The organism is Simplicispira sp. GW247-4R2A (assembly GCF_059424465.1).
Genome location: NZ_JBWKZM010000030.1, coordinates 1 through 56,212, shown reverse-complemented (window position 1 = coordinate 56,212; position 56,212 = coordinate 1). Strand labels below are relative to the sequence as shown.

Below are 56,212 nucleotides of genomic sequence, written 5' to 3'. Positions count from 1 at the left end.
CGTGACGGGCCTGGGCGAGTACCTGGCCGAGAACGACGCCCACGCGATTGCGCTCACGCGCGACTTGCTGGACCACCTGCCCTGGGATCTGGCGAGCACGCCGGAGGCCACCGTGCGCGCGCCGTTGTTCCCCGCCGAGGAACTTCTGGGAATTGTCCCGGCGGACGAGCGCGAGCCCTACGACGCCCGCGAGATCGTGGCGCGCATTGTGGATGGCTCGCACTTTCTTGAATTCAAAGCCGCTTTCGACAGCGACACGGTCTGCGGCCACGCGCGCATTAACGGCCACCACGTCGGCATCATCGCCAACAACGGCCCCATCCAGCCCACGGGGTCGGTGAAGGCGGCGCAGTTCATCCAGTTGTGCGACCAGAGCGGCACGCCACTGGTGTTTTTGCAGAACACCACGGGCTACATGGTGGGCACTGCGGCCGAGCGCGCTGGCGCCATCAAGCACGGCAGCAAGATGATCCAGGCCGTGGCCAATGCCCGGGTGCCCAAGTTCACCATCGTGGTCGGCGGCTCGTTTGGCGCCGGCAACTACGGCATGTGCGGGCGCGGGTTCGACCCGGACTTCATTTTCAGTTGGCCCAGCGCACGCACCGCCGTGATGGGCGGCGCGCAGGCCGCCATGGTCATGGAGATGATCAGCCGCGGCAAGTTGGAGCGCGCCGGCGTGCCGCTGGGCGAGCAGGCCGAGGCCGGCATCAAGGCCATGAGCGATCAACTCAAGCGCCGCCTGGACGCCGAGTCCGACGTGCTGTTCGGCACCGCCCGGCTGTGGGACGACGGAATCATCGACCCGCGCGACACCCGCAGCGTGCTCGCCCAGTGCCTGGCCATGGCGCGCGAGTCGCGCCAGCGCGTGCTGCACCCCAACACCTTTGGCGTGGCGCGCTTGTAAGCCTCCTGCCGCAACACTACTTTTCCGGAGAGAACCCCATGCAATTCACCCCCGAGCACGCGCAAATTTCCGACACCGTGCGCAAATTTGTCGCCAACGAAATCAACCCGCACACGGCCGAATGGGAAAAGGCTGGCCAGTTCCCAGCCCATGAAATCTTCAAAAAACTTGGCGACCTGGGCCTGCTGGGCATCAAGTACCCCAGCGAATACGGCGGCATGGGGCTCGACTTCAGCTACTCCATGGCCATGGCCGAGGCGCTGGGCGACTGCAACGTGGGCGGCGTGCCCATGGCCATTGGCGTGCAGACGGATATGTGCACCCCGGCGCTGGCGCGCTTTGGCTCGGACGAACTGCGCAAGGAATTTCTCGCCCCCGCCATTGCTGGCGACATGGTGGGCTGCATTGGCGTGAGCGAGGTGACGGGCGGCTCCGACGTGGCAGCCGTCAAAACCACAGCGAAGAAGGATGGCGGCGACTACGTCATCAACGGCTCCAAGATGTGGATCACCAACGGCATGCAGGCCGACTGGTGCTGCCTGCTGGCCAACACCTCGGACGGCCCGGTGCACAAGAACAAGTCGCTCATCATGCTGCCACTGAGCAGCCCCGGCGTGACGCGCCAGAAGATCGAGAAGATCGGCATGCATTCGAGCGACACGGCGCAACTCTTCTTCGACAACGTGCGCGTGCCGCAGCGCAACCTCATCGGCCAGGAAGGCGCGGGCTTCATGTTCCAGATGCTGCAGTTCCAGGAAGAGCGTTTGTACGGCGCCGCCGGGTGCCTGCGCTCGCTCGACAACCTCATCGACAAGACCATCGACTACACCCGCCAGCGCAGCACCTTTGGCCAGCCCATCCTGGACAACCAGGTGGTGCACTTCCGCCTGGCCGAGCTGCGCACCGAAGTCGAAGCCCTGCGCGCGCTGACCTACCGCGCCGTGGAATCGTATGTATCGGGCAAGGATGTCACCAAACTCGCCTCCATGGCCAAGCTCAAGGCCGGGCGCCTCTCGCGCGAAGTGGCCGACAGTTGCCTGCAGTACTGGGGCGGCATGGGTTTCACCGCCGAGAACCCCATTTCGCAGGCCTACCGCGACAGCCGCCTGATCTCGATTGGCGGTGGCGCGGACGAGATCATGCTGGGCATCATCTGCAAGCTCGAGGGCACGCTGCCGGGCAAGCAGCGGTAGTGCCGCATGCACACCCCGCGCGTTCAAGCGTCCAGGGAGGGCGTGCCGGCGGCCGATTTGTCTATGAGGCCGCCGGAACGCCCTCCCTGGGCGCCACCCCCAAACACCTCTTCACCTTCGTAGCTTGCTATGCAATTTATAGCTATAAACGCCGTGAATAAAGCGCAAGCGCTTGAAATCACCTTGAATCGGCCCGAGGCCCGCAACGCCATGTCGCTCAGCATGGTGCGCGAACTGCGCCAGGCGCTGGCGCATGCGGAATCCACGGCCGGCAGCGCGCACGCCACGCGCGTGGTGGTGCTGCGCGGCGCCGGTGGGCATTTCTGCGCCGGCGGCGACTTGAAGGACATGGCGGCCGCGCACCAGCGCGCCGCCCAGGCCGAGGGCGGTGCCGACCCGCTCGCCGAAGTCAACGCCGAATTCGGCCACCTGTGCGCCGCCTTCGCCGCCACGCCGCTGGCCGTGGTGGCGGTGCTGGAGGGCACGGTGATGGGCGGCGGCTTGGGTCTGGCCTGCGTGGCCGACGTGGCCATCGCCACCGAGACGGCAAACTTCCGCCTGCCGGAAACCTCGCTGGGCGTGGTGCCGGCGCAGATCGCACCCTTCCTCGTCGAGCGCCTGGGCTACTCGCAGGCCAAGCGCCTGGCCGTCACCGGCGGGCGGCTCGATGCGACACAAGCCCTGGCCATCGGCCTGGTACACCAGCAGGTGCCAACCACTGACGTGGACCGTGCTGTCCAGGCTGTGCTCGCCGACATCCTGGCCTGCGCACCCGAGGCGCTTGCCGCCACCAAGACGCTGATGGCCAAGGCGCGCTGGAACACCCCCGCTGCGCTGATTGATGAGGCCGCCGCCGTCTTCTCACGCGCCGTGCAAGGCCCCGAAGGCCAGGAAGGCACCAGCGCTTTTCTGCAGAAACGCAAACCGAACTGGGTTCCGGCATGACTTTTTCGAAAATCCTGATTGCCAACCGGGGGGAGATCGCTTGCAGGGTTATCAGGACCGCTCGCGCACTCGGCTACCGTACCGTCGCCGTGTATTCCGACGCCGATGCCCAGGCGCCCCATGTGGCGCTGGCCGATGAATCCGTGCGCATCGGCCCGGCACCGGCGGCAGAGAGTTATCTGTCGATCGATGCCTTGTTGCAAGCCGCGCGCCTCACCGGCGCCGATGCGGTGCACCCGGGCTACGGCTTCCTGTCCGAACGCGCCGATTTTGCGCAGGCGTGCACGGGCGCCGGTCTCGTTTTCATCGGCCCGCCCGCAGCGGCCATTACCGCCATGGGCGACAAGGCCGTCGCCAAGCGGCGCATGGTCGACGCCGGCGTGCCCTGCGCGCCCGGCTACCTGGGCGAGGACCAGAGCGACGAATGCCTGCTGCGCGAGGCCACCCGCTTACAACCCCCCTTGTTGGTCAAGGCCGTGAACGGCGGCGGCGGGCGCGGCATGCGCCTGGTGCGCGACCTGGCCGAGGTGCCCGAAGCCCTGGCGAGCGCACGGCGCGAAGCCACCAGCGCCTTTGGCGACGGCACGCTGATGCTGGAGCGCCTGATCGAAGGCGGCCGCCACATTGAAATCCAGGTGTTCGCCGATGCCCACGGGAACGCCGTGCACCTGGGCGAACGCGACTGCACGGCGCAGCGCCGGCGCCAGAAAGTGATTGAAGAAGCGCCCTCCCCCATCGTCTCGCCGCAGATGCGCGCGCAGATGGGCGCAGACGCCGTGGCCGCCGCCCTGGCGGTGGGCTACCAGGGCGCGGGCACGGTGGAATTCATCGTGGACAGCGAGAACCGCCACTACTTCCTGGAAATGAACACCCGCCTGCAGGTGGAGCACCCGGTGACCGAATGCGTGACCGGCCTGGACCTGGTGGAGTGGCAACTGCGCGTGGCAGCGGGCGAACCCCTGCCGCTGCAGCAGCAGCAGCAGCAGCAGCAGGATATCCAACTGAACGGCCACGCAATTGAAGTGCGTCTCTACGCGGAGGACCCTTACAACGGCTTTGCCCCGCAGACCGGCCCGGTGGCGTTCTGGCGCCCGGAACTGGCGCTGGCAGGCCGCGCGCGGGGGCAATGCGCCTATGGTGAGATACGCATCGACGCCGGCATTCGGGAAGGTGGCGAGATCAGCCCCTGGTACGACCCCATGGTGGCCAAGCTGATCGCACACGGCCGCGACCGCAACGACGCCATCCGCCGCCTGAGGGCCGCGTTGGAAGACAGCCCGCTGCTCGGTGTGCGCAACAATGCGCGCTTTCTGCGCGACCTGCTGGACCACCCCGACTTTCGTGCGGCGCGCATGCACACCACCACCATCGACCAGTGGGTGCAAGACAGTGAGCCGCTGCTGCAAGCACCGCTGGACGATGCCCATACCTGGGCCTTGGCCGCCGCTGCGCTGGTCGCGCAAACTTCCGGTGCGTTCCGCCCGGACAGCGTGGCCGCCTGGAGCACCACGCTGAGCCTGCAGGGCACGACCGAGAGCCGGGCCGTGCGCATCCGCCCCCACGGCGCGCAGGTGGCGGTGGAGCTGGCCAGCGGCGAAGCCTTCGACTTTGAACACATCGCCTGGCAAGACCAGCGCCTGCACTACCGCCAGGGCGGTGTGCAGCGGCAGGCCCTGTGCCTGCTGCAGGGCGGCCAGGTGACGCTGGCTTTGGGGGCAGTGGTGTTTGTCTTTGAAGAAAAATCACCCTTCCCGCAGACCGATCAGACCCTCGACCCACGCCAACTGCGTTCCCCCGTGGCGGGCACCGTCTGCGCCATCTCCGTCGCCGTGGGCGACCCGGTCAAGGCCGGCCAGCCGCTCGTCTGCGTCGAAGCCATGAAGATGGAAATGTGGCTCAGCGCCCGCGCGGATGGCACCGTCACCGCTCTGCATACCGAGCTGCGAGGCAGCGTGGCTGCAGGCAGCGTGCTGGCAGAACTTGAACTCACCCACGACGAGACCACGCCATGAGCCACGACAAAGCCATCCTCACCTGCGCCCTCACCGGCGTACTGACCAACCCCAAACAGCACCCCGTGCCTGTCACGCCTGAGCAGATGGCCGCACAGGCCCGCCAGGCATTCGACGCGGGCGCTTCCATCATGCACGTGCACGTCCGCGCTCAGCAAGAGGGCATGGGCCACATGCCCAGTTGGGATCCAGATGTGGCGCAGGACGTGGTGGACGCGATCCGCCAGGCCTGCCCCGGCGTCGTCATCAACCTGACCACGGGCGTCATCGGCAAGGACATCAGCGGGCCGCTCGCCTGCATCCGCCGCGTGCGCCCCGAAATTGCCGCGTGCAACGCCGGCAGCCTGAACTACCTCAAGCTCAAGGAAGACGGCAGCTGGGCCTGGCCACCCATGGTGTTTGACAACCCGGTGGCCAAGGTGCAGCAGTTTCTCGACGTGATGCAGGAGACCGGCACGCACCCCGAGTTCGAGTGCTTTGACGTGGGCATCGTGCGCTCGGTCACCATGTACATCAAGAACGGCATGCTGAGGCCCGACATGGGGCGCCCCGAATACAACCTGGTGATGGGCGTGGCCTCGGGCATGCCCTGCGATGCGCGCCTGCTCGAACTGCTGCCCGAGTGGATGGCACCGGGCGCCGTGTGGCAAACCACACTGATCGGCCGCCAGGAGATCTGGCCCGTGCACCAGAAAACGGCCGACCTGGGCGGCATGCTGCGCACCGGGCTGGAAGACACCTTCTACCTGCCCGACGGCAGCCGTGCCAGCGGCAACGGCCCGCTCATCGAAGCCCTTGCGCGATGCGCGCAGAACGCCGGGCGCGGCATCGCATCGCCTGCCGAGGCGCGGCAGATGCTGGGGCTGAAAGCCTGACCCTGCAGACCCTGGCCAAGGCCCCACCAGAAGGACCTGGCCACGCGCAGCCCCGCTGTGCCGGATACCCACAAGAACGCGGAGACACACACATGCCCATCACCCACGCCCAAAGAACGCCCCGAGCCGTCAGCGACTACCAATTCGCCAGTGTCCCAGCGCGCCTTTTGCGCACCGCTGCGCGCCAGCCCACGCATCCCGCCTACTGCGTGCGCGACGCCGCAGGCTGGCAGGCCACGAATTGGGGCGACTATGCCGCCGAGGTGCGCCAGGCCGCGCGCGCCCTGGTGGCGCTGGGGGTACAGCCGGGCGATGCCGTATGCATCCTGGGCTTCAACCGGCCGGAATGGACCACCATGGATCTCGCCGCCATGATGGTGGGGGGCGTGGCCGCCGGCATCTACTGGAGCAGCGCAGCCAACGAAATCGCCTACATCGTCGAACACAGCGGCTGCACGGTGCTGCTGGTGGAAAACGTGCAGCAATGGCAGAAGGCATCGTGCGAGCCGCAGGCGCTGTCCCGCCTGCACGCTGCGGTGATGATGCGGTGCGCCAGCACCGAAGCCCCTGCGCAAACCCCTGGCGGCATGGCCCCTCCCATGACCTGGAAGGCCTTCATGGCGCTCGGCGCCGGCATGGAGCACGATGCCGAGGTGCAGCAGCGCCTGGATGCCATCCAGGAAGGCGGCATTGCCACGCTGATCTATACCTCCGGCACCACGGGACACCCCAAGGCCGTGGAACTGACCCATGCCAACCTGAGCTGGACCTCTTCCGCCCTCTGTGCCGCCTTCGCCGTTGCGCCGCAGGACCGCCTGATTTCCTACCTGCCGCTGGCCCACGTGGCCGAGCAGATGGGCGCCATCTGCAACCATGTGCTGGCAGGCTACCAGCTGTACTTCGCCAACTCGCTTGAAACCCTGGGCGAGCACCTGCAGGAAGTGCACCCCACTATCTTCTTTGGTGTGCCCCGTGTCTGGGAAAAGCTGCAGGCAGCCATTGCCACCAAGCTGAACGCCGCCACCGGCCCCAAGGCCGCGCTGGCGCGCTGGGCACTGCGGGCTGGGCGCGACTGGCATGCCAAGGCCCTGCAAGGCCAGGAGCCCGGCGCCTGGCTCGGTCTGAAAAAGCGCCTGGCCGGCAAGCTGGTGCTCCACAAGGTGCAAAAGGCGCTCGGTTTTGACCAGGCGCGCATCCTGCTCTCGGGCGCAGCACCCATCGCCGTGGAGAACCTGCAGTTCTTCACCAGCCTGGACCTGCTCATCGGCGAGGTCTACGGCCAGTCGGAAGACAGCGGCCCCACCGCCATCAGCCTGCCAGGCTTCATCCGCATCGGAGCAGCAGGCAAGCCTCTGCCCGGCGTGCAGGTGCGCATTGCCGAGGACGGCGAAATCCTGGTCAAAGGGCCCAATGTGTTTGTGGGCTACCGCAGCCGCCCCGAAGCCACGGCCGAGGCCCTGCAGGACGGCTGGCTGCACAGCGGCGATCTGGGCCGCATCGACGCGGACGGTTTCATCTACGTCACCGGCCGCAAGAAGGATCTCCTCATCACCTCGGGCGGCAAGAACATCTCGCCGGGCAATATCGAGGCCGACCTGATGAACCTGCCCCTGGTGGAGCATGCCATCGTGGTGGGCGATTCGCGCCACTACCTGGCCGCGCTGCTCACGCTCAAACCTGACGTGCTGCGCGATTTTGCCCAGCAGCGCGGCTTGGCTGGCACGATGGAAGCTTGGTGCCGCAGCGCTGAAGTGAGTGAGGAACTGCAGCGCGGCGTGGATGCCGTCAACAGCCGGCAATCGCGCGTCGCGCAGGTGCGCAAATTCAGCGTGCTTGCGGATGCGCTTTCCATCGACAACGGCTGCCTCACGCCGACACAGAAAATCCGCCGCAACGTCGTGCAGCGGCAGTACGCCGCGGAAATCGAGACGCTTTACCGGGACAAGGCGGTGGGCTGAGCCTTGGCCGCACCCTGCCGGCCGCTGTAGATCCACAATCCTATGCCAGCCAAGATCATGGGCACACAGAGCCACTGCCCCATGCTCATGCCCAGCGACAGCAAGCCAAGGTAGTCGTCGGGCTCACGGAAGTATTCGGCCGTGAAGCGCAGCACGCCATAGCCAATGAGGAACGCTGCCGAGACACGGCCGCGCGGCCGCTCGTGACGGGCAAACAGCCAGAGCAGCACGAACAGCAGCAGGCCTTCAAGCAGAAACTGGTAAATCTGCGAGGGGTGGCGTGGCAGCATCGAACCACTCTGCGGGAACACCATGCCCCAGGGCAAATCAGGACTGGAGAAGCGCCCCCAGAGTTCGCCGTTGATGAAGTTGCCAATCCGCCCTGCCGCCAAGCCAGTGGGCACACAGGGTGCGACAAAGTCGGCCACCTCCAGCCACGGGCGCTTGCGTGAGTGGGCGAACCAGATCATTGAGGCGACTACGCCCAGCAGCCCGCCATGAAAGCTCATGCCGCCCTTCCAGATGGCAAAAATTTCCAGCGGATGGCTGCCATAGAAACCAGGTTTGTAGAACAGGCAGTAGCCCAGACGCCCCCCCAGCACCACGCCGACGACGCCCAGAAACAAGATGTCTTCCACATCCTTGCGCGTCCAGGCGCGCGGGCCCGCCATGGAAACAAACGGCTCGTGGTTCAGGCGCAGCGTGCCCAACCACATGAAAAAGCCGAATGCGGCGAGATAGGTCAGGCCATACCAGTGGATGGCGAGCGGGCCAATTTGCAGGGCAATCGGATTGAAATGGGGATACATCAGCATGGTGGCCGGTATTGTGCCTGTGCCCACGCTTGTGCCTGCGCGATACTGGCGGCCGCACACGAAGGAAACACCATGCAGGGCCATCCAGACGTTATTGCCTATTTCAAGGAACTGCTGCGCGGCGAACTGGCCGCCCGCGACCAATATTTCATCCACTCGCGCATCTATGAAGACCAAGGCCTCACGCGCCTCTTCACCCGAATGGACCACGAGATGCAGGAAGAGACCCAGCACGCCGACGCCCTGCTGCGCCGCATCCTGTTCCTGGGCGGCACGCCCGACATGCGGCCCCGAGAATTTGCCTTTGGCAGCACCGTGCCCGAGATGCTGCAAAAAGACTTGGCACTGGAATACGAAGTGCGCGCGGCCCTGCAAAAAGGCATGGCACTGTGCGAGAGCGTGGCCGACTACGTGGGCCGCGACCTGCTGCTGACCCAATTGCACGACACCGAGGAAGACCACGCCTACTGGCTGGAAAAGCAACTGGCCCTGATCGAGAAGCTTGGCCTCCAAAACTACCTGCAAAGCCAGATCGAAGAGACAGCCTGAGTAGCCTGGCAGGACGAAGAAAGTAGTTAAATCAGCCTCTAGCGCTTATGCAGAAAGCGTCAATAGCTATCAACTAAATAGCAAAAGGTTCGCCAACCAAGGCTGGCGAACCTCCCAGGGATGACCAGTCTTGGCCGCTTCAATCGTCCAGCAGCGACACGTCGCGCACGGCGCCCTTGTCGGCCGACATCACCAGCTTGGCATAGGCCTTGAGCGCACTTGAGACCTTGCGCGGGCGTGGCTGTGCCGGCTTCCAGCCCTTGGCGTCTTGCTCGACTCGGCGCTTGGCCAGTTCCTCGTCAGACACCAGCACGTTGATGCTGCGGTTCGGGATGTCGATGCGGATACGGTCGCCCGTGCGCACCAGGCCAATCGCGCCACCGGCCGCCGCTTCGGGCGACGCATGGCCGATCGACAGGCCGGACGTACCGCCCGAAAACCGCCCATCGGTCAGCAGCGCACAGGCCTTGCCCAGGCCCTTGGACTTGATGTAGCTTGTGGGGTAGAGCATCTCCTGCATGCCAGGGCCGCCCTTGGGGCCTTCGTAGCGCACGATGACCACGTCGCCGGCCTTCACTTTGTCGTCCAGGATGTTGGCCACGGCCTCGTCCTGCGACTCGACCACGTGCGCCGGGCCTTCGAATACCAGCAGCGCATCGTCCACGCCGGCCGTCTTGACCACGCAGCCGTTCAGGGCGATGTTGCCGGTCAGCACGGCCAAGCCACCTTCTTGCGAGAAGGCATGGTCATAGGCACGGATGCAGCCGTCCTTGCGGTCCATGTCGAGGCTGGGCCAGCGGGCGTTCTGGCTGAAGGCCACCTGGGTGGGAATGCCACCGGGGCCGGCCAGGTAGAAAGTCTTGACAGCCTCCGACGGATGGCGGGCGATGTCCCATTCGTCCAGCGCATCCTTCATGGTTTTTGCGTGCACCGTGGGCGTGTCGGTATGCAGTTTGCCAGCTCGGTCGAGCTCACCGAGGATGGCCATGATGCCGCCTGCGCGGTGCACGTCTTCCACGTGGTACTTGTCGGTGTTGGGCGCCACCTTGCACAGCTGCGGCACCGTGCGCGAGAGGCGGTCGATGTCCGCCATGGTGAACTCGATTTCGGCCTCCTGCGCGATGGCCAGGATGTGCAGGATGGTGTTGGTCGAGCCGCCCATGGCGATATCCAGCGCCATGGCGTTCTCGAACGCCTTGAAGCCCATGGAACGCGGGAGCACGCTGGCGTCGTCCTGTTGGTAGTAGCGCTGGCACAGCTCGACTACCAGACGGCCAGCGCGCTTGAACAGCGCTTCGCGATCGGCGTGTGTGGCCACCAAGGTACCGTTACCAGGCAGCGAGAGGCCCAGCGCCTCGGTCAGGCAGTTCATCGAATTGGCCGTGAACATGCCCGAGCACGAGCCGCAGGTCGGGCAGGCAGAGCGCTCCACCTCGGCCACCTCGGCATCGGACACCTTGTCGTCCGCCGCCATCACCATGGCGTCGATCAGGTCGAGCTTTCTGACCGTGATCGAACGGGCCGCGGGCGTGGCCGACTGCACCTTGCCCGCTTCCATCGGGCCACCGGAGACAAACACCACGGGGATGTTCAGCCGCATGGCGGCCATCAGCATGCCGGGGGTGATCTTGTCGCAGTTGGAGATGCACACCATGGCGTCGGCGCAATGGGCGTTGACCATGTACTCGACCGAGTCGGCAATGATGTCGCGGCTGGGCAGCGAATACAGCATGCCGTCGTGGCCCATGGCGATGCCGTCGTCCACGGCAATGGTGTTGAATTCCTTCGCCACACCACCCGCCGCCTCGATTTCGCGCGCCACCAACTGGCCGAGGTCTTTCAGGTGCACGTGGCCGGGAACGAACTGGGTGAAGGAGTTGACCACGGCAACGATGGGTTTTTGAAAATCATCGTCTTTCATGCCAGTGGCACGCCACAGGGCGCGGGCGCCAGCCATGTTGCGGCCGGCGGTGGAAGTCTTGGAACGGTAAGCGGGCATCGTTGAGTTGGGCGAATGGTTACTGGGAGGTCGCGTTTAATTATCCTTTAGCCGTTGCGCTGCCACCGGACATATCAGGCCCGGTGCAAGAACAGCAGCAGACTGCAAACGCGTGGCACCCCACGCCATGGCTCTCCCCTCTCCAATGAAAAGGTACTCCATGAGCGACAACAAGGTCATCCCCATCCGGCCCGTGAACGAACGCAGCGCCCACATCACGCAAGGCAAATCGCGTGCGCCCAACCGCTCCATGTACTACGCCATGGGCTACCAGGAGTCCGATTTCTCCAAACCCATGGTCGGCGTGGCCAACGGCCACAGCACCATCACACCCTGCAATTCGGGCTTGCAGAAGCTGGCAGATGCCGCCATCGAAGGCATCGAGGAAGCGGGCGGCAATGCCCAGGTGTTTGGCACACCCACCATTTCGGACGGTATGGCGATGGGCACCGAGGGCATGAAGTACAGCTTGGTGAGCCGCGAAGTCATCAGTGACTGCATCGAGACCTGCGTGCAGGGCCAATGGATGGACGGCGTGGTGGTGATTGGCGGCTGCGACAAGAACATGCCCGGCGGACTGATGGGCATGCTGCGCGCCAATGTGCCCGCCATCTACGTCTACGGCGGCACCATTCTTCCGGGGCGCTACCAGGGCAAGGACCTGAACATCGTCAGCGTCTTCGAGGCCGTGGGCGAAAACGCTGCGGGGAAACTGAGTGACCACGATCTGCATGAGATCGAAAAGCGTGCCATCCCCGGCACCGGCTCCTGCGGCGGCATGTACACGGCCAATACCATGTCAAGTGCGTTTGAAGCCCTCGGCATCAGCCTGCCCTACTCGTCCACCATGGCCAACCCGCACGACGAAAAACGCAATTCGGCCAAGGAGTCGGCCCGCGTGCTGATCGAGGCCATCAAGAAGAACATCAAACCGCGCGATATCGTGACGCGCAAGAGCATCGAAAACGCCGTGGCCGTCATCATGGCGATTGGCGGTTCGACCAACGCCGTGCTGCACTTCCTGGCCATCGCGCATGCGGCCGAGGTGGAATGGACCATCGACGACTTCGAACGCGTGCGCCAGAAAACCCCGGTGCTGTGCGATCTCAAGCCCAGCGGCCAGTATCTGGCAGTGGATCTGCACCAGGCCGGCGGCATTCCGCAGGTCATGAAGATGCTGCTAAGCGCAGGGCTTCTGCATGGCGACTGCCTGACGATTACCGGCCAGACCATTGCCGAAGTGCTCAAGGACGTGCCCGACGCGCCGCGCGCCGACCAGAACGTGATTCGCCCCATCGACAAGCCCATGTACGCGCAAGGACACCTGGCGATCCTCAAGGGCAACCTGAGCCCCGAAGGCGCGGTGGCCAAGATCACCGGCTTGAAAAATCCGGTGATTACCGGCCCGGCGCGCGTGTTTGATGACGAGCAATCGGCCCTGCAGGCGATTCTCGACGGCAAGATCGTCGCGGGCGACGTGATGGTGCTGCGCTACCTCGGCCCCAAGGGCGGGCCTGGCATGCCGGAGATGCTGGCACCAACGGGCGCGCTGATCGGCGCAGGCCTGGGCGAGAGCGTCGGCTTGATTACCGACGGGCGTTTTTCCGGCGGCACCTGGGGCATGGTGGTGGGCCACGTTGCGCCAGAAGCGGCGGCCGGCGGCACGATTGCCTTCGTGTACGAGGGCGACTCGATCACCATCGACGCGCACCGGCTGATTCTGGAACTCAACGTCCCCGAGGCCGAAATCGCCCGGCGCCGCGCGCTCTGGCAAGCGCCTGCACCACGCTACCGGCGAGGCGTACAGGCCAAGTTCGCCTTCAATGCCGCAAGCGCCAGCAAGGGTGCGGTACTCGACAACTATTGAGGATCAAAAAACAAAAGCGTCCGGAGCACGCTCCAGACGCTTTTCGTGTGTGGCGAAGCAACAACCTCAACGCGGACGGCGTGGGCGAATACCCATGGCCTCCTTGTTCCGGTCAATGCGCTCCTGCTTGCGCTGGTCCATCTTTTCCATGGCTTTGCGTTTGGTATAGCCTGTGCTGTCAGCCCAAGCCCACCACAAAAGCGTTACAGCAAACGGGGACAGCACCCACCACCAGGACCATGTGGCGACGGGGTTGATCTCAAGATACTTGAGAAGCACAAGAAGAATGCCAAGACCAAGTGCGTACATGATGTTCCTCAATAATGAATGTGGGATTCCCCATTGCTCCACCTGGAGTCATTACAATCATCTTTGCAGCAATGTAACCCAACGAAGGAACCACCACCATGATGAAACGCACCCTGCTTGCTTTCGCGATCACCGTGTCTGTTGCCGCTCCGGCAATGGCCGACGACGGCCTCGCGCTCGCCCAATCGAAAAACTGCCTAGCCTGCCACGCCGTCGACAAGAAGGTGGTCGGCCCTGCTTACAAGGACGTGGCCAAGAAATTCGCAGGCCAAAAGGACGCCGTGGCCATGCTGACCGACAAGATCATGAAGGGCAGCCAAGGCGTGTGGGGTCCGGTGCCCATGCCCCCAAACACGCAGGTCAACGCAGCCGAGGCCAAGCAACTGGCAACCTGGGTGCTGTCGCTCAAGTAAGCCCGACAACGCCTTCGGGCGTTTGACGCCTCACGGCTGCCCTGTTGCACACAGGGCAGCCGTTATTTTTTGAGCCCCTGCTTATGCGTGCTCATTCGACGGCCCGCCCCGGCGCACGCAACTGGTGCTCCAGCTGCCCCACGCAAGCAGCCATGGTGTTGTCCGATTCATTGGCCCGCGCCAAGAGGCGTGACTCAAGCGTCTCGATGCGTGCCATCAGTGCCGAATGGGTTTCCTGGCTTTGCTTGTGCAGGAAGGTCTTCATTTCGGTGAAGCGCGAGGCCTCGGCCTTGTCGGCAAGCTCTCGCTGTGCCTGCATCTCCTTGCCGTGTCGGCGCGTCTCCAGCAGCACGGACCCTTGCAGCCACAGGACATAGGCGATAAACAAGGCGGTCAGCAGCGTGGTCAGGGCCAGCATCACCATGCCCAAGGGCGCCTCGACCGTGACAACACCCAGAGACATGGGCGCTGGCGCTGCAAGCGTCGCCCAGTTGAGGAATGCCAGCGCCGCCATGGCAGCCATGGTGAGCATGAGCAACAGAGATCGCAGGTTCATGGTGTCCTCGCAGTCTGCACAAATTTGCGCACAACACAGCGCACCCCGGACTTGTACCCGATTCTGTCCGCGTGCAACACCTCGCCAACGAAATTTGGCTTAGGGCAATGCTGAACAAGTCCCTCACGCGCCGCGCATCCGTCCCTCGGGCGGTCTGCGGCGTTGCAAATCCTCGCCATAGCTGCGGCTATGGCTGCGGTTCGCGCCTTGCATCCCATCCCGATGCACGGCGCGCGTCATCGCGGCGACTTATTCAGCATCGCCTCAGTTGGCCTGGGCCAACTGAGCTTTACAGAGGATTTTTCTGCTGCTTCGCATCGCTGCGCGGCAGGAGTGCGTCAAACTCCGCCAGCGCTGCACACTGGCGCCATTCGGCGCCTTCTGGATCAGTTGGACTGGGCCAACTGTTCCAGAATTGCGGGATTCTCCAGCGTGCTGGTGTCCTGGGTGATGGCTTCGCCCTTGGCGATGGAGCGCAGCAGGCGGCGCATGATCTTGCCGCTGCGCGTCTTGGGCAAGTTATCGCCAAAGCGGATGTCCTTGGGCTTGGCGATGGGACCAATTTCCTTGGCCACCCAGTCGCGCAGTTCCTTGGCGATCTGCTTGGCTTCCTCGCCCGTGGGACGGCTGCGCTTCAAGACGACAAAGGCGCAGATGGCCTCGCCCGTGAGATCGTCCGGGCGGCCCACCACGGCGGCTTCGGCAACCAAATCCGTCTTGGCCACCAGAGCAGATTCGATTTCCATCGTGCCCATGCGGTGTCCGGAGACGTTCAGCACGTCGTCGATACGGCCAGTGATGCGGAAGTAGCCGCGATCGGCCGAGCGCACGGCGCCATCCCCCGCGAGATAGGTTTTGCCGCCCATTTCATCGGGGAAATAGCTCTTCTTGAAACGCTCCGGGTCGCCCCAGATGGTGCGGATCATGCTCGGCCAAGGGCGCTTGATGACCAACATGCCGCCGGAGCCGTTGGGGATGTCGTTCCCCGTTTCGTCCACGATGGCGGCCATGATGCCGGGCAGCGGCAAGGTGCAGCTGCCGGGAACCAGCGGCGTGGCGCCAGGCAGCGGGGTAATGACGTGGCCGCCGTTTTCGGTCTGCCAGAACGTGTCCACCACCGGGCAGCGCTCCCCGCCGACATTTTTGTAGTACCACATCCAGGCTTCGGGGTTGATGGGCTCGCCCACGCTGCCCAGAATGCGCAGGCTCGACAAATCCGAACGGTCGGGGTGCACGACCGGATCGGCCTCGGCCGCCTTGATAAGCGAGCGGATGGCCGTGGGCGCCGTGTAGAACACGGTGCACTTGTGGCGCTCGATCATCTGCCAGAAGCGACCAGCGTTCGGGTAGGTGGGGATGCCTTCAAAAATAATCTGCGTGGCACCTGCCGCCAGAGGTCCATACGTGACGTAGGTATGGCCGGTGATCCAGCCGATGTCGGCCGTGCACCAGAACACGTCACTGGGCTGGAGGTCGAAGGTCCAATCCATTGTCACCTTGGCCCACATCAGGTAACCGGCGGTGCTGTGCTGCACGCCCTTGGGCTTGCCGGTGGAGCCGGAGGTATAGAGGATGAAGAGCGGATGCTCGGCGCCCACGGCAACCGGCTCGCAGTGGTCGGATTGGCCTTGCATCGCCTGACTGAACGTCAGGTCACGCCCGGCCACCATGTTGCACGCGGTCTTGGTGCGCTCGAACACCAGCACATTGCGCACCTTCTCGCAACCCCCCATGGAGAGGGCTTCGTCGATGATGGCTTTGAGCGGCAACTCCTTGCCGCCACGCAATTGGGCATTGGCAGTAATGACGACGCTGGCGCCCACGTCAATGACGCGTTCGTGCACGGCCTTGGCCGAAAAACCGCCAAACACCACGCTGTGGATGGCGCCCAGGCGCGCGCAGGCCTGCATGGCCACCACGCCCTCGATGGTCATGGGCATGTAGATCAAGACCCGATCGCCCTTGACCACGCCGAGCGCCTTGAGCGCATTGGCAAAGCGGCTGACGCGGCCCAGCAGCTCCTTGTAGCTGACACGGGTTATCGCGCCGTCATCGGCCTCGAAAATGATCGCCGTCTTGTTCTCGGCGGCCGTGCCCATGTGGCGATCCAGGCAGTTGGCCGAGGCATTGAGCTCGCCGTCTGCGTACCACTGGTAGAACGGCGCATTGGATTCGTCCAGCGTCTGTGTGAACGGCTTGGTCCACTGCAGGTGTTCGCGGCCGAGCCGCGCCCAGAAACCTTCGTAGTCCGCGGCTGCTTCGGCGCACAAGGCCTCATAGGCGGGCATGCCGGAGATGCGCGCGGCCTTTACCGTCGCTTCGCTGGGGGGAAAAACACGGTTCTCGACGAGGGTGGATTCAATGGCAGACGAAGGCGCGCTCATGGGGGGAAGTCTCCTGAAAGTCATGGGGATGGCTCCCGCCAATGTCGGCGCTGGCACTTACAACGCACTGACGGGCCCTGTTGGCCCGCGCGCTTGCCTCTACAGGGCGAGTCGTGCGCGAGCTGACCGGTATTGTGCCCGCAAGCGATCCACCAAAATAGCCGTGCTGGTGATCTCGGTCACTGCACCTATGCCTTGGCCACAGCCCCAGATGTCTTTCCAGGCCTTCTTGGCGTCACCGCCAAAATTCATCTTGCTCGGATCGGACTCGGGCAAGTGGTCCGGGTCCATGCCGGCAGCGCGGATGGAAGGCGCCAGGTAGTTGCCATGCACGCCGGTGAAGAGGTTGCTGTAGACGATATCGTCGGAGTTGCCGTCCACGATGGCTTGCTTGTAGGCGTCGCTGGCGCGCGCCTCCTCGGTGGCAATGAAGGCCGAGCCGATGTAGGCGAAATCGGCCCCCAGGGCCTGGGCGGCCAGTATGGCGTCGCCGGTGGCGATCGCGCCACTGAGGGCAATGGGGCCATCAAACCATTGGCGGATTTCCTGGATCAGCGCGAACGGGCTCTTGACGCCCGCATGGCCCCCCGCACCGGCAGCGACCGCAATCAGGCCATCGGCACCCTTCTCAATCGCCTTGTGCGCGAACTTGTTGTTGATGATGTCGTGCAGCACGATGCCGCCCCAGCTGTGCACGGCCTGGTTCACGTCCTCGCGCGCACCCAGGCTGGTGATGACGATGGGCACCTTGTATTTGGCGCACACCTGCATGTCGTGCTCCAGCCGGTCGTTGCTCTTGTGCACGATCTGGTTGATGGCGAACGGCGCCGCAGGCTGCTCCGGGTGCGCCTTGTCCCAGGCCGCCAGGGTTTCGGTGATTTCGGCCAGCCACTCGTCCAACTGCTCGGCGGGGCGGGCATTGAGCGCCGGCATGGAACCCACGATGCCAGCCTTGCACTGCGCGATGACCAGCTTGGGGTTGCTGATGATGAACAGCGGCGAGCCAATCACGGGAAGCGAGAGATGCTGCAAAACAGGGGGAAGCTTGGGCATGGCACTCAAAATTTAGGTAAAAATAGCTTCTAGCGCTTATGTGCAAAGCGCTAGAAGCTATCTATTTAATAGCAAATCTGGCTCAGAACGCGTCCAGTGCAAGCGCGTTCACGCTGTCCGCTCCGGTCACGGTGGCGTCGCGCATTCCAGGGATGGCGCTCAGCACATGGTCGGCATAGAACTGCGCGGTCACTATCTTGGCCTGCATGAAGGCGCTGTCCTGTCCCTTGTGCAACAGCGCATCGGCCACGAGCAGCGAGCGCGCCAGTTGCCAACCCGCCACCAACCGGCCCGCCAGCAGCAGATACGGCACGCTGCCAGCGAAGACCGCGTTGGGGGACGACTTGGTATTTTTGACGACGAAATCGACCACGTCGAGGTAGGCCAGGCGCGCGGCCTCAAGGCGCACCGCCACGGTTTGCGCGGCGGCACTGCTGCTGGCGTGCAGTTCCTGTTCGGTCTTGGCGATCTGCGCGGCGATGGCGTGGGCCACGGCCCCACCATCGCGCGCCGTCTTGCGGCCCACCAGGTCGTTGGCCTGGATGGCGGTCGTGCCTTCGTAGATGGTGAGAATGCGCGCATCGCGGTAGTACTGCGTCGCGCCGGTTTCCTCGATGAAACCCATGCCGCCATGCACCTGCACGCCCAGGCTGGCCACCTCGATACCCATCTCGGTGCTGTAGCCCTTGACCAGCGGCACCATGAATTCGTAGAAAGCAGCGTTGTCCTTGCGCACCTGCGCATCGGCATGGTGGTGCGCGGCGTCGTAGGCAGCCGCCGCCACGGTGGCCATGGCGCGGCAGCCCTCGGTGTGGGCGCGCATGGTCATCAGCATGCGGCGCACGTCTGGGTGGTGAATGATGGTGGCGCTCTCCTTCATGCTGCCATCCACCGGCCGGCTCTGCACGCGGTCGCGCGCATAAGCCACGGCCTTCTGGTAGGCGCGTTCGGCAATCGCAATGCCCTGCATGCCGACGGCGTAGCGCGCGGCGTTCATCATGATGAACATGTATTCCAGGCCACGGTTTTCCTCGCCCACCAGATACCCGATAGCGCCTCCATGGTCGCCAAACTGCAGCACGGCGGTGGGGCTGGCCTTGATGCCCAGCTTGTGCTCGATGCTGACGCAGTGCGCGTCGTTGCGCGCGCCCAGCGTGCCATCGGCGTTGACCAAAAACTTGGGCACCACGAACAGGCTGATGCCCTTGACGCCTTCGGGCGCGCCCTGCACGCGGGCCAACACCAGATGGACGATGTTCTCGGCCATATCGTGGTCACCATAGGTGATGAAAATCTTGGTGCCGAAAACCTTGTAGGTGCCGTCGCCCTGCGGCTCGGCACGCGTACGCACCAATGCCAGGTCAGACCCCGCCTGTGGCTCGGTGAGGTTCATGGTGCCGGTCCATTCGCCGGTCACCAGCTTTTCGAGGTAGGTCGTCTTGAGCGCGTCGCTGCCCGCAGTCAGCAAGGCCTCAATGGCACCATCAGTCAGCAGCGGGCACAGCGCAAAGCTCATGTTGGCGCTGTTGATCATTTCGATGCAGGCCGCGCCAATCGTCTTGGGCAGGCCCTGGCCGCCAAAGTCTTGCGGGTGCTGCAGGCCCTGCCAACCGCCTTCGGCGTACTGGCGGAACGCCGCCTTGAAGCCCGGTGTGGTCTGTACCGCGCCGTCTTTGAACGCTGAAGGGTTCTGGTCGCCCTCCCAGTTGAGCGGCGCCAGCACGCCTTCGGCCAGTTTGGCGCACTCTTCGAGCACCGCCTGGGCGGTGTCCAGGCCTGCATCCTCAAAACCGGGCAGCTGCGCCACCTGTTCAATGTGAGCCAGGTGCTCGATGTCGAAAAGCATGTCCTTGAGCGGGGCGGTGTAACTCATGCGGTCTCCGGGAGGCGTCAAAATTGTGAAAAAAAAGGCACCGCCAGCGATGCCTTTTGGGTCGGCAAAGCGCGTTTACAGCGCCTTGACCAGCTCGGGAATGGCGGTGAACAGATCGGCTTCCAGGCCATAGTCGGCCACGCTGAAAATCGGCGCTTCGGCGTCCTTGTTGATCGCGACGATCACCTTGGAATCCTTCATACCGGCCAGGTGCTGGATGGCCCCCGAGATGCCTGCGGCAATGTAGAGCTGCGGCGCGACGATCTTGCCGGTCTGGCCCACCTGCAAATCGTTGGGTGCGTAGCCCGCATCCACTGCAGCGCGGCTGGCACCAATGGCGGCGCCCAGCTTGTCGGCCAGGGGCGTCATCACTTCGTCGAACTTTTCCTTGCTGCCCAGCGCCCGGCCACCCGAGACGATGATCTTGGCGGCCGTCAGGTCGGGGCGGTCGTTCTTGGAGATTTCGCTGCCCACAAAGCTGCTCTTGCCGGCATCTGCCGCAGCGTCGATTTTTTCGACGCTGGCGCTGCCACCGGTAGCGGCTGCGGCATCAAAGCCTGTCGTGCGCACCGTGATGACTTTGGTTGCGTCGGCACTTTGCACCGTGGCAATGGCATTGCCGGCATAGATGGGGCGCTCGAAGGTGTCCGGGCTGTCCACCTTGCTGATTTCACTGATTTGCGCAACGTCGAGCTTGGCAGCCACGCGCGGCGCGACGTTCTTGCCACTGGCGGTAGCGGCAAACAGAATATGGCTGTAGTTACCGGCGACGGCAAGCACTTGCGCGGCGACGTTTTCGGCCAGGCCGTGCTCCAAACCGGCGGCGTCCGCGTGCAGCACCTTGCTGACGCCGGCGATCTTGGCGGCGGCTTCGGCGGCGGCGCCGGCATTGTGGCCGGCCACCAGGACGTGAACCTCACCGCCGCATTGCGCAGCGGCGGTGACGGTGTTGAGCGTTGCGCCCTTGAGGCTCGTGTTGTCGTGTTCTGCAATGACGAGTGCGGTCATGAATTCCCCTTGATCGGTTGGGGACAGCGCGTGCGGCTACGCCGCTTTCGTCTGTCCCGCAAAGTTTCAGATTACTTTGGCTTCGTTCTTGAGCTTGTCGACCAAGGTGGCCACGTCAGGCACCTTGATGCCGGCGCCGCGCTTGGGCGGCTCGCTGACCTTGAGCGTCTTGAGGCGCGGCTTCACGTCGACGCCAAGGTCCTCGGGCTTGAGGTTCTCCAGCGGCTTCTTCTTGGCCTTCATGATGTTGGGCAGCGTGACGTAGCGCGGCTCGTTCAGGCGCAGGTCGGTGGTGACCACCGCCGGCAGCGTGAGCGACAGCGTTTCGGCGCCGCCGTCGATTTCGCGCGTCACGCTGACCTTGTCGGCGGAAAGTTCCACCTTGCTGGCGAACGTGGCCTGTGGCAGGTCGCACAGAGCAGCGAGCATCTGACCCACTTGGTTGGCATCGTCGTCAATGGCCTGCTTGCCCAGAATGATGAGCTGGGGCTGCTCTTTGTCGACCAGCGCCTTGAGCAGCTTGGCGACGGCCAGAGGCTGCAATTCTTCGTTCGTTTCGACCAGGATGGCACGGTCGGCGCCGATGGCCATGGCGGTGCGCAAGGTTTCCTGGCACTGGGCCACGCCACAAGAAACCGCAATCACTTCGGTGACGAGGCCCTTTTCCTTCAGACGCACAGCCTCCTCGACGGCGATTTCGTCAAAGGGGTTCATGCTCATCTTGACGTTGGCAATGTCCACACCGCTGTTGTCCGACTTCACACGGACTTTCACGTTGTAGTCCACCACGCGCTTGACAGGGACCAAGACCTTCATTGCTGCGGCTCCTAGAGTTGGTTGAATTGACGTTACGTAAACTGGAGCATTCTATGACGGGCGCCATGCACAACTGGAAAAAAGGCGGCACCAGAAAAAAAGAACGATCGTGCTTTTTAAATTATAGGGCACTTGCAGAGGCCTGTGCCGAGTCGGGTGGAACATTCGGAACAGTCGCCCCGCCGGCCGCCTGTGCGTCAGCGCCCAAACCCTGGATGTGCACCACCCGCTGCGGGAAGGGAATGTCGATGCCATGCGCGCGCAGCGCCCGCAAAATGGCGAGGTTGATGTCCGAGCGCAGCGACAGCGTGCCGTTTTCGGGGTCCACGATCCAGAAGCCCAGCGTGAACTCCAGCCCATCGGCGCCAAAAGCCGAGAGCGCAGCCGAAGGGCCAGGATCCTTGAGCACACGCGGGCTGGCAAAAGCCGCCTCGCACAGCAAGCGCATGACCAGATCGACGTCGCTCTCGTAGCCCACACTCACCACCGTGGACTGCCAGACGCGCGGATCCGCCAGCGAGAGGTTCTCGACGCGCTGCGAAATCAGCATCTCGTTGGGCACGATGGATTCGCGCCCGCCTGGTGACCGGATCACGGTGTAGCGCCCGGTGATGTCGGTAATGCGCCCTTCGAAACCATCAACCCGCACGTTGTCGCCAATGCGCACGCTGCGCTCGGCGAGGATGACGAAGCCGCTGACGTAATTGGCGGCGAGCTTTTGCAGGCCCAGGCCAATGCCAACGCCCACGGCGCCACCCAGAACCGAAAGCGCCGTCAGGTCAATGCCGGCCGCCGAGAGCGCAAACATCAGCCCGACGAAGAGCAGCAGCGCCCGAATGGCGTTGCTCAGCGCCTTGCGCAGCGAAAGCCCGCTGCCAGTGGCCGAGCGCAGCAGCCAGGCTTCGAGCACGGAAGACACCCACAGCGCTGCCAGTAACACGATGCCAGCCGTGATGGCGCCTTCAAGCACCGTCCGCACCGACATCTCCGAGCTGCCCATCTTCCAGCGAATGCGGTCCAGTGCGTCGAGGACCCGCGGCAGCACCCCCGTCACCCAGAGCACCATGGCCCCCCAGGCCAGCCAGGAAATGGTGCGTTCGATATCGCCCAGCCAATGGGCTTGCGGAAACGCCGCGTGCAGCACCTTGGCGCCCGTGCGAATCACCGCCAGTGACATCAGCGCCGGTATCACCAGGCGAAACACCGCCAGGGGAATGTGGTCATCCAGCAGATTGCGGGCCACGTAGCCAAAGACCAGCAGCACCAGGGGAAACAGCGCCCCGTCAAGCAGCTTCCGTCCAAACAGGATGGAATCGGGGTTGCGTTGCCCGCTCAAACGGCGCAGCAGCGCCACAAACAGCCAGGCCAGCACCAGCGACGCCAGCGCAGCGCCCAATTCGACCAGCACCGTGGGCTGGGTCAGTGCAACCAGCTTGCGGCCCAGTTCATCGAGCAGCGGGCCTTTTTCGGTCATCAGGCTTTCCAGTCCGGTTTGCGTTTTTCAGCAAAGGCGCGTGCGCCTTCCTGGGCAGCTTCGTCCATCATGTTCACGGCCATGGTCTGGCCGGCGATCTGGTAGGCGGCTTCGAGGCCCAACTCACGCTGGCGGTACACCAAGGCCTTGCCCATGGTGACGGCAGCACGGGGCTTCTCGACAATGGACTGCACCAGGCGCTCGACCTCGGCGTCCAGCGCGTCAAGGGGCACCACGCGGTTGACCAGGCCTTCGCGCAGCGCCGTCTGCGCGTCAATAAAGTCGCCCGTGAGCAGCATTTCCATGGCGCGCTTGGCCGGCACGTTGCGCACCAGCGGCACGCTGGGCGTGGCGCAGAACAGGCCGTAGTGGATGCCGCTGGTGGCAAACGTGGCACCCTCGGCCGCCACGGCCAGATCGCATTGGGCGACCAGTTGGCAGCCCGCTGCCGTGGCCATGCCGTGCACCCGCGCAATCACTGGCACCGGGAGCTGATGGAGGGACAGCATCATGCGGCTACACTGGGTAAAGAGCTGCTGGTACCAGGCCAGATCGGGGTGCGCCGCCATGTCCTTGAGGTTGTGGCCGGCGCAAAAGGCCTTGCCGGCACCTGCCAGCACCACCACCCGCACCGTGTCATCGCCTGCCAGGCCATTGAGCGCCTCTTGCAGAGCGGCGAGCATCTCAGAGCCCAGCGCATTGAAGCGTGCCGGATCGTTGAGGGTCAGCGTGACGACGCCACGCGCGTCCTTGGTGACTTGCAGCAAATTGACAGACTCCGACATCTACTTGCTCCTTTATGTGCCGCGTAAACCGCAGCCTTCAAAACCAGCACAGCGCCCACCAGCGACCGCCGCGCAAGGGCCGCCCCGCCGCGCTGGCGGTGTCCCCCCTTCCGCGTTGCGCAGCAATGCAAGAGAAGGGGGAAGCGGCGCAGCCGCTCAGGGGGTTGTTCACAAATCCGCAAGCACACGCAGATGCGCTTCGACGCTCAAGGCCAGCGCGCGCATCACGTAGCCGCCTTCCAGGCACGAGACGATACGGCCGTTGCAAAAACGGCGCGCCACATCCTTGATGCGCTGGGTAATCCAGGCGTAGTCCTGCTCGGTCAGGCCCATCTGGCCCATGTCGTCGTCGCGGTGGGCGTCGAAGCCGGCGCTGATGAAAATCATCTCGGGCTTGAAGGCTTCCAGCCGCGGAATCCACATGATCTCGATGAGCTCGCGTACTTCCATGCCCTTGGTATAGGCCGGCACGGGCACATTGACCATGTTGGCCGCTGGCGACTGGTCTCCGGTGTAGGGGTAGAACGGGTGCTGGAAGAAACTCACCATCAGCGCGCGCTCGTCCCCCGCGAGGATGTTCTCGGTCCCGTTGCCGTGGTGCACGTCGAAATCGACCACGGCCACGCGCTTGAGCTGGTGGCGCTCCAGCGCATACTTGGCCGCTATCGCCACGTTGTTGAAAAAGCAGAACCCCATGGCCTTGTCGCGGCAGGCATGGTGGCCCGGCGGGCGTATGGCGCAAAAGGCGTTTTCCAGCTCTCCCGCTATCACCGCATCGGTAGCGGCCATGGCCGCGCCGGCGGAGCGCAGCGCGGCCTTCCAGGTGTGCACGTTGATGGAAGTGTCGGGGTCCATCTGGGTGTGCGAGGGGCCGCCCGCGTCCATTTCCTCGCGCAGCCAGTCGGTCAGGCCGCGCAGCGAGGCGATATGCAGGCGCGTGTGGGCCAGCTCGATGTCGGCCAGGGCGGCTTCCGGCGCTTCGAAATGCACCAGCGCATCGGACACCCCGGTGATCAAGAGCCGGTCTTCGATGGCATCGAGCCGCTCGGGGCATTCGGGATGGCCAGGGCCCATCTCGTGCTTTTTGCAATCACGGTGGGTGAAATAACCCGTCTTGCCCATACTTTTGTCTCCCCGCTCGAGTCTGCTGCGGTTTTTCGGATAACGTCACGGGATGCAAGCGCAGCCCAAAATTCAGTCGATTCTTGATCAGCTTAACACGGTGATTGTGGGCAAAACGGCCCGCGTACAAGACTGCGTGGCCTGCCTGCTCGCCGGCGGCCACCTGCTCATCGAAGACGTGCCCGGCGTCGGCAAAACCACGCTGGCGCACGCGCTGGCCCACACCTTCGGCCTGCAGTTTTCACGCGTGCAGTTCACCGCCGACCTGATGCCCAGCGACCTGCTCGGCGTCTCGGTCTACGAGCGCGAGCGCGAGGGCTTTGTTTTTCACCCCGGCCCGGTGTTCACCCAGGTGCTGCTGGCCGACGAGATCAACCGCGCCAGCCCCCGCACGCAGAGTGCGCTGCTCGAAGCCATGGAGGAAAAGCAGGTCAGCGTCGAAGGCGAAACCCGCGCCCTGCCCCAGCCCTTCTTCGTCATCGCGACGCAGAACCCGCACGACCAGATCGGCACTTACCTGCTGCCGGAGTCGCAGCTTGACCGCTTTTTGATGCGCATCTCGCTCGGCTACCCCGACCGCGCGGCCGAGCGCCTGCTGCTGGCGGGCGAGGACCGGCGCGAGATGGCGAGCAGCATGCTGCCGCTGCTGTCGGGCGAAGACCTGGCCGCGCTGCAGCGCCAGGTGCAGGCGGTGCATGTGTCCGAGCCGCTGCTGGCCTATGTGCAGGATTTGATCGCTGCCACGCGCTCGGGCCGCTGGTTCCTGCAGGGCCTCTCGCCGCGCGCCGGCATTGCCCTGGTGCGCGCGGCCAAGGCGCAGGCCTTGATCTGCGGACGCGACTACGTGGCGCCCGACGACGTGCAGGCCATCCTGCCGCAAACCATTGCGCACCGCCTGGTGCCCGTGGGCGATGCGGGCCGGGGCGCCATCGAGCAGGTGCGCGCCATGGTGGAAGCAATTCCCCTCCCCTGAAAAGGCGCTTGTCCGTGCCAGATCTGGCTACTGCTCGCACCCCCCTCCACCTGGCCGCGCGCCTGAACCCGGCGGCCATGGTGCGGCGGCGCTTTCGCGCCTGGTGGATGGCGCGCCTGCCGCGCACCGACACCACCTTGCTGACGCAGCGCAACGTCTACATCCTGCCCACGGGGGCGGGCTGGATGCTAGCGCTGACGCTGCTGGTACTGCTGGTGGCGTCCATCAACTTCCAGCTCAACCTCGGCTATTTGCTCACCTTTCTGCTGGCCGGCAGCGCCGTGGCCGGCATGCATGTCTGCCACGCCACGCTGCGCGGCTTGTCCTTGCACCTCAAAACGCCCACACCGCACTTTGCCGGCGACAGCGCGGCGCTGGAGGTGCAGCTCAGCAGCGACCGACGCACACCGCGTATGGCCATCGCACTGGCGGTGCAAGGCAGCGGCCAGTGGGCCTGGACGGATGTGCCGGCCCAGGGCACGGCCGTGGTGCAGGTGGCGTTCGCACCGACCCGGCGCGGCCTGCACGATGTGCCGGCGCTGACCGCCGAGACACGTTTTCCGCTCGGTACCTTTCGGGTCTGGACCGTGTGGCGGCCGGCTGCGCAGGTGCTGGTCTACCCCGCGCCCGAGCCGCACGCTCCGGCACTGCCCGCAGGGGAGCGCGTGGGAGGCGATGCGCCGAGTGCGCAGATGGCTGGCAGCGGCGAATTCGATGGCGTGCGCGCCTACCGCCGCGGTGACCCGCAAAAGCTTGTCGTCTGGAAGAAAGCCGCGCAGGCCATGGCCAGCGGCAGTGACGCGCTGGTCAGCCGCGACACCCAGCAAAGCCAGCGCAGCGAACTCTGGCTGGAGCCCGGCCGCACCGGCCTGACTGACCCGGAAGCACGCATTGCCCGGCTCACTGCCTGGGTGCTGCAGGCCGACCGGCTGGGCCTGCGCTATGGCCTGCGCCTTGCGGGCACCACCATCGCGCAGGGCACCGGCGCGGCGCAGCGCCTGCGCTGCCTGGAGGCACTGGCGCTGTGCTGATATCCGGCGTAAAAATATGGGGCAAATTGGCCTCTAGGGAGCCTCTGCACGAATCGTCGCGCCGTGTGCATCTGCGGCCTCGGGCGATCTGCAGCGTTGCAAATCCTCGCGATAGCTACGGCTATCGCTGCGGTTTGCGCCTTGCAGCTCATCCCGATCCGCAGCGCCCACTTGCCACGCGATTCGTGCAGAGGCTCCCTAGCGCTTTGTCCATAAGCGCTAACAGCTCTCTATTTGATAGAGAAGTGGCGCCAACATGAACCTGCGCACCAAGCTTGTGAACCTGCCGCGCGAAGCGCGCGACACGCTGTTCCTGCTGGCCGTGATCGGCTGCGTGCTGCTGCCGCTGTTCCCGCATTTGCCCATCTGGGCCGGGGTGTTTGCCAGCCTGCTGCTGCTCTGGCGCGCGGGCCTGGCGCTGGGGGCGCGCAAGCTGCCCACCCGATGGCTGCTGTTCGTGCTGCTGGTACTGGCTGTGGGCGCCACTTTGGCGAGTTTTCACACCATCCTCGGGCGCGAGGCGGGTGTCACGCTGATTGCCATGCTGCTGGCGCTCAAGACCTTGGAAGCGCGTGCGCGGCGCGACGCCATGGTGATCTTCTTCCTGGGCTTCTTCACGATGCTCAGCAACTTCTTCTTCTCCCAGTCGCTGCCCACCGCAGCGGCCATGCTGGTGGCCCTCATCGGCCTGCTGACGGCGCTGGTCAATGCGCACATGCCGGTGGGACGCCCGCCGCTGACGCTGGCGCTGCGCTCGGCCGCGCGCATGGCGCTCTTCGGTACGCCGGTGATGGTGGCGCTGTTCATGCTCTTCCCCCGCATGGCGCCGCTCTGGGGACTTCCTGGTGACCAGCTCTCGGGGCGCAGCGGCCTCTCGGGCAGCATGCGGGTGGGCAGCATGGCGGAGATCGCGCTGGACGACAGCGTGGCCCTGCGCGTGCGCTTTGACGGGCCAGCCAGCGCGCTACCACCGCAATCGGCGATGTACTTTCGCGGCCCGGTGCTCTCGGACTTCGACGGTCACGAATGGCAGGCACTGCCGATCCGCGACAGCCAAGCGACCCCCTCACACCTGCAGGTCCAAGGCACGGCGGTGCACTACGAAGCCACGCTGGAGCCCAGCCAGCGTCCCTGGCTGCTGTTGCTGGACGCCTCGCCCGAGGGCCCGCAGGCAGAGGGCCTTCGGGCCTATAGGGCGCGCGATCTTGAGTGGATGGCCGCGCGCCCGATCACCGAGGTGCTGCGCTACCGCGCCACCAGCTACCCGCAGTTCCGCCACGGACCGCTCGCGGCCAGCCACGAATTGCGCTTGCTGACCCAGCTGCCCGCCGGCTTCAACCCGCGCACCAAGGCATTGGCCGAGCAGTTGCGCGCCGACCCAGCGGTGGCCGCAGGCGGTACGCAGGCACTGGTGGACGCCGTGCTCACGCGGCTGCGCACCGGCGGCTACGCGTACACGCTGGAGCCCGGTGTCTACGGCGAGAACACGGCTGACGAATTCTGGTTCGACCGCAAGGCGGGTTTTTGCGAGCACATCGCTTCGTCCTTTGTCATCCTGATGCGGGCGGCCGGCGTGCCGGCGCGCATCGTCACCGGCTACCAGGGTGGCGAGCGCAACCCCATCGACGGCTACTGGACGGTACGCCAAAGCGATGCCCACGCCTGGGCCGAGGTGTGGATCGAAGGCCGCGGCTGGGTGCGCGTGGACCCCACAGGCGCCGTCTCGCCCGGCCGGATTGGCCAGTTGACCCGCCTGCGCGCACCGCGTGGGGCGTTTGGCAGTGCGGTGGACCGCGTCATCAGCCCGGGGATGGCGCAGCAGCTGCGCGCCGTCTGGGAGGCGGCCAACAACCGCTGGAACCAGTGGGTGCTGAATTACACGCAAACCCGCCAGCTCGACATGCTCAAGGCCATGGGCTTCGACGCACCCGACTGGCAGGATCTGGTCAACCTGCTCGCCGGCCTGGTGGTGGCCGCCGCCGTGGGCGGCGCCCTGTGGTCGGCGTGGGAGCGGCTGCAGCACGACCCCTGGCTGCGCCTGCTCGCCCAGGCCCGCCAGCGCCTGGCACGGGCGGGGCTCGACCTCCCCACGCACCTGCCCCCGCGCACCATGGCCGAGGCTGTGCGCGCCCATTTTGGCGCCGCCGGCGAGCCGCTGGCCCAATGGCTGCTGGACCTTGAAACCCAGCGCTACGCAGCGCACGGCGACACCCCCGCGCCAAGCCTGAAACCGTTGCGCCGCCGCTTTGCTACCCTGGCGCTGCCCACGCCTTCTGCCTGATCTGCATGCTCCATTTTCCGAAATTTGCTCTTGTTTTTGTAGCTTGTTGCGCAATACCAGTAAGCGCTACAGCCCAAAAACACCCAAAAAAACGCGCTCCAGTGGCCGCCGAAGCCCAAGCCCCAGCGGAGAGCGTGCTGTACGCCAGCCGCCCCGATGCCATGCAGTTTGCCGACGACCTGGCCGAGCGGCGCGACCTCGATCCGGCCTGGGTACGCGCGGTGATCGGCCGTGCGCGCTTTCTGCCCCAGGTGCCGCGCCTGATGCTGCCGGCGCCGCGCGGTACGGCCAAGAACTGGAGCGCCTACCGTGCGCGCTTTGTCGAGCCGGTGCGCATCCGGGCCGGGGTGCGGTTCTGGAACGAGAACGCCGACGCACTGGCCCAAGCCGAGCAGGAATACGGCGTGCCAGCGGAGATCATCGTCGGCATCCTGGGGGTGGAAACGCTCTACGGCCAGCACATGGGCAAGCTCCGCGTGATCGACGCGCTTGCCACGCTATCCTTTGATTTCCCCAGCGCCCACCCGCGCGCCACCGAACGCCAGCAGTATTTTCGCAGCGAACTCGAGCAGTACCTGAGCCTTATCTACCGCAGCGGCGCCGACCCTTTCGACGCGCGCGGCAGCTATGCCGGCGCCATGGGCCTGGGGCAGTTCATGCCATCGAGCTGGGCGCGCTGGGCGGTGGACTTTGACCGCGACGGCCACATCGACCTGTTTGGCAGCCCCGCCGATGCCATTGGCTCCGTGGCCAATTATTTTGCTGCCCATGGCTGGACTGCAGGGCTGCCCACCCATTTCCCGGTGCACCTGGACGCTGCGCGGCTGGACCTCGACGCCTTGCTCGCCCCCGACATCCTGCCCACCTTCAGCGTGGCCGCCATGGCCGCCAAGGGTGCCATCGTGGACGGCGCGGGCGCGGCCTATGGCGGCAAGCTGGCGCTGATCGAACTGGAAAACGGCGGCGATGCGCCCACCTTTGTGGCCGGCACCGACAACTTTTACGCCGTTACGCGTTACAACTGGTCGAGCTACTACGCCATGGCCGTTATCGAGCTCGGACAGGCGGTGGCCGCGGCGCGTGGTGGCGAGAGCCTTCGCGGCCAATAATCCCGCGCAGAGAAAACCGCCTAGCCACCAGGAGAACTTCCATGCCGATCAAGCAGCTTTCCGGGCTGGACGCGAGCTTTCTGTTCCTGGAGACACCCGAAATGCCCATGCACGTGGGCGCCATGCATCTGCTCGAACTCCCCAAGGGCTTTCGTGGCCGCTATGTGAACGCACTGCGCCGCCTCTACGCGGAGCGCATGCCGGCCACACCTGCGCTGCGCCGGCGGCTGTGGTGGATGCCCCTCAACCTGGCCAACCCAGCCTGGGTCGATGCAGAGCCTGATCTGCGCTACCACATCGTCGAACACCGACTGCCCAGCCCCCCAAAAGGCGGCCCGCCCCCAGACGCCCGCACGCTGCTGGAGCAAACCGTTTCGCAGTTGCACCCACAACTGCTGGACCGCAGCAAACCGCTGTGGCGCATGCATGTCATCGAAGGCTTGCCACGCAGTGCGCGCGGCTGCAAACAAGTGGGGGTGCTCTCCCAGGTTCACCACGCGGCAGTCGATGGCCAGGCGGCCGTCGCCCTGGGCAACGTGCTGTTCGACACCACGCCAGAACCGCGTGAAATCGAAATACGCCCATCCAGACGCAGCAAAACCTTCCGCATCGGCATGGTCGAAATGCTGCGTGGTGCTCTGGGCAACGAAGCCAGCCAGGTCATGCGCCTGGTGCGCGCACTGCCGGCCACCCTTGGCACAGTGGCTGGAACGGCCAAGGGCGCGCTCAGCCCCAGAAAACTGCTGGGCAAAGGCTCCGGCAATGTCACGCTGGCGCCTGCCACGCCGATGAACGTATCGGTGACCCCGGCGCGGGCCTTTGCCTCGGCCAGCGTGCCGCTCTCGGAACTCAAGACCCTGGGCCAAGCCCACGGCGCCACGCTCAATGATCTGGTGCTCATGCTGTGCGCTGGCGCACTGCGCAGCTACCTGTTGCAACACCAGCAGCTACCGCGCAAGAGCTTGGTGGCGGCGGTACCGATCTCGCTGCGCCCGGCGGGCGATACCCGCTCCGACAACCAGGCCTCGATGAGCCTGATCAGCCTGGGAACGCACCTCGCCGACCCAGGCAAACGCCTGGCGCACATCCGCACGGCGAGCCAGGCGATGAAGACAACCATGGGCCAGATGAAAAGCATCCTGCCCACCGATTTCCCCTCGATCGGCATTCCCTGGCTGATGCAGGCGGCCGCCTCGCTCTACGGCAAGGCCCGGGTGGCGGAGCGCTTGCCACAGGTGGCCAACGTGGTGATCTCCAACGTGCCCGGCCCGCAGGTGCCGATCTACCTGGCTGGCGCGCGCGTGCTGGCCAACTGCCCCACCAGCATCGTCGTGCATGGGCTGGCCCTGAACATCACGGTGCAGAGCTTCGACGCGCACATGGATTTCGGCCTGATGGCCGACGCGGCCGCCCTGCCCGACGTCAAAGCCCTGGCGCTGGCGCTCGATGCGGCGATGGAAGAGCTGCGGGCATTGCCAGTGCCCGCCAAAGCTGCTGCCGCGGTAAAAATTCAGCGCACGCCCAAAAAACCCACGTTCAACCCCAATGCAACACCGACGCGAAAAGTGTCGCGCACGCGACGCACCGCTCGGGTCACCGCCGATGCCAACGGCGCCCCCAATCGCTAGGATGTTTTCATGGTGTCTACGCTCTATGCCCGCATCCGGCCCTGCCGCCCTCGCCCGATTCGCCCGGAAGCCGGCGACGACCCCGCCAGTGCGCTGGCCCTGACGGCCCCCAGCCTGTGGCTGTTGATGCTGGAAGCGCGGGCACCGTGGGAAGCCATGGGCTTGGCCGCCGTTTCGCCCTGGCTGTCGAAAATGCCCTCGGGGGACGGCCACCCGGTGCTGGTACTGCCTGGCCTGGGGGCCTCGGACATCAGCACTCTGGCGCTGCGCCGCTTTCTCAAACGCCAAGGCTACAGCGCCCACCCCTGGAAACAGGGCTTGAACCTCGGTCCGCGCGACGGCGTGCTCGACGGCTGCCGCGAGCGCCTGCGAGCCCTGTGCGCAGAGCACGGCGCCCCGGTCAGCATCGTGGGCTGGAGCCTGGGCGGCATCTACGCCCGCGAACTGGCCAAGGAAATGCCCAAGCAGGTGCGCTGCGTCATCACGCTGGGCACCCCCTTTACCGGCCACCCCAAGGCGACGAATGCCTGGCGCTTCTATCGGCTGGTCAGCCGCCAGCAAGCGCCCGACGAAGAGCTGTTGGCCGAGGTGCGCAAGCCGCCACCGGTGCCCACCACGTCGATCTACAGCAAGACCGATGGCATCGTCGCCTGGCCCTGCAGCATCAACCCGGCGCGCCATGCGCACACCGAGAACATCGAGGTGCACGCCAGCCACATTGGCATGGGCATGAACCCGTTGGCCATGTACGCCATCGCCGACCGCCTGCGCCAGGATCCCGCGCACTGGAAGCGGTTCGACGTGCAGGGCGCGCGCCGCTGGTTCTTCAAAGTCGCGCACCAGCCCGAAGTCGTGGCGCAGTGGTATTGAATTCGGACACCCCCCTGCGTCGCTGCGCTCCCTCCCCCCTCTCTCAAATCGCTGCGCGATTTGGGAGGGGGGACGCCCCCAGCGCGGCGGGGCGGCCCTTGCGCGGGGGCCGCTGGTACAGGGCGTGCCGGTCTCACGCGCCACTGATGGTGCACAGCGCGCGAGGCCGCTGAGCCCCCATGCAAATTCAAGCCAACGGCCTGCGCATTGAGGTGGACGACCAGGGGCCGGAGGACGGGCCTGTCGTGCTGCTCATCATGGGGCTGGGCATGCAGCTCATTGCCTGGCCACAGGCGCTGGTGCAGGCTTTGACCGGGCGCGGCTTTCGCGTCGTGCGTTTCGACAACCGCGACATCGGGCTGAGCCAGGGTTTCGACCAGGCAGGCGTGCCCAATATCGCGGCAGCGGGCCTGCGCCACTGGCTGCACTTGCCGGTGCAGTCTCCGTACAGCCTTGCGGATATGGCGCGCGATGCTTTGGGCGTGCTCGATGCCCTCGGCATTGAGCGTGCCCACGTATGCGGCGCGTCGATGGGCGGGATGATTGCGCAGCATCTTGCCGCCAGCGCACCAGAGCGTGTCGCCAGCCTCACGCTGATGATGACCAGCAGCGGTGCACGCTCGCTGCCCAAGCCGTCTTGGGCCGTGCAACGCAAGCTCCTGTCGCGCCCACAGGGCCCCGGACGCGACGCTGCGGTGGACTGGATCGTCAAGCTGCTGCGCACCATCGGCAGCCCCGGCTACCCGGCAGACCCCACTGCGCTGCGGGCGCTGGCACTGGAATCGGTGCAGCGCGCCTGGCACCCTGCGGGTTCGACGCGCCAACTGCTGGCTATCGTGGCCGACGGCGACCGCACGCCGCTGCTGCCCCGCATCACCGCGCCCACGCACATCGTGCACGGCGCCGACGATCCACTGCTGCCCCCGGCCTGCGCCCGCCAACTGGCGCAGCACATCGCAGGGGCGCAAACCGACTTCATTCCCGGCATGGGCCACGACCTGCCGGGCGCACTGCTGGAGCGCTTGGCAGAGGGTATTTCACAGACTGCCGCACGCGCAGGCGTGAGCGCCTGATGAGACGTCCCTAAAACAACTCCCGCTGGGCCCGCAGCGCCGCAGGCCGAAAAAGCGAGACGTCCGGCGCGCGGCGCTCGCGCTCGTAGCCCAGGCGCTCGCAGGCTTTGTTGAAGCGCTGGCGCAGCAGATCCGCCCATATCCCCTGCCCCTTCATCCGTGTCGCGAAGTCGGCCTGGTAGTCCTTGCCGCCGTGGAGGTCCTGTACGCGCGCCATCACGCGCGCGGCGCGGTCGGGGTAATGCAGATCGAGCCATTGGCGAAACATGGGCGCCAGTTCCCATGGCAGGCGCAGCACCTGGTAGAACGCGCGGCGTGCGCCCGCCTCGTAGGCGGCGGCCAGCACCTGCTCCATGTCGTCGTTGATAAAAGGAATCTGCGGCGACACGCTCACACCCACCGGCACGCCAGCCTCGGCCAGCGTGCGCAGGGTGCGCAGGCGCCGGTACGGCGCAGCGGCGCGCGGCTCAAGAATGCGCGCAAGTTTCGCGTCCAGCGTGGTGATGGTCACGTACACCGCCGCGAGACCCTGCGCACCCATGGGGGCGATCAGATCCAGGTCGCGCTCCACGCCACTGCCCTTGGTGACGATGGAAAACGGGTGCCGGGCGCTGCACAGCACCTCCAGCGCAGCGCGGGTCAACCGCAGTTCGCGCTCCACGGGCTGGTAGGCGTCGGTCACGGTGCCCACGGCAATCATCTCGGGCTGGTAGCGCGGGTGGGCGAGCTCTGCGCGCAACACCTCGGCGAGATTGCGCTTGGCAACCAGACGCGTCTCGAAATCCAGCCCCGGCGAGAGGCCCAGGTAGCTGTGGCTGGGCCGGGCATAGCAATAAATGCAGCCGTGCTCGCAGCCGCGGTACGGGTTGAGCCCCTGGCTGAAGCCGATGTCCGGCGAATCGTTGCGCGTGATGGCGCTGCGCGCGTCCTCAAAACGCACCTGCGTCACGGGCAGCAGCACCTGCGCCCCATTCTGAGCCTCCACCGTGCCCCAGCCGTCATCGAAGGCATCGCGCGCATCGCGCTCGAAACGGTGCGGCTGCCGGTACGCCACGCCACGGCCTTTGAGCGCGTGCAGAGGAATCAGGATGTCAGACATCGCGATACTGTACATATAATCAGTAGTTTCTGCGCGCCATACCAACCCAGGCAACAAGCCGCTGTTCACGTCACAATGTCCGGCCCCATCGCCTTCCTTGCGCGCGCTGCGACGCTGCGCGGCATCTGCACTCCCTGATCCATGTCTTCGACTGCTTCCATCTCTCCGAACGCCTCCGACAGCATCGTCCGTGTTCGCGGCCTCTCCAAAATCTACGCCGGAGGGTTCCAGGCACTGAAAAACGTCAACCTTGACATTCGCCGGGGTGAAATTTTTGCCCTCCTCGGCCCCAACGGGGCCGGCAAGACCACCTTGATCAGTGTGATCTGCGGCATGAGCAACGCCACCACCGGCACGGTCACGGCCGACGGTCACGACACCGTGCGCGACTACCGCGCCGCGCGCGCCGCCATCGGCCTGGTGCCCCAGGAGCTGCAGACGGATGCGTTTGAAACCGTGTGGGCCACGGTGAGCTTCAGCCGTGGGCTGTTTGGCAAGCCCCCCAACCCGGCGCTGATCGAGAGAATCCTCAAAGACCTCTCGCTCTGGGACAAAAAGGACACCAAAATCCTCGCCCTCTCGGGCGGCATGAAGCGCCGCGTGCTGATTGCCAAGGCGCTGTCGCATGAGCCCAGAATCCTGTTCCTCGACGAGCCCAGCGCCGGTGTGGACGTGGAGCTGCGCCACGACATGTGGCGCCTGGTGCGCCAGCTGCGGGACGGCGGCACCACCATCATTTTGACCACGCACTACATCGAAGAGGCCGAAGACATGGCCGACCGCATTGGCGTGATCCGCCAGGGCGAGCTGATCGTGGTGGAAGACAAGGACGTGCTGATGCGCAAGCTGGGCAAAAAGCAGCTCACCCTCACCCTAAGGCAGCCCATGGAGCAGGTGCCTGTAGCGCTGGAGCGCTGGCCGCTGGAGCTGGGCAAAGGCGGCCAGGCGCTGACCTACACCTTCGACTCGCAGCAGGAGGACACCGGCATTGCCGAACTGCTGCGCGCGCTGGCCGCACAAAGCATTGACTTCAAAGACCTGCACTCCAGCGAGAGTTCGCTCGAAGACATCTTCGTCAGCCTGGTCCACGACACGAAAGCACACACCGCATGACCGGTTTGAACACCCATGGCGTGCGCGCCATTTACTTCTTTGAAATGAACCGTGCGTTTCGCACCTGGATGCAAAGCCTGATAGCGCCGGTGCTCTCCACCTCGCTCTATTTCATTGTCTTTGGCTCGGCCATCGGCTCGCGCATGGGCGACATTGGCGGCGTCAGCTACGGCGCCTACATCATCCCTGGCCTCTTGATGCTCTCGCTCCTGTCCGAGAGCATTTCCAACTCGGCCTTTGGCATCTACATGCCCAAATGGTCGGGCACCATCTACGAGCTACTGAGCGCACCGGTCAACTGGGTGGAAGTGCTGCTGGGCTACGTGGGCGCGGCAGCCACCAAGTCCCTGCTGGTGGGGACGCTCATTCTGTCCACAGCGCGGTTTTTCGTTCCCTACGAAGTGGCGCACCCGGTGTGGATGGTCGGTTTCCTGATTCTCACGGCCGTCACCTTCTGCCTCTTCGGCTTCATCATCGGTCTGTGGGCCGACAGCTTTCAGAAGCTGCAGATCATTCCGCTGCTGGTGATTACGCCGCTGACCTTTCTGGGCGGCGCGTTCTACAGCATCAACATGCTGCCGCCGCTGTGGCAGAAAGTGTCGCTGTTCAACCCGGTGGTCTACCTCATCAGCGGCCTGCGCTGGGCGTTTTACGGCCAGGCGGATGTCAACATTGGCGCAAGCGTGGGAATGACGCTCATGTTCATGGCCGCTTGTCTAGCGGTGGTGTGGTGGGTGTTCAAGACGGGGCGCCGCATCCGGCGTTGAGTGCACAGCGTTTGAAGCACCCGGTCACCTCAGTCTTCCATGGTTTGCGGAATAGCATCTCGCATCAGCGCCACGAAACGCAGCAGTCGAGACGGATAGAAGCTTGCGTAGGGGTACGTGAGGTACACAGGGAGCGGCTGTGCGCACCACGCGGGGGCCAAATGCAGAAGACGCCCTTGTGCAAGGTCCTTCGTCAGCATCCAGCGCGAACCAACGGCAACCCCCAATCCGTGTAACGCGGCACTCCGCAACGCATAGAGGCTGTCGGTGCTCATCACCGGACGCAGTGCGATACGCTGCGATGCGCCGCTGTGCTTGTGGGTCAAGGTGATCTCGCGCCGGTAGTAGGTCTTGAGCGACAGCCAAGGGAAGGCTTGCAGGCCATCGGCGTCCTGCGGTATTGCTTGCCCGGCCAACACCGACGGCGCGGCGACCACGATGCGCCGCACTTCGGCAAGCTTGATGGCGACCACTGACGGGTCGGTGGGCTCGCCGACCTGGATGGCGCAATCGACCCCCTCGACGATGAAGTCATGCACTTCATCGCGCAACACCCACTCGACCGAGACACGTGGACAGGCGCGCAAAAACTCGGCCAGCGGCCCGACGTAGTGCTCTTGTCCGAAAGCATGCGGTACCGCCACCCGCAACAAGCCCTCAGGCGTTTCCTGTGCGCCGCGCAAATCGGCTTCGAACGCGGCCCAGTTCGCCAGCAGCTCCTTGGCACGCTCGAAACAGCGTTCGCCTTCAAGTGTCAACCCCATGCCGTGGGTCGAGCGCTGCAGAAGTCTGACGCCAAGCGAACGCTCCAAAGTCTGGAGGCGCCTGCTGATGGTCGGCTGGGTGATCTGCATCTGCGCTGCTGCCGCTGACAGGCTGCCCGATTCCACGATGCGAACAAAAGTGGCCATCAGCTGCAGCCTATCACCAGAGTCGGCCGCGCGTTCAGCAGATACGACGGTCGGTGGGAATGCACTTTTTATCATGCACAAAGCGTATAACAAAAGTACGCTCCAAGGCACTACCCAAGCAGATCTTGTCCAAAGATACTCTGCTCACCCCCTACGAATCGCTCTACTGACCAGGGTAAACACGGTAATTTTATGCAATCAGAGAATATCCACTCCACCGCGACTTCACCCACACAGGCGTCGTCTTTGCCCGCCTCGCTGGTGTTCCTGTTGGCCAGTGGTGCCGGTCTGGCGGCGGCCACACTCTATTACGCCCAGCCCATGCTCGGAGAACTGGGTACTGACATCGGTGCCACTCCACGCAGCGTGGGTATGGTGCCGACCCTGACGCAACTGGGCTACGCACTTGGCATCCTGGTGCTGGCTCCACTGGGCGATCGCTATGACAGGCGGAGCATTATTGTCTTCAAGGCCGGCGCCCTGGTGCTGGCACTGCTCGCAGCGGCAACAGCGCCATCCATGGGGGTGCTGCTGGTGGCCAGCCTGGCGATTGGCGTGCTCGCCACCATGGCGCAGGACATCGTGCCGGCAGCCGCCACACTGGCACCCGAAGCGCACCGGGGCAAGGTGGTCGGCACCGTCATGACGGGCCTGCTGCTGGGCATCCTGCTTTCCCGCGTGGTCAGCGGTTACGTTGCCGCCCATTTCGGCTGGCGGGCGATGTTTGGTGTTGCCGCACTCAGCATTGCAGTGATCTGCATTGCCGCCTGGCGCCGCCTGCCGCGCTTTGCGCCCACCACCCAACTGCCTTATCGCGCCCTGCTCGGCACCCTGGTGCAACTCTGGCGCCGCCATGCCTCGTTGCGCCGCGCCACACTGGCGCAAGGCCTGCTGTCGGTCGGCTTCAGCGCCTTCTGGTCCACCCTCGCCGTGATGCTGCATGGCGCGCCCTTCCACCTTGGCAGCGCCGCTGCGGGTGCCTTTGGCCTCGCCGGTGCGGCGGGCGCGCTGGCAGCCCCGATCGCCGGGCGCGCGGCAGACCGGCACGGCCCCGAATGGGTGACGCGTATCGGCACAAGCATCGCCATGGTCTCGTTTGCTGCGATGGCATTGGCTCCCCTGATGCCACCGCATGTCCAACTGGTACTGCTGGCAGTCTGCGCCATTGGTTTTGACCTGGGCGTCCAAGCCACACTGATCGCGCACCAGACCATCGTCTACGGCATCGACCCTGCCGCCCGCAGCCGGCTCAACGCGGTGCTGTTCGTGGGCATGTTCCTGGGCATGGCGGCTGGCGCTGCACTGGGCAGTCAGTTGCTCGCCTCCTTCGGCTGGAACGGGGTCGTAGCACTGGCAACGGCCATGGCATTCGCAGCGCTGGTGACACGCATGTGGCGAGGCGGCATGCCGAGTCCCCAAGTGGCTTGATGCGCGGCCTGCTTGCTCACACCAATTTGCGAATCGGCTGGTGGCGCCAGATCTTGCGGTAGTAGGTGGCCTGCAGCAGCAACATGGCAATAAAGGCCACCGGGTAGCCCATCCACACACCGCGCAGCCCAAAATGCTGACTGAAAAACCACGCAGCGGGCAACTCGACCACGGCAATGCACGCAATGGCAATGCCGGTGGGCACCAGCACAGAGCCGCTGGCACGCATCATTCCCGACAGCGCCGAGGCCATGCCAAAAATCACCGTGCTCCACAGCATGATGTGCAGCAGTTCCTGCGCCACCTCGATTACGTCTGGGTCGGTGATGAAAAAGCCCATCAGCACGCGCGAAAACAGGTAGCCGAGCAGCACCAGCGCTCCCGTCAGCACCACATTCATCCACAGCGCCGTGCGCACGATAGCGCCCAGCGTGTGCAAGCGCCCGGCACCAATGGCCTGCGCGCCCAGGATGGACGTGGTGATGGCAATCGAGATGGCCGGGAACTGCACATAGGCCACCACCTGGTTCACCGCCCCATAGGCAGCAGTAGCCTGCGAGCCGTAACCGTTCACCAGGCCCAGCAGAGCAATTTCGGCGAGCGACACGACGATCATCTGCACGCCGGTGGGCACGCCCACCCGCAGCACTGCGCGCAGCAAGCCCCAGTCGATGCGCAAATGCGCCGCCAGCGCATGGCCCGGCGCAAGCGGGCTGTGCAGGCGCATCAGCCGCCAGCCCAACCAGGTGGTAGCCACGACAAACGACACCACCGTGGCCGCAGCGCCGCTGGCGACGCCCAACTGCGGCAAACCTGCCCAGCCGCGAATCAGCGCAGGCGTCAGCACCAGGCCGATCCCGGCCGATATGAGCAGGGTGTAGAGCGGTGTCACCGTGTCGCCCACACCGCGCAGCATGGCGGTGGCGAGCAGGAAGACGAACAGGCCGGGCATGGCGATCAAGATGATGCGGGCGTACTGCGTGGCGTCTTGCAGGATGTCGGCCGGGGTGCCCAGCGCGCGCAACATGGCGCCCGTGAAGCTCCCACCCAGCACCGCCACCACCAAGCCAAACACCACGCCCACCGTCAGCGTCGTGCCGGCCACTGCGCGCACCCGCTCGACCTTGCCCGCGCCCCAGGCCTGGCCGATCAACACCGAGGCGCCCGCACCCAAGCCAATCATGAAGGCGATGAAGAAAAACATCACCGGGAAAAAGCCCGAAACCGCCGCAAGGGCTTTGACGCCCAGCATCTGTCCCAGGTAGATGTTGTTGAGCGTGCCTGAGAGCGACTGCAAGATATTGCTGGCCAGCATGGGCGCAAGGAAAACGGCAAACACGCGCCACAGCGGGCGCGGTGCAGTTTGCGGCGCCGCTTGCGTAGCCGGCATGGCCAAAGCGGCCCGGTCAGGTGGGGTCATTCTCATTGCTCCAGGAAACAGCGGCCAGGCCTTGCAGATACTCAGAAACGTCAGACGGCCAGGCCGCCACCAGCGCCGCAAAGCGCGGCCGATCGCCTGCAAACAGCGCACGCGCAGCCTCCTCGAAACCTTCCAGTGAGCCCGCCATGGCGGTCATGAAACGGTAGGCCGCCTCGCGCGCCTCGCGCACGCTGTCGCGCCCGTGGTGAATGCGCCGCGCCTCTTCCACCAGACGGCGAAGCGCCACCGAGGCGCCGCCGGGCTGGCGGCCGAGCCAGTCCCAGTGGCGCGGCAAAAGCGTGACCTCGCGCGCCACCACGCCCAGCTTGGGGCGGCCGACGCTGCGCGGCGCCTCGGCAGCCGTCGGTTCCGGAGCCGGCTCGCGCAGATCAAGGTCTACCAAAGCGCCGCTGGTGTCGTCAAAAATCAGAAGAGGCGCACCACCTGTGTATTGCCGCAACTGGGCGAACACCTCTTGTCGGCCGCCTCTGGCGAGGCGTTCAAAGCCAGCAAAAGCGGTCAGGGTTCTCGAAGCAGCAGGATGGGAAGATGAGGTCATGAAGCAGGATTCTCGTTAACGTACAAATGGGCTTGCGCTATGCGTGTCGCCTGCGTATCAACAGTCGGCGCATTCCCGGGCTTTGTCCTGGCACAGGGCCGCCAGCGCAAGCGCCATCTCAGGCAAATGGGCGAGCGTGACCGGCCCCAGCGCTTGCGCGCACATGGCACGGACCGTGACTTCTGCCTCCTGCACCAGACGTTTTCCGACGGGCCGCAGACTTGCGCAGCGACTGCCGTCTCCGCTCAAACCGCTGTCTCGCTGCGCCAGGCCCACTTTCTCCAACTGCACCAGTTTCCGCGTCAGCGACGACAGCCTCATGCCAAGCGCCTGCGCAAGATCCACCATGGCGACGCGACCATCCGGCGTGCTCGCCAGCCGATGCAGCAGGCTGAAATCAGCGAAATCCAATCCATGAAAGTCGCCCAGCTTGTCCGCCATCGACAGCTCAAGGCGCGCACAGGCACGGCTGAGCAACAGACAGAACCCCAGTGCGTCAGGAGCCGGCATCGTCATGGCGCTACTCCGTTGTAGCCGCTATCACCATGGCAGGGAATTTCTTCCCGCCACAGTTCCAGCATGCCGTCGAGTTCGGCCCGGTAGTCGAACAGCGGATCATCCCGCTCCTTGATGCGGTCCACCACGGCAAAGCTGAAGCAGTCCGCCCCGTGCGCAATCCAATCCTGCTGCAAAGGCTTGTTGCGGTGGGAGCGCAGGTTCAGCTCGAAGCGCATGCGGTTCATCGCCCCGTCGAGGTTAAGGCTGCCACCCACATAGACCCGCCCATTGGACTGGTTGGTGAGAGTGAAGACGCCCGCGGGCAGGCGCGACTCCTTGTACTGGCGCACCAGCGCACGGCGCGCTGTCGAAGCGGTATGGCCTGCGTTGTCGCGCAGGGCCGTTGGCACGGGGGGTTGGGTAGGCAGTGAGGGCGTCATGCCTTAATTTTACCCGGACAATATTTAAACCGCAATATATCCGGGTAAAAATATACCCTTAAAACCGCTGCATCTTGCAACTCGTGGGTTGCTCGGCCTGCGCAGCAGGAATATCGCGCACCACCCGGAACCCATAGCCCGAACCTTCGACATCGAACGGCACGCCGGGTGTGCCCTGCTTATCCATCACGCCCACCACCAGCGGCTGCTGGAACTGGTGGTCGGCTGCGCGTATGCTGCCGCTGCGGCCCGCCAGGCTGACCTTCACGTTCTCGAGCCGCTTGGCCACGGCGACGGCATCCACGCTGCCCGCGCCCTCCATGGCCTTGGTCAGCGCCTCGATCATCAGTTGCATGCGCATGTGCACATAGTCGTCCTGGGGCTTGGGAAAGCGCTCACGGAAGGTTTTGTAGAACGCTGCGCTCTGCGCGTCCGGCACATTGGGCATCCAGTCGGCCACGGCCACCACTTTGCCGATACCCGCATCGCCAATGGCGGCTGGGGCGCCCAGTGCGTTGCCGTAGAAGGTGTAGAAGCTGCCTGCGTAGCCCACTTCGCGCGCCGCCTTGACCAGCAGGGTCAGGTCATTGCCCCAGTTGCCGGTAATGACGGCCTGCGCGCCGCTGTTCTTGATCTTGACCGCATAAGGGGCAAAGTCCTTCACGCGGCCCACGGGGTGCAGCTCGTCGCCCACGATTGCCACGTCCGGCCGCTGCAGCGCAAGTTGGCGGCGGGCCTCCCGCAGCACGGCCTGGCCAAAGCTGTAGTCCTGGCCGATCAGGTAGACGCTCTTGAGCGCCTTGTCGCCACGCAATACCTCCATCAGCGCCGCCATGCGCATGTCGGCATGGGCGTCGAAGCGGAAATGCCAGAAGCTGCACTTCTCGTTGGTCAGGATGGGGTCCACCGCCGCATAGTTCAGAAACAGCACGCGTTTGCCCGGCTCGCGCTCATTGTGCTTGTTGATGGCGTCGATCAACGCCGCCGCCGTAGCAGACGAATTGCCCTGCATCACCACACGCGCACCATCGTCGATGGCCGCACGCAGGGCCGACAGCGCCTCTTCGTTCTGGCCCTTGCTGTCGTAGCGGGTGATCTGCAGCGGCCGTGCGCCGCCGGCAGCGGCTGGCAGCGCCACGCCACCACGGGCATTCACCCGCTCGGTCGCCCACAGCAGGTTGCGAAACACCGCCTCACCCGTGTTGGCAAACGGCCCCGAGAGACTTTCTATCAGCGCCAGTTTGATGGGCACCGTGGCCGTGCTGGCGGTCCTCACCGGGGCATCCTGGGCGTGGGCCATGCCACCACCGAGGCCCAACAGAGACGCCAAGCCAAGGGCCAAAGCGCCCAATTTCAAGCGCGCGCTGCGAAATTTATTCATCCAGGAATCCTTCTTGAATTCGCCGAGACTGTGCGTATCTCCTTCGGTATGCGGCGAACACACCGGGAGCCGCGCAGTGTAAATGGAGTAAACCCTATGATTTTCGCCCCCACTTTGCGCCACGCCCGCTTCGTCTCCGCTCCGCGCGCCAGCGATGCTGCACTGCAACGTTTCTTGCTTGCCGCCGCCCAGGGCAGCCCTGCCGAAATGCCCGTTCAGGTCCAGCAGGACGACAAGGCCGTGACCGTACAACTCGACGTGCCGGGCCTCTCGCGCGAACAGCTCAGCATCACCATTGACGGCGCCCAGGTACACCTGCGCAGCGTGGAGGGCGCCCCGCGCCAGGTGCAGCGCAGTTGGGAACTGCCCACCGAAATCGATGCCCCTGCCAGCAGCGCCAAACTGGAAAACGGCGTCCTGACCCTGGTGCTGACCAAGCTGCAGCCCGAGAGCCGGGCCACCCAGCTCACCATCGGCTAAGCCGCTTCCTACTCAACCAAAAATGGGTGGCCCGAGCCACCCATTTTTATTCAACTTTGATAGCTGCTAGCACTTGTCCTGATTGCGCTGGAGGCCATTTTTACTTGATCTTCTCGACCTCTGGCGTCCGAGGTGTTTACCGGGGTCTTGGTCGCATTTTTGGCAGGATGCTTGTTTCAGGGGCGGGTGCCGGGAATTACGCCCGGAATTTTGGGCGCGACGCTGTTCGTGCTCATTGGCACGCTTGCCTGTGTTCAGAAGCGAATGGCTGTGCGATAGGTGGGGCCAACGTTGATTCCTGTTTGATCTAGCTGGTGGTGAACGACCCGCGCGACTTGGTTGCCAGTCCCGCCAGGCAAGAATTCCTGCCCTTTGAAAGGGCTTCTCGCGACAGGCAAGCGATGATCTTGAGTGAGTGCTCTCGCCCCAAAGCAGAAGTAGGCGGAGCTGGATCCGTTGCCGAGAAGCGGTCGTTTGCCCTGCGCCAGCGCTCAAGGTTTGCAGAGCGCCAGCGCTTCCTGCACGAGCATATCTGCTCGCGCCTTGCAGAAGTTCTCGTAGGAGTCGGTCAGGGTGCCCTTTGAAATCATGGCGCGTCCCAGGATGTCATCCTTGGCGCCGCCAGGGATGTCATCCTGGTACTCCGCAGGCGGCCGATTCTTGATCTTTCGGTTGTCCGTCTGCGACAAGAAGGCAAAGTTGGCTAGGCGAAACTGCTCGTCGCGCTTGGTAACACCGGATTTCTCCAAGTAGTTCTTCGGGAACACATGGTGAAACTCAGTGCGGTTGCACGTCAGCAGCACCGTATTCAGGTCGATGTTGGCGCCCGAGAGAAACGACCGCGGGGCCTTGCTGGCCAGCAGAAGCACGAAGGTCTTGGTGTTAACCGCCGTCAGCGAGAACACGTTGTCCAAGAAGAACGACAGATCGAGCCTTGGCTGCGTCAGGTTGAACTGGCTGGCGTCCTTTTTCTCGCGCAAGTAGATCGCGGCCTTGATGTCGGCGTCCAGGGCAGTGTCGACGCTGTTGGAGTACCGGCGCGAGAAGCAGCTGCTCCAGAACCAAGCCCGCAAAGTGTTGAGCTGTTCGGCGGTGGGGTGGAAGCCGTTTTCGTTCTCGGTGGCGAAAAACCGCACCAACGGGATCAGCATCGATTTGTACGGCAGCACCTTGAGCGAGACCACACCGCACTGCTTCTGCAGGAACTCTACCGCGCCCTTGATGCCGATCGTCAGCTTGGGGAACTGATCACGAACATCGCTTCCCTTCAGGGCGACGACCGAACGTGCAGTGCTTTCGTTGGAGATCACTGCAGCCGCGCACTTGAGCAGAAGATCCGGGTCGTTGCCGATGTCACCATAGCCCCCGTCGTCCAGCTCGGCCGCCAAGTCGTCGAACTTGCTTCGGAGGTCGAAGTCGCCGCTCCAGGTCCAGGCCGCGAGAAGTTGGTAGGTGTCCAGCGGCACACCGCCACGGTTCACCCGCTCGAACACGATGGCGATCTTCGAGTGATCATTGGTCTCGATGGTCTCGACCGGGATCTGGGCTTCCTTGAAGCGCGTCTGCAGGTCATCGATCAGCTTCGCCTCGGCGTCGCCGAGCTTGCGCACAAGCGCGCCGTACGCGGTGACGTCAAACAAGGCTTTGAGCGGGAAGTGGCGAGTCTCGTCCACCTCGTCGGGTTCGAGCGCGAGGAACTGCGAATCCTGGGCATCTTCCTTCGATTTCATATCGAAGTAGATGTCAACCCAGTCGACCTTCGGGTGCTCCGAAGGCTTCAGGTCGGTCTGGAAGACTCCGAAGATCGAGGTGAGCCGCTGCTGACCATCGAGCACGTAGTCGATGGGGTACTGGTCCTTGGGCTCGGGCAGGACATACGGTCCAAGGTCGCGGTCGGACTGCAGTTTCTCGCGCGTGCGCCAAAACAGCAGCGTGCCGATCGGGAAACGCTTGTAGATGCTGTCCATTAGGAACTGAACGCGGTCGGGCTCCCAAACGAACTCACGCTGGAAGGCGGGGATTCGCACTTCGCCTTCGGAGACTCGCTGGAGCAACTGACGGATGGGGATCGATGCAACGGTCATGTTCAGTCCATTTTTCTAAACTAGTTTTGATTATCAGGGTAGGCTGGCGGACCCTATATCTGAAAGCGGCCTCTCGCCAGCAGCCGTTACTGGCCGTGAACAGCCCAACGACGTTGCGGTGGAAACTGAAGATTGAAACCCAAGACGCAAACATTCCCGCAGCGCCATTCTCAACCTCATTCAATTCAAAATTGATAGCTGTTAGCGCTTTCCCATAAAGCGCTAGAGGCCATTTTCTCTCGATATTTTCATCCAGTGCGTGCTCTTCGCGGCACGAGGCCCGGCCAGGGTGCAGCGGTGAATAAGGCCGCGCACTTTGTTCCGGGATTGGGGTCTGAGCACGAGTTTCGCTGCGCTGCATCGTGATCCGACCCCAATGCCTGCGCCGCGTGCTCTGCTAGAGCCGTAGCCGGGGCCAAGCTGCGCTGCAGCGTCATCCGACAGTTGCACTGTGCGCCCAATGCCTGCGCCGCTCTCGCTGCCAACGCCGTGGCCAAGCGCAGCGATGGCCCGAAAGGCGGCTTCGCTCCCAACCCCCGCTGTCCCTGCGCTGCTCGCGCTAGCGCTCACTCATGCCGCAGCGCATCAATCGGGTCCATACGCGCCGCGCGCCGCGCTGGAAAATAACCAAACAGCACACCGATGGCGGCCGAGAAAACGAACGAGGCGACGTTCACCGCCGGGTTGAACAGGAAAGGAATCCCCATGGCCCCGGAGAGCACCACCGAGGCCAGCGCTGCCAGCACGATGCCGACCAGCCCCCCCAGCGCTGCCAGCACCACGGCCTCGATCAGGAACTGCAGCAGCACCTCACGCTCCAGCGCGCCAATGGCCAGGCGCAGGCCGATTTCACGGGTGCGCTCGGTGACGCTCACCAGCATGATGTTCATGATGCCGATGCCCCCCACCAACAGGCTCACGGCGGCCACCGCGCCCAGCAGCGTGGTCATGATGCGGGTGGTGCCCGAGAGCGTGTCGGCCAGCTGCTTGGTATCGAGCACATTGAAATTGTCCTCATCGCTGTCGGCCAGCTTGCGGCGCTCGCGCAGCAACTGCGTCAGGCTCGTTTTCACCCGCTCGGCATCACTGCCGTCGGCCATGGACACCAGCAGGGTGTTGACCTGGGTGTTGCCGGTGATGCGCCGTTGCAAGGTCTTGATAGGCATGAAGACCATGTCGTCCTGGTCGTTGCCGAAGGCGCCCTGGCCTTTGGAGGCGAGTACACCCACCACTTCGCAACTGATCTGCTTCACGCGCAATGACGCACCGAGTGCCGCACCGTTGCCAAAAAGCTCACGCTGCACGGTATTGCCGATCATGCAGACGGCGGCACCGGCGCGCAGTTCCGCTTCGGTAAACAAGCGGCCACTGGCCAGCGTCCAGTTGCCAATGGTGAGCCAGTCGTTGGTACTGCCGGTAATCGAGCTGGTCCAGTTGCGGCCGTTGGCCACCAATGTGCCGCTGGCGCGCGATTCGGGCGCCGCTGCCGCCACACCACCGATCTGGCTGGCAATGGCCTCGGCGTCGGTATCCTTGAATGCCGGTGCGCTCGCCCCGCCGCTGCCCGGGCCCATGCGCTGGCCGGGCCGCACCTGGAGCAGGTTGGTGCCCAGGCCCGAAATCTGGTTCTGCACCGCCAACGTGGCGCCATTGCCCACGGTGACCATGGTGATGACGGCGCTGACGCCGATCACGATGCCGAGCACCGTCAGGAAGGAGCGCATCAGGTTGCGCCGAATCGAACGCAGCGCCAGCAGCAGGGTGTTAAGCCACATGGGCGATCTCCGTGGGTGCGGGTGCAGCCGCCTGCAGCCCTACCGGCGCCGGATTGCGCTCGTCGCTCTCCACCACCCCATCGACAAAGCGCACGATGCGCCGCGCATAGGCCGCCATGTCGCTCTCGTGCGTCACCATGATCACGGTGATGCCCAAGTCGGCATTAAGGTGCCAGAGCAGCCCCATGATTTCCTTGCTGCGCGCGGTGTCCAAGTTGCCGGTGGGCTCGTCGGCCAGCAGCACGGCAGGCTCGGTGACGATGGCGCGGGCAATCGCCACGCGCTGCTGCTGCCCGCCCGAGAGTTCGCCCGGCGAGTGGTGCTCCCAGCCCTTGAGCCCCACGGCTTCGAGCGCACGCGCCGCCATCGCATGGCGCTTGGCTGCGGGCTCGCCGCGGTAGATCAGGGGCAGCTCGACGTTTTCCAGCGCCGAGGTACGTGCCAGCAAATTGAAGCCCTGGAAGACAAAGCCCAGATAGCGCCGGCGCAGCCGGGCGCGCTCGTCGCGGCTGAGCGATTGCACCTGCACGCCCTGAAACTCGTACGTGCCCGTGGTAGGGGTATCCAGGCATCCCAAGGTGTTCATGGCGGTGGACTTGCCCGAACCGCTCGGGCCCATGATGACCACGAAGTCGCCGCGCGCAATATCCAGATCCACCCCCTTGAGCGCCTGGAACGCGGTGCCCCCCGTGCCGTACACCTTGGTAATGCCGCGCAGGCGGATCAGCGGGGCCTCGGCTGGCATCACGCCCCGGCCCCGCTGCTGCGCTGATCGGTAATGACGGGCAGGCCAGGCTCCAGCCCCTCGCCGCTGACCTCTGTCACGCGACCGTCGCTGATGCCCGTGGTGACCGACAAGGCCTCCGGCTGGCCATCCTTGAGCAGCCAAATCTGGCGTGTGCCCGGGGTGTTGCCGTCGGGCCGCGCCGTCTTGGCACCGCTCCTGGGGGGGCGCGGCATCATCTTGGAGAGAATGCCGCCGCTCTGCGCACTGCCGCCCTTGGCGGGCGCACTCCCCACGGGCGAAAAGCGCAGCGCGGTGTTGGGCACCAGCAGCACATCCTTGCGCTCGGTGGCCACGATGGTGGCGACCGCCGTCATGCCGGGGCGCAGGGCGAGGTCGGAGTTGTCCACCTTCAGCGTCGTCACGTAGGTCACCACATTGTTGGTGGTGGTCGAGCCAAAGGCAACGCGTTCGATGGTGGCTGGAAAGCGCCGCGTCGGGTAGGCGCTGACGGTGAAACTGGCCTTTTGGCCGACCGCCACCGCGCCGACATCGGCCTCATCCACATTGGCATCAAGCTCAAGTTGCGCCAGGTTCTCGGCGACCGAGAACAAGGTCACAGCCTGCAAGGAAGCCGCCACGGCATTGCCCGGCTCGACCGATCGGCTGAGCACCACGCCGTCGATGGGCGAGCGGATCGACGCCTTGGACAGATTGGTTTCATCGGTCGACAGCGTGGCACGCGCCACCACCACATTGGCCCGGGCGCTGTCTTCTGCGGCCACGGCACGGTCCAGGGCAGCGCGCGCGCTATCGAGTTCAGTGGCCGACGGCACCTTGCCGCCCGAGAGCTTCGCGACTTCCTCGAAACGCACCAGGGCAGCCCGTGCCTCCTGGGTCGTGGCCACACTTTGCGCCTGCGCGGCCTGCGAAGCGGCCAGTGCGGCACGCGAGCGCGTCACCTGGTCGCTGAACTTGGAGGCATCGAGTTCCACCAGCACCTGCCCTGCCTTGACCCGGTCGTTCACATCCACCAGCACCCGCTTGATCGTGCCGGAGAGTTCACTGCCGATGTTCACCGAGCGGGTCGGCTGCAGCGTGCCGTTGGCCGACACCGTGAGGGTGATATTGCCCCTGGTGATCGGCGTCGTCACATAGGCGGGGGCGGATTTTTCCTGGTTTTGTACCTGCCAGTAATACACACCGCCAGCGGCCAGCAGCAGGGCAGCGAGCCCTATCCACAAGGAAGAGCGCTGCCACCAGCGCGGCGGGTGGTCGTCGCCCAGCAAGGACTGCAGATCGGTGGGCGGGGTGTTGGCGGCCGGTGCCGCTGGCGGATGGGTAGTCTTCATGGGCGCGTGTTCTTGGTGGGGATCTCAACGGTGGCATTGCCATCGCCGTCGGGTGCCCAGCCGCCGCCCAGCGCCTTGTAGAGGCGCACATGGTCGGTGGCGAGGCTGACCTGTGTACTGGCAACGCCGTCCTGGGCCGAAAGCAGGGTGCGCTGGGTATCGAGCACGGTGGGGAAATCGATCAGCCCGCTCTGGTAGCGCTGGTGCGCCAGAAGGTCGGCATTGGCGGCCGCACCGGCTGCAGCCTGCAGGTGCGCCAGGCGCTCGCGGTCGCCTTGCAGGGCGACCAGGGCGTCCTCCACGTCCTGCAGCGCCGTCAGCACGGTCGCTTCATAGCCCATGCGTGCCTGCTCCAGTGCAGCTTCCTGCACCCGAACCTGGGCACGCGCGGCGCCGCCGTCAAACAGCGGCACAGAAATGCTGGCCAGCAGTGCGTTGGCCACACTGGCGCCGCTTGTCAGCGCCCCCAGCGTCGCGGCACTCAGGCCCAGATTTCCGCTGATGCGCAGGCTGGGGTAGCGGGCCGCATCGGCCTGCGACACGCGGGCCAAAGCCGCACTGATGCGCGCCTCAGCCGCCCGCACGTCGGCGCGCTGGCGCAGGGTTTGTGCAGGAATCGCCAATACCAAGTCGGCTGGCGCCTGCGGGACGGCCCCGGCAGTTGCCAACGCCGTGTCCAGCGCTGCGGGCGGCTGGCCCGTCAGCACGGCAAGCGCATGGCGCGTCTGCGCCAGGCTGCTCTCAAGCGCCGGCACTTGCGCGGCCGTCTGTTCGGCGGCCGCACGGGCCTGTTCGGTATCGAGCGAGGTGATCAGCCCGGCCTGCAGGCGCCAGTTGCTGATCTGCAGGGTTTCCTGCTGGCTGGCGAGGTTGCTGCGTGCAATGGCCAGGCGCTCCTGCAGGCCGCGCAGTGCAATGTAGTTGGCCGCCACCTCCGCAGCCAGCGACACCTGGGCATCGCCAAGGCTGGCCTTTGCAACGGCCACGTCGGCCGCACTTGCCGCCACGGCGCTGCGCTGCGCACCAAACAGGTCGGGCTCCCAGCTCGCATCGAACCCTGCGGCAAAACGGTTGGCTGTAGCGCCTGCGGTGCGACTGCGCTGCGCCGAGCCAGACGCACCCACCGACGGCAGCAGGCCGGCAGCCTGCACATCGCTCACGGCCCGCGCCTGGCGCAGCGCTGCCTCGGTCTGGCGCAGGGTGGTGTTGCTGGCCAGCGCCTGCCCCACCAAGCTGCTGAGCACAGGGTCGTCAAAGCGCGCCCACCACTGCCCAAGCGACGTGGCAGCGTCGCCCATTGGCGCACCCGCCCACTTTGCAGGCGTCGCCCACGCGGGGGTGTCGGCGGTACTTCCTGTGGGGGCGGCGCACCCGGACAACAGCGCGGCGCTGGCGGCCACTGCCAGAGCCATGCGGCGCCTACCGTGAGTCGAACAGGAATCAAACATGGATTTTTGGAGGAAGGTACGCACCGCTTTGGTACTCCGCCATTGTCTGGGCATGCCTTGTCACAGCGGCAAAGTCCAGACAAAGTCTTTGTAAAGATGGCTGCTCAGGTGCCAGGCTGCGCGCGAACCAAGGAATCGAGTGGCCACCGAGGCTTCACATCAAACGCGTACTCGCGGTTTGGCGCTTCGCAACCCGCCTGCAAACGCATGGCGGCAGCCAGCGCGATCATGGCGCCGTTGTCGGTGCACAGATGCAGTTCCGGGTAGTGCACGCGCACACGGCGCGCGGCGCAGGCGGCATTGAGCTGCTCGCGCAGGTGGCGGTTGGCGCCCACGCCGCCAGCGACCACCAGGCGCTGCAAACCCGTTTGCGCCAGCGCCGCCAACGATTTCTTCACCAGCACCTCGACAATGGCCGCTTCGGTGCTGGCGGCCAGATCGGCCTTGCGCGCGGGCAGGTCGTCGCCCAGTTTTTTGGCCTGCGTCATCACGGCCGTCTTGAGGCCGGCAAACGAAAAATCCAGGTTGCCGCTGTGCAGCAGCGGGCGCGGCAGCTTGAACGCCACCGCACTGCCCTGCTCGGCCAGGAGCGAGAGCGCCGGTCCACCAGGGTAGCCCAGGCCCATGAGCTTGGCCGATTTGTCAAAGGCTTCGCCAGCGGCATCGTCAATGGTTTCACCCAGCAACGCGTACTGCCCCACGCCATCGACGCGCATCAGTTGCGTGTGGCCGCCAGAGACCAGCAAGGCGACAAACGGGAACTCGGGCGGGTCCGCGCTGAGAAAGGGCGAGAGCAAATGCCCTTCCAGGTGGTGCACGCCCAGCACTGGCACCTCCAGCGCCGAACCCAGCGCGCAGGCCACGCCGGCACCCACCAGCAAGGCGCCGGCCAGGCCCGGGCCGCGCGTGAAAGCCACCACGTCCACCTCGGGCAGGGTGCAGCCACTCTCGTGCAGCACCGCTTCGGTCAGCGGCAATACGCGGCGGATATGGTCGCGGCTGGCCAGTTCGGGCACCACGCCGCCGTAGGCCTGGTGCATCTCGATCTGGCTGTGCAGGGCGTGCGCCAGCAAGCGGGGCACGCGCGCGCCACCCTGCGTGCGCACCAGCGCGACACCGGTTTCGTCGCAGGACGACTCGATACCAAGGACAAGAAAGGAGTTCAGATGCATAGCAGTTCTGCCTGAGTGTAGGCGCTGGGAGCCTGCGCTCCAGAAGGCGTTGAAAGCAAGAATCGCCCGCGGCCCACGATGCTTCTGCCGGGCAGGCACCCTACAGCATGGGAGAATCGCAGGCATATGAATCCGCAGCAGTACGTACAAGAAAAAGCCGCGGCTTCGGGCAGCAGCTTCTATTACGCCTTCCTGTTCATGCCCGAGCAGCGGCGCCAGGCCATTACCGCTTTTTATGCGTTTTGCCGCGAAATAGACGATGTTGTCGACGAAGTCACCGACACCAACGTTGCTTACACCAAGCTCGCCTGGTGGCGCAGCGAGCTGACGCAAACCTTCGCCGGCAAGGCCACACACCCGGTCACCCAGGCGCTCATGCCGCACCTGCAAACGTTCGGCATCGAGGCAGCGCCGCTGCTGGCCGTGATCGAGGGCTGCGAGATGGACCTGAACCAGAACCGTTACCTCGACTACCCCGGCCTGCAGCGCTACTGCCACCTGGTGGCCGGCGTGGTCGGCGAGGTGGCTGCGCGCATCTTCGGGCAGACGCAAGCGGCCACCACCGACTATGCACACAAGCTGGGCCAGGCCCTGCAACTGACCAACATCCTGCGCGACGTGGGCGAGGACGCAATGCGCGGGCGCATCTATCTGCCGGTCAACGAGCTGCAGCAGTTCGATGTGAAAGCCAGTGAAATTCTGGAGCGCAAGACCTCCGAGCGTTTTGTCGCCCTGATGCGCTTCCAATCCGAACGCGCTCACCGCCTCTACGACGAAGCCCTTGCCCTGCTGCCTGCCGAAGACCGGCGCGCGCAAAAACCCGGCCTGATGATGGCCAGCATCTACCGCACGCTGCTGACTGAAATCGAACGCGACAACTTCCAGGTGCTGAACCAGCGCGTGGCGCTCACGCCGCTGCGCAAGTTCTGGCTCGCCTGGAAGATGCAGGCGCTCGGGCGGATGTAGCCGCGTGGCCGGTATGCGCATGCGGATCGCCGTGGTGGGCGGCGGCTGGGCTGGGCTGGCCGCCGCCGTGGCCGCCGCCGAGGCCGGGCACGACGTGACGCTGCTGGAGGCCGCGCGCAGCCTGGGTGGGCGGGCGCGCAGGGTCGCGCTGCCAGGCGCCGATGGCGCCCCGCTGCTCCTCGACAACGGCCAGCACATTCTGATTGGCGCCTACACCGATTGCCTGCGCTTGATGGACACCGTGGGCATTGACCCGCGCGATGCCTTCGTGCGCCTGCCGCTGGCGCTGCGTTTTGCCGACGGCAGCGGCCTGCGGTGGCCCGACATCGCGCCCCCCTGGGACGCCCTGCTGGGCATTGCGCGGGCCCGCGGCTGGAGCTGGCGCGAGCGCTTGGCGATGCTGGGGCGCGCCCAGACCTGGCAGCGGCGGCGCTTTGCCTGCGCGCCCGAAGTGTCTGTGGCCGCGCTGTGCGAGGGCCTGCCGCCCCGACTGTTGGGCGAATTCATCGAACCGCTGTGCGTCGCAGCACTGAACACGCCGGCAGAAGAAGCCAGCGGCCAGGTGTTCCTGCGCATCCTGCGCGACAGCCTGTTGGGCGGCCCCGGCGGTTCCAACCTGCTGCTGCCCCGCAAGGACCTGAGCGCGCTGCTGCCCGACGCGGCCGAGCGCTGGCTGCGCTCGCGCGGCGCCATCGTGCGCACCGGCGCGCGGGTACAGGCGCTCACGGCAACGGCGCGCGGCTGGAGCGTGGACGGCTCGCCTTTCGACGCGGTGCTGCTGGCCGCGCCCAGCACCGAGGCCGCGCGCCTGGTGGCCCAATGCGCCCAGGATGCACCGCTGGCCGATGCCGTGGCGCTGTGCGATTGGGCGGCGAGCGCGCAAGCGCTGCGCTTTGAATCCATTGCCACGGTGTACGCCCAGGCCGCAGCGCCCGCCAGCGGCAGCGTGCTGGCGCGGCCCATGCTGGCGCTGCGCTCAGCACCCGCGCAGTTCGTGTTCGACCGTGGGCAACTGGGCGGCCCGGCCGGCCTGCTGGCCTTCGTGGTCAGCGCGAGCCGCGCCGAACGCGCGCAAACCGAGGCACAGGTGCTGGAGCAGGCCGAGCGCGAGCTGAACCTGCCGGGCCTCCAGTGCGTGCAAACCGTGGTGGAGCGCCGCGCCACCTTTGCCTGTACGCCTGGCCTGGCACGCCCGGCCGCGTACATCGCGCCCGGCCTGTGGGCCTGCGGCGACTACGTTGACGGGCCGTATCCGGCCACGCTCGAAGGCGCGGTGCGCAGCGGGCAGGCGGCTGCAGCGCATCTACAGGGCGCTATCGAATAAATAGCTGCAAACGCTTACCATATAAGCGCTGTAGCCATATTTCATTCATATTTCCATGGCTGCATCTGCGCCTGCCTCTGGTGCAGCGCCCGACGCGTCCAGCACATCGGCCAGGCGCAGGCGATCCAACCGCGCGCCCTGCCACAGAGGTTCCACATGCGGGCCGCGCTCCAGCAGCAGACGCTGCACCAGAGGCGCCAGCGGCGTGGTGGCCGGGTCTGCGAGCAGCACCAGGCGCGGTTCATCGCGTCGGCGGTCTGCGTTTTCTTCAATGCGCGCAACCCAATCCAGCGCCAGCAGGGCTTCGAGCGCCGGCGCCAGTTGCAAGGCGTCCACCCGCATCTGCCGCGCCAGCGCCGTGGCCCGCAAGCCGCGCCCGTGGCCGATGCGCGCGCGGTGCAGGTGCTGCAGCAGCTCGATGGCCAGCTCGAAGCTCCAGCCCTGGTGCCCTGAGCGGCGCGCCACCCCGGCCATCAGGCTGGGCAGGTAGGCCGCCACCACCGCGCCCAGCAGCACGATGACCCAGGCGATGTAGATCCAGATCAGCAAAATCGGCAACGTGGCAAAGGTGCCGTACACCGCTGAGTAGGTGGGCATGCGCGCCAGGTACAGCGCCAGTCCTTTCTTGGCCAGCTCGATGCCCACCGAGACGAAAATGCCGCCGGCCCAGGCATGGCGCCAGCGCACCGGTGTGTTGGGTATCGAGTGGTAGAGACTCGCCATGCCGCCTGCCAGCACGATGAACTGCAGTGAATGGATGAGCAGCGACACGCCGTTGGGCAGCGTCTCAACCAGTCCACGCGAGGCCGAGATGGCATACGACGTGAGCGCCAAGCTAGCACCCAGCAGCAGCGGTACAAAGGTGAGCGCCGCCCAATAGATCAGCACCCGCTGGCCCAGTGGCCGCAGGCGGCGCACGCGCCAGATGTTGTTGAAGGTGCGGTCCACGGTGAGCATCAGCGCCAGTGCGGTGACGATCAGGGCACTGAAACCCACCAGACCGAGTTGGCTGGCCTTGGCGGCAAACTGGTTCAGGTAGTCCAGCACCGGGCGCGAGATCGAATTGGGCACCAGGCTCTGCAGCAGCCAGCGCTGCAGCACCTCCTGCACGCGGCTGAACATCGGAAAGGCGCTGAACACCGCCAGCGCCACGGTAAAAAACGGCACCAGCGCCAGGATGGTGGTGAAAGTCAGGCTGCTGGCGGTAAGCCCCAGCCGGTCTTCCCGGAAGCGCTCGCGCAGCGTCTGTGCCGTGACCTTCCAGGGAAAGTGCGAGAGATCGTGCAGCAGCGCCTGCGCTGTGTGCTCGGGCCGGCCATGAGGGAATTCCATGGCCGGTATGATGCCATCGCGATGCCCGTGCCCGACCGATCCAACCTTTCGCCCGCCCCCCCAC

General features: G+C 65.1%; 48 protein-coding genes (1 of these 48 cut by a window edge). 22 read left to right on the top strand and 26 right to left on the bottom strand.

Annotated features, from left to right (window positions below):
• The 6 genes from AC07ZH_RS17330 to AC07ZH_RS17305 all read left to right on the top strand — a co-directional run.
• Window positions 1–904: the 3' portion of an acyl-CoA carboxylase subunit beta gene (locus tag AC07ZH_RS17330; protein WP_495200715.1), read on the top strand. The gene continues 719 nt to the left of window position 1, outside the view; the window shows 904 of its 1,623 coding nt (coding positions 720–1,623); its start codon lies off the left edge, out of view; the stop codon is at window positions 902–904.
• A 38-nt stretch (window positions 905–942) separates the two neighbouring features.
• Window positions 943–2,097 carry an acyl-CoA dehydrogenase family protein gene (locus AC07ZH_RS17325; RefSeq protein ID WP_495200714.1) on the top strand — a complete coding sequence of 385 codons (1,155 nt, stop codon included), beginning with the start codon at window positions 943–945 and terminating at the stop codon, window positions 2,095–2,097.
• 153 nt (window positions 2,098–2,250) lie between these two features.
• Window positions 2,251–3,042 (top strand): enoyl-CoA hydratase/isomerase family protein, encoded by a 792-nt coding sequence (locus AC07ZH_RS17320; RefSeq protein ID WP_495200713.1) that lies wholly within the window; start codon window positions 2,251–2,253, stop codon window positions 3,040–3,042.
• Entirely contained in the window at window positions 3,039–5,054 is a 2,016-nt protein-coding gene (locus AC07ZH_RS17315) for an acetyl/propionyl/methylcrotonyl-CoA carboxylase subunit alpha (protein WP_495200712.1), read from the top strand. The genes AC07ZH_RS17320 and AC07ZH_RS17315 overlap by 4 nt, the downstream gene beginning before the upstream one ends.
• Window positions 5,051–5,929 (top strand): beta-keto acid cleavage family enzyme, encoded by an 879-nt coding sequence (locus AC07ZH_RS17310; RefSeq protein WP_495200711.1) that lies wholly within the window; start codon window positions 5,051–5,053, stop codon window positions 5,927–5,929. Before AC07ZH_RS17315 ends, AC07ZH_RS17310 begins: the two co-directional genes overlap by 4 nt.
• A gap of 92 nt (window positions 5,930–6,021) precedes the next feature.
• Window positions 6,022–7,887 carry an AMP-dependent synthetase/ligase gene (locus tag AC07ZH_RS17305; protein ID WP_495200710.1) on the top strand — a complete coding sequence of 622 codons (1,866 nt, stop codon included), beginning with the start codon at window positions 6,022–6,024 and terminating at the stop codon, window positions 7,885–7,887.
• Here the strand turns inward: AC07ZH_RS17305 and lgt are convergent.
• Window positions 7,863–8,702 (bottom strand): prolipoprotein diacylglyceryl transferase, encoded by an 840-nt coding sequence (gene lgt, locus AC07ZH_RS17300; RefSeq protein WP_495200709.1) that lies wholly within the window; start codon window positions 8,700–8,702, stop codon window positions 7,863–7,865. The genes AC07ZH_RS17305 and lgt overlap by 25 nt on opposite strands.
• Before the next feature lie 72 nt (window positions 8,703–8,774).
• Here lgt and bfr point away from each other — a divergent pair, with 72 nt between their 5' ends.
• Window positions 8,775–9,251, top strand: coding sequence for a bacterioferritin (gene bfr, locus AC07ZH_RS17295; RefSeq protein WP_119107456.1), 477 nt, complete (start codon window positions 8,775–8,777; stop codon window positions 9,249–9,251).
• Window positions 9,252–9,390: 139 nt separating this feature from the next.
• Here the strand turns inward: bfr and ilvD (AC07ZH_RS17290) are convergent, their stop codons facing one another.
• Window positions 9,391–11,250, bottom strand: coding sequence for a dihydroxy-acid dehydratase (gene ilvD / locus AC07ZH_RS17290; RefSeq protein ID WP_119107455.1), 1,860 nt, complete (start codon window positions 11,248–11,250; stop codon window positions 9,391–9,393).
• Window positions 11,251–11,410: 160 nt separating this feature from the next.
• Between ilvD (AC07ZH_RS17290) and ilvD (AC07ZH_RS17285) the strand changes: the two genes are divergently transcribed.
• Window positions 11,411–13,117, top strand: a complete 1,707-nt coding sequence (gene ilvD, locus AC07ZH_RS17285; protein ID WP_495200708.1) for a dihydroxy-acid dehydratase — start codon at window positions 11,411–11,413, stop codon at window positions 13,115–13,117.
• Window positions 13,118–13,183: 66 nt separating this feature from the next.
• Here the strand turns inward: ilvD (AC07ZH_RS17285) and AC07ZH_RS17280 are convergent, their stop codons facing one another.
• Window positions 13,184–13,426 carry a TIGR04438 family Trp-rich protein gene (locus tag AC07ZH_RS17280; RefSeq protein WP_119107453.1) on the bottom strand — a complete coding sequence of 81 codons (243 nt, stop codon included), beginning with the start codon at window positions 13,424–13,426 and terminating at the stop codon, window positions 13,184–13,186.
• A gap of 101 nt (window positions 13,427–13,527) precedes the next feature.
• Here AC07ZH_RS17280 and AC07ZH_RS17275 point away from each other — a divergent pair, with 101 nt between their 5' ends.
• Entirely contained in the window at window positions 13,528–13,839 is a 312-nt protein-coding gene (locus AC07ZH_RS17275; protein ID WP_119108487.1) for a c-type cytochrome, read from the top strand.
• A gap of 91 nt (window positions 13,840–13,930) precedes the next feature.
• Here AC07ZH_RS17275 and AC07ZH_RS17270 read toward each other — a convergent pair whose 3' ends face one another.
• The 9 genes from AC07ZH_RS17270 to AC07ZH_RS17230 all read right to left on the bottom strand — a co-directional run bounded on the left by AC07ZH_RS17270 (window position 13,931) and on the right by AC07ZH_RS17230 (window position 24,910).
• Window positions 13,931–14,395: a LapA family protein gene (locus AC07ZH_RS17270; protein WP_119107452.1), complete on the bottom strand. Its 465-nt coding sequence runs from the start codon at window positions 14,393–14,395 to the stop codon at window positions 13,931–13,933.
• Between the two features lie 386 nt (window positions 14,396–14,781).
• Entirely contained in the window at window positions 14,782–16,779 is a 1,998-nt protein-coding gene (gene acs, locus AC07ZH_RS17265; protein ID WP_119107451.1) for an acetate--CoA ligase, read from the bottom strand.
• Window positions 16,780–16,878: 99 nt separating this feature from the next.
• Complete coding sequence (locus AC07ZH_RS17260; RefSeq protein WP_495200707.1) at window positions 16,879–17,832, bottom strand: NAD(P)H-dependent flavin oxidoreductase; 954 nt, start codon at window positions 17,830–17,832, stop codon at window positions 16,879–16,881.
• An 82-nt stretch (window positions 17,833–17,914) separates the two neighbouring features.
• Window positions 17,915–19,705 (bottom strand): acyl-CoA dehydrogenase, encoded by a 1,791-nt coding sequence (locus AC07ZH_RS17255; protein ID WP_495200706.1) that lies wholly within the window; start codon window positions 19,703–19,705, stop codon window positions 17,915–17,917.
• Window positions 19,706–19,780: 75 nt separating this feature from the next.
• On the bottom strand, window positions 19,781–20,713 hold the full coding sequence (locus AC07ZH_RS17250; protein ID WP_119107448.1) for an electron transfer flavoprotein subunit alpha/FixB family protein: 933 nt from the start codon (window positions 20,711–20,713) through the stop codon (window positions 19,781–19,783).
• 66 nt (window positions 20,714–20,779) lie between these two features.
• Complete coding sequence (locus AC07ZH_RS17245) at window positions 20,780–21,529, bottom strand: electron transfer flavoprotein subunit beta/FixA family protein (RefSeq protein WP_495200705.1); 750 nt, start codon at window positions 21,527–21,529, stop codon at window positions 20,780–20,782.
• A 121-nt stretch (window positions 21,530–21,650) separates the two neighbouring features.
• Window positions 21,651–23,003, bottom strand: a complete 1,353-nt coding sequence (locus AC07ZH_RS17240) for a mechanosensitive ion channel family protein (protein WP_495200704.1) — start codon at window positions 23,001–23,003, stop codon at window positions 21,651–21,653.
• Window positions 23,003–23,788, bottom strand: coding sequence for an enoyl-CoA hydratase (locus AC07ZH_RS17235; protein WP_495200703.1), 786 nt, complete (start codon window positions 23,786–23,788; stop codon window positions 23,003–23,005). Before AC07ZH_RS17235 ends, AC07ZH_RS17240 begins: the two co-directional genes overlap by 1 nt.
• A gap of 168 nt (window positions 23,789–23,956) precedes the next feature.
• Window positions 23,957–24,910, bottom strand: a complete 954-nt coding sequence (locus AC07ZH_RS17230; protein WP_495200702.1) for a histone deacetylase family protein — start codon at window positions 24,908–24,910, stop codon at window positions 23,957–23,959.
• A 52-nt stretch (window positions 24,911–24,962) separates the two neighbouring features.
• Between AC07ZH_RS17230 and AC07ZH_RS17225 the strand changes: the two genes are divergently transcribed.
• The 7 genes from AC07ZH_RS17225 to AC07ZH_RS17195 all read left to right on the top strand — a co-directional run bounded on the left by AC07ZH_RS17225 (window position 24,963) and on the right by AC07ZH_RS17195 (window position 33,875).
• Entirely contained in the window at window positions 24,963–25,883 is a 921-nt protein-coding gene (locus AC07ZH_RS17225) for an AAA family ATPase (RefSeq protein ID WP_495200701.1), read from the top strand.
• 77 nt (window positions 25,884–25,960) lie between these two features.
• On the top strand, window positions 25,961–26,914 hold the full coding sequence (locus AC07ZH_RS17220; protein ID WP_495200718.1) for a DUF58 domain-containing protein: 954 nt from the start codon (window positions 25,961–25,963) through the stop codon (window positions 26,912–26,914).
• Window positions 26,915–27,170: 256 nt separating this feature from the next.
• Window positions 27,171–29,195, top strand: coding sequence for a transglutaminase TgpA family protein (locus AC07ZH_RS17215; protein WP_495200700.1), 2,025 nt, complete (start codon window positions 27,171–27,173; stop codon window positions 29,193–29,195).
• A 5-nt stretch (window positions 29,196–29,200) separates the two neighbouring features.
• Window positions 29,201–30,304, top strand: coding sequence for a lytic murein transglycosylase B (gene mltB, locus AC07ZH_RS17210; protein ID WP_495200699.1), 1,104 nt, complete (start codon window positions 29,201–29,203; stop codon window positions 30,302–30,304).
• A gap of 41 nt (window positions 30,305–30,345) precedes the next feature.
• On the top strand, window positions 30,346–31,932 hold the full coding sequence (locus AC07ZH_RS17205) for a wax ester/triacylglycerol synthase family O-acyltransferase (protein WP_495200698.1): 1,587 nt from the start codon (window positions 30,346–30,348) through the stop codon (window positions 31,930–31,932).
• A gap of 9 nt (window positions 31,933–31,941) precedes the next feature.
• On the top strand, window positions 31,942–32,802 hold the full coding sequence (locus tag AC07ZH_RS17200; RefSeq protein WP_495200697.1) for an esterase/lipase family protein: 861 nt from the start codon (window positions 31,942–31,944) through the stop codon (window positions 32,800–32,802).
• Between the two features lie 179 nt (window positions 32,803–32,981).
• On the top strand, window positions 32,982–33,875 hold the full coding sequence (locus tag AC07ZH_RS17195) for an alpha/beta fold hydrolase (RefSeq protein ID WP_495200696.1): 894 nt from the start codon (window positions 32,982–32,984) through the stop codon (window positions 33,873–33,875).
• Between the two features lie 10 nt (window positions 33,876–33,885).
• Here the strand turns inward: AC07ZH_RS17195 and AC07ZH_RS17190 are convergent, their stop codons facing one another.
• Window positions 33,886–34,974 carry a PA0069 family radical SAM protein gene (locus tag AC07ZH_RS17190; protein ID WP_495200695.1) on the bottom strand — a complete coding sequence of 363 codons (1,089 nt, stop codon included), beginning with the start codon at window positions 34,972–34,974 and terminating at the stop codon, window positions 33,886–33,888.
• Between the two features lie 141 nt (window positions 34,975–35,115).
• Here AC07ZH_RS17190 and AC07ZH_RS17185 point away from each other — a divergent pair, with 141 nt between their 5' ends.
• Both AC07ZH_RS17185 and AC07ZH_RS17180 read left to right on the top strand, forming a co-directional pair.
• Window positions 35,116–36,087 carry an ABC transporter ATP-binding protein gene (locus AC07ZH_RS17185; RefSeq protein ID WP_495200694.1) on the top strand — a complete coding sequence of 324 codons (972 nt, stop codon included), beginning with the start codon at window positions 35,116–35,118 and terminating at the stop codon, window positions 36,085–36,087.
• Window positions 36,084–36,854: an ABC transporter permease gene (locus AC07ZH_RS17180; protein WP_495200693.1), complete on the top strand. Its 771-nt coding sequence runs from the start codon at window positions 36,084–36,086 to the stop codon at window positions 36,852–36,854. Before AC07ZH_RS17185 ends, AC07ZH_RS17180 begins: the two co-directional genes overlap by 4 nt.
• A gap of 29 nt (window positions 36,855–36,883) precedes the next feature.
• On the opposite strand, the gene AC07ZH_RS17175 is transcribed toward AC07ZH_RS17180, so the two are convergent.
• Entirely contained in the window at window positions 36,884–37,765 is an 882-nt protein-coding gene (locus AC07ZH_RS17175; protein WP_495200692.1) for a LysR family transcriptional regulator, read from the bottom strand.
• 192 nt (window positions 37,766–37,957) lie between these two features.
• Here AC07ZH_RS17175 and AC07ZH_RS17170 point away from each other — a divergent pair, with 192 nt between their 5' ends.
• Window positions 37,958–39,193 (top strand): MFS transporter, encoded by a 1,236-nt coding sequence (locus tag AC07ZH_RS17170; RefSeq protein ID WP_495200691.1) that lies wholly within the window; start codon window positions 37,958–37,960, stop codon window positions 39,191–39,193.
• Window positions 39,194–39,209: 16 nt separating this feature from the next.
• Here the strand turns inward: AC07ZH_RS17170 and AC07ZH_RS17165 are convergent, their stop codons facing one another.
• From AC07ZH_RS17165 to AC07ZH_RS17145, 5 genes are read right to left on the bottom strand one after another with little or no spacing between them, the layout of a single operon-like run.
• Window positions 39,210–40,613 carry an MATE family efflux transporter gene (locus AC07ZH_RS17165; protein ID WP_495200690.1) on the bottom strand — a complete coding sequence of 468 codons (1,404 nt, stop codon included), beginning with the start codon at window positions 40,611–40,613 and terminating at the stop codon, window positions 39,210–39,212.
• The gene (locus AC07ZH_RS17160) at window positions 40,600–41,172 is read right to left on the bottom strand and encodes a DUF2239 family protein (protein ID WP_495200689.1); all 573 of its coding nucleotides are present in this window, start codon (window positions 41,170–41,172) and stop codon (window positions 40,600–40,602) included. Before AC07ZH_RS17160 ends, AC07ZH_RS17165 begins: the two co-directional genes overlap by 14 nt.
• Window positions 41,173–41,229: 57 nt before the next feature.
• The gene (locus AC07ZH_RS17155) at window positions 41,230–41,688 is read right to left on the bottom strand and encodes a MarR family winged helix-turn-helix transcriptional regulator (RefSeq protein ID WP_495200688.1); all 459 of its coding nucleotides are present in this window, start codon (window positions 41,686–41,688) and stop codon (window positions 41,230–41,232) included.
• Complete coding sequence (locus AC07ZH_RS17150; protein ID WP_495200687.1) at window positions 41,685–42,110, bottom strand: GIY-YIG nuclease family protein; 426 nt, start codon at window positions 42,108–42,110, stop codon at window positions 41,685–41,687. The genes AC07ZH_RS17155 and AC07ZH_RS17150 overlap by 4 nt, the downstream gene beginning before the upstream one ends.
• A gap of 58 nt (window positions 42,111–42,168) precedes the next feature.
• A complete protein-coding gene (locus tag AC07ZH_RS17145; protein ID WP_495200717.1) occupies window positions 42,169–43,410 on the bottom strand; it encodes a branched-chain amino acid ABC transporter substrate-binding protein in 1,242 nt (413 codons plus the stop codon).
• Window positions 43,411–43,587: 177 nt separating this feature from the next.
• Here AC07ZH_RS17145 and AC07ZH_RS17140 point away from each other — a divergent pair, with 177 nt between their 5' ends.
• Window positions 43,588–43,971: an Hsp20/alpha crystallin family protein gene (locus tag AC07ZH_RS17140; RefSeq protein WP_495200686.1), complete on the top strand. Its 384-nt coding sequence runs from the start codon at window positions 43,588–43,590 to the stop codon at window positions 43,969–43,971.
• A 491-nt stretch (window positions 43,972–44,462) separates the two neighbouring features.
• On the opposite strand, the gene AC07ZH_RS17135 is transcribed toward AC07ZH_RS17140, so the two are convergent.
• The 6 genes from AC07ZH_RS17135 to tsaD all read right to left on the bottom strand — a co-directional run bounded on the left by AC07ZH_RS17135 (window position 44,463) and on the right by tsaD (window position 52,526).
• Complete coding sequence (locus tag AC07ZH_RS17135; RefSeq protein ID WP_495200685.1) at window positions 44,463–46,055, bottom strand: GmrSD restriction endonuclease domain-containing protein; 1,593 nt, start codon at window positions 46,053–46,055, stop codon at window positions 44,463–44,465.
• Between the two features lie 566 nt (window positions 46,056–46,621).
• Window positions 46,622–47,830 carry an ABC transporter permease gene (locus tag AC07ZH_RS17130; protein WP_495200684.1) on the bottom strand — a complete coding sequence of 403 codons (1,209 nt, stop codon included), beginning with the start codon at window positions 47,828–47,830 and terminating at the stop codon, window positions 46,622–46,624.
• Window positions 47,820–48,575 (bottom strand): ABC transporter ATP-binding protein, encoded by a 756-nt coding sequence (locus AC07ZH_RS17125; RefSeq protein ID WP_495200683.1) that lies wholly within the window; start codon window positions 48,573–48,575, stop codon window positions 47,820–47,822. Before AC07ZH_RS17125 ends, AC07ZH_RS17130 begins: the two co-directional genes overlap by 11 nt.
• On the bottom strand, window positions 48,575–49,906 hold the full coding sequence (locus AC07ZH_RS17120) for an efflux RND transporter periplasmic adaptor subunit (RefSeq protein ID WP_495200682.1): 1,332 nt from the start codon (window positions 49,904–49,906) through the stop codon (window positions 48,575–48,577). The genes AC07ZH_RS17125 and AC07ZH_RS17120 overlap by 1 nt, the downstream gene beginning before the upstream one ends.
• Window positions 49,903–51,318 carry an efflux transporter outer membrane subunit gene (locus tag AC07ZH_RS17115; RefSeq protein WP_495200681.1) on the bottom strand — a complete coding sequence of 472 codons (1,416 nt, stop codon included), beginning with the start codon at window positions 51,316–51,318 and terminating at the stop codon, window positions 49,903–49,905. The genes AC07ZH_RS17120 and AC07ZH_RS17115 overlap by 4 nt, the downstream gene beginning before the upstream one ends.
• A gap of 140 nt (window positions 51,319–51,458) precedes the next feature.
• Window positions 51,459–52,526 carry a tRNA (adenosine(37)-N6)-threonylcarbamoyltransferase complex transferase subunit TsaD gene (gene tsaD / locus AC07ZH_RS17110; RefSeq protein WP_495200680.1) on the bottom strand — a complete coding sequence of 356 codons (1,068 nt, stop codon included), beginning with the start codon at window positions 52,524–52,526 and terminating at the stop codon, window positions 51,459–51,461.
• A 126-nt stretch (window positions 52,527–52,652) separates the two neighbouring features.
• On the opposite strand from tsaD, the gene hpnD reads away from it, so the two are divergent.
• A complete protein-coding gene (gene hpnD / locus AC07ZH_RS17105; RefSeq protein WP_495200679.1) occupies window positions 52,653–53,492 on the top strand; it encodes a presqualene diphosphate synthase HpnD in 840 nt (279 codons plus the stop codon).
• A gap of 19 nt (window positions 53,493–53,511) precedes the next feature.
• Window positions 53,512–54,816 carry a hydroxysqualene dehydroxylase HpnE gene (gene hpnE, locus AC07ZH_RS17100; protein ID WP_495200716.1) on the top strand — a complete coding sequence of 435 codons (1,305 nt, stop codon included), beginning with the start codon at window positions 53,512–53,514 and terminating at the stop codon, window positions 54,814–54,816.
• Between the two features lie 45 nt (window positions 54,817–54,861).
• Here hpnE and AC07ZH_RS17095 read toward each other — a convergent pair whose 3' ends face one another.
• Window positions 54,862–56,148, bottom strand: a complete 1,287-nt coding sequence (locus tag AC07ZH_RS17095; RefSeq protein ID WP_495200678.1) for a YihY family inner membrane protein — start codon at window positions 56,146–56,148, stop codon at window positions 54,862–54,864.
• Between the last annotated feature and the right edge of the window lie 64 nt (window positions 56,149–56,212).

What these genes read in the sequence shown, in the direction of transcription:
- AC07ZH_RS17325 (WP_495200714.1), top strand. Translation starts at nt 943, where the DNA reads ATGCAATTCACCCCCGAGCACGCGCAAATTTCCGACACCGTGCGCAAA.
- AC07ZH_RS17315 (WP_495200712.1), top strand. Translation starts at nt 3,039, where the DNA reads ATGACTTTTTCGAAAATCCTGATTGCCAACCGGGGGGAGATCGCTTGC.
- AC07ZH_RS17310 (WP_495200711.1), top strand. Translation starts at nt 5,051, where the DNA reads ATGAGCCACGACAAAGCCATCCTCACCTGCGCCCTCACCGGCGTACTG.
- AC07ZH_RS17305 (WP_495200710.1), top strand. Translation starts at nt 6,022, where the DNA reads ATGCCCATCACCCACGCCCAAAGAACGCCCCGAGCCGTCAGCGACTAC.
- lgt (WP_495200709.1), bottom strand. Translation starts at nt 8,702, where the DNA reads ATGCTGATGTATCCCCATTTCAATCCGATTGCCCTGCAAATTGGCCCG.
- bfr (WP_119107456.1), top strand. Translation starts at nt 8,775, where the DNA reads ATGCAGGGCCATCCAGACGTTATTGCCTATTTCAAGGAACTGCTGCGC.
- ilvD (WP_119107455.1), bottom strand. Translation starts at nt 11,250, where the DNA reads ATGCCCGCTTACCGTTCCAAGACTTCCACCGCCGGCCGCAACATGGCT.
- ilvD (WP_495200708.1), top strand. Translation starts at nt 11,411, where the DNA reads ATGAGCGACAACAAGGTCATCCCCATCCGGCCCGTGAACGAACGCAGC.
- AC07ZH_RS17280 (WP_119107453.1), bottom strand. Translation starts at nt 13,426, where the DNA reads ATGTACGCACTTGGTCTTGGCATTCTTCTTGTGCTTCTCAAGTATCTT.
- AC07ZH_RS17275 (WP_119108487.1), top strand. Translation starts at nt 13,528, where the DNA reads ATGAAACGCACCCTGCTTGCTTTCGCGATCACCGTGTCTGTTGCCGCT.
- AC07ZH_RS17270 (WP_119107452.1), bottom strand. Translation starts at nt 14,395, where the DNA reads ATGAACCTGCGATCTCTGTTGCTCATGCTCACCATGGCTGCCATGGCG.
- acs (WP_119107451.1), bottom strand. Translation starts at nt 16,779, where the DNA reads ATGAGCGCGCCTTCGTCTGCCATTGAATCCACCCTCGTCGAGAACCGT.
- AC07ZH_RS17260 (WP_495200707.1), bottom strand. Translation starts at nt 17,832, where the DNA reads ATGCCCAAGCTTCCCCCTGTTTTGCAGCATCTCTCGCTTCCCGTGATT.
- AC07ZH_RS17255 (WP_495200706.1), bottom strand. Translation starts at nt 19,705, where the DNA reads ATGAGTTACACCGCCCCGCTCAAGGACATGCTTTTCGACATCGAGCAC.
- AC07ZH_RS17250 (WP_119107448.1), bottom strand. Translation starts at nt 20,713, where the DNA reads ATGACCGCACTCGTCATTGCAGAACACGACAACACGAGCCTCAAGGGC.
- AC07ZH_RS17245 (WP_495200705.1), bottom strand. Translation starts at nt 21,529, where the DNA reads ATGAAGGTCTTGGTCCCTGTCAAGCGCGTGGTGGACTACAACGTGAAA.
- AC07ZH_RS17240 (WP_495200704.1), bottom strand. Translation starts at nt 23,003, where the DNA reads ATGACCGAAAAAGGCCCGCTGCTCGATGAACTGGGCCGCAAGCTGGTT.
- AC07ZH_RS17235 (WP_495200703.1), bottom strand. Translation starts at nt 23,788, where the DNA reads ATGTCGGAGTCTGTCAATTTGCTGCAAGTCACCAAGGACGCGCGTGGC.
- AC07ZH_RS17230 (WP_495200702.1), bottom strand. Translation starts at nt 24,910, where the DNA reads ATGGGCAAGACGGGTTATTTCACCCACCGTGATTGCAAAAAGCACGAG.
- AC07ZH_RS17225 (WP_495200701.1), top strand. Translation starts at nt 24,963, where the DNA reads ATGCAAGCGCAGCCCAAAATTCAGTCGATTCTTGATCAGCTTAACACG.
- AC07ZH_RS17220 (WP_495200718.1), top strand. Translation starts at nt 25,961, where the DNA reads ATGGTGCGGCGGCGCTTTCGCGCCTGGTGGATGGCGCGCCTGCCGCGC.
- AC07ZH_RS17215 (WP_495200700.1), top strand. Translation starts at nt 27,171, where the DNA reads ATGAACCTGCGCACCAAGCTTGTGAACCTGCCGCGCGAAGCGCGCGAC.
- mltB (WP_495200699.1), top strand. Translation starts at nt 29,201, where the DNA reads ATGCTCCATTTTCCGAAATTTGCTCTTGTTTTTGTAGCTTGTTGCGCA.
- AC07ZH_RS17205 (WP_495200698.1), top strand. Translation starts at nt 30,346, where the DNA reads ATGCCGATCAAGCAGCTTTCCGGGCTGGACGCGAGCTTTCTGTTCCTG.
- AC07ZH_RS17200 (WP_495200697.1), top strand. Translation starts at nt 31,942, where the DNA reads ATGGTGTCTACGCTCTATGCCCGCATCCGGCCCTGCCGCCCTCGCCCG.
- AC07ZH_RS17195 (WP_495200696.1), top strand. Translation starts at nt 32,982, where the DNA reads ATGCAAATTCAAGCCAACGGCCTGCGCATTGAGGTGGACGACCAGGGG.
- AC07ZH_RS17190 (WP_495200695.1), bottom strand. Translation starts at nt 34,974, where the DNA reads ATGTCTGACATCCTGATTCCTCTGCACGCGCTCAAAGGCCGTGGCGTG.
- AC07ZH_RS17185 (WP_495200694.1), top strand. Translation starts at nt 35,116, where the DNA reads ATGTCTTCGACTGCTTCCATCTCTCCGAACGCCTCCGACAGCATCGTC.
- AC07ZH_RS17180 (WP_495200693.1), top strand. Translation starts at nt 36,084, where the DNA reads ATGACCGGTTTGAACACCCATGGCGTGCGCGCCATTTACTTCTTTGAA.
- AC07ZH_RS17175 (WP_495200692.1), bottom strand. Translation starts at nt 37,765, where the DNA reads ATGGCCACTTTTGTTCGCATCGTGGAATCGGGCAGCCTGTCAGCGGCA.
- AC07ZH_RS17170 (WP_495200691.1), top strand. Translation starts at nt 37,958, where the DNA reads ATGCAATCAGAGAATATCCACTCCACCGCGACTTCACCCACACAGGCG.
- AC07ZH_RS17165 (WP_495200690.1), bottom strand. Translation starts at nt 40,613, where the DNA reads ATGACCCCACCTGACCGGGCCGCTTTGGCCATGCCGGCTACGCAAGCG.
- AC07ZH_RS17160 (WP_495200689.1), bottom strand. Translation starts at nt 41,172, where the DNA reads ATGACCTCATCTTCCCATCCTGCTGCTTCGAGAACCCTGACCGCTTTT.
- AC07ZH_RS17155 (WP_495200688.1), bottom strand. Translation starts at nt 41,688, where the DNA reads ATGACGATGCCGGCTCCTGACGCACTGGGGTTCTGTCTGTTGCTCAGC.
- AC07ZH_RS17150 (WP_495200687.1), bottom strand. Translation starts at nt 42,110, where the DNA reads ATGACGCCCTCACTGCCTACCCAACCCCCCGTGCCAACGGCCCTGCGC.
- AC07ZH_RS17145 (WP_495200717.1), bottom strand. Translation starts at nt 43,410, where the DNA reads ATGGCCCACGCCCAGGATGCCCCGGTGAGGACCGCCAGCACGGCCACG.
- AC07ZH_RS17140 (WP_495200686.1), top strand. Translation starts at nt 43,588, where the DNA reads ATGATTTTCGCCCCCACTTTGCGCCACGCCCGCTTCGTCTCCGCTCCG.
- AC07ZH_RS17135 (WP_495200685.1), bottom strand. Translation starts at nt 46,055, where the DNA reads ATGACCGTTGCATCGATCCCCATCCGTCAGTTGCTCCAGCGAGTCTCC.
- AC07ZH_RS17130 (WP_495200684.1), bottom strand. Translation starts at nt 47,830, where the DNA reads ATGTGGCTTAACACCCTGCTGCTGGCGCTGCGTTCGATTCGGCGCAAC.
- AC07ZH_RS17125 (WP_495200683.1), bottom strand. Translation starts at nt 48,575, where the DNA reads ATGCCAGCCGAGGCCCCGCTGATCCGCCTGCGCGGCATTACCAAGGTG.
- AC07ZH_RS17120 (WP_495200682.1), bottom strand. Translation starts at nt 49,906, where the DNA reads ATGAAGACTACCCATCCGCCAGCGGCACCGGCCGCCAACACCCCGCCC.
- AC07ZH_RS17115 (WP_495200681.1), bottom strand. Translation starts at nt 51,318, where the DNA reads ATGGCTCTGGCAGTGGCCGCCAGCGCCGCGCTGTTGTCCGGGTGCGCC.
- tsaD (WP_495200680.1), bottom strand. Translation starts at nt 52,526, where the DNA reads ATGCATCTGAACTCCTTTCTTGTCCTTGGTATCGAGTCGTCCTGCGAC.
- hpnD (WP_495200679.1), top strand. Translation starts at nt 52,653, where the DNA reads ATGAATCCGCAGCAGTACGTACAAGAAAAAGCCGCGGCTTCGGGCAGC.
- hpnE (WP_495200716.1), top strand. Translation starts at nt 53,512, where the DNA reads ATGCGGATCGCCGTGGTGGGCGGCGGCTGGGCTGGGCTGGCCGCCGCC.
- AC07ZH_RS17095 (WP_495200678.1), bottom strand. Translation starts at nt 56,148, where the DNA reads ATGGAATTCCCTCATGGCCGGCCCGAGCACACAGCGCAGGCGCTGCTG.